General features: G+C 41.7%; 57 protein-coding genes (1 of these 57 running past the window's edge). 21 read left to right on the top strand and 36 right to left on the bottom strand.

The window, feature by feature from the left end:
• A protein-coding gene (locus IRB43_RS10605) for a uracil-DNA glycosylase (RefSeq protein ID WP_203363454.1) crosses the window boundary here: on the bottom strand, window positions 1-522 show its 5' portion. It extends 153 nt beyond the left edge of the window; 522 of the gene's 675 nt are visible here — the first part of the coding sequence; it begins with the start codon at window positions 520-522; its stop codon lies beyond the left edge, outside the window.
• Window positions 523-690: 168 nt separating this feature from the next.
• Here IRB43_RS10605 and pdxK point away from each other — a divergent pair, with 168 nt between their 5' ends.
• From pdxK to bshB2, 3 genes are all read left to right on the top strand, one after another.
• Window positions 691-1,500: a pyridoxine/pyridoxal/pyridoxamine kinase gene (gene pdxK / locus IRB43_RS10600; protein ID WP_203363453.1), complete on the top strand. Its 810-nt coding sequence runs from the start codon at window positions 691-693 to the stop codon at window positions 1,498-1,500.
• A 100-nt stretch (window positions 1,501-1,600) separates the two neighbouring features.
• Complete coding sequence (locus IRB43_RS10595) at window positions 1,601-1,951, top strand: YojF family protein (RefSeq protein ID WP_203363539.1); 351 nt, start codon at window positions 1,601-1,603, stop codon at window positions 1,949-1,951.
• A gap of 27 nt (window positions 1,952-1,978) precedes the next feature.
• On the top strand, window positions 1,979-2,674 hold the full coding sequence (bshB2, locus tag IRB43_RS10590) for a bacillithiol biosynthesis deacetylase BshB2 (protein WP_238941959.1): 696 nt from the start codon (window positions 1,979-1,981) through the stop codon (window positions 2,672-2,674).
• A 135-nt stretch (window positions 2,675-2,809) separates the two neighbouring features.
• On the opposite strand, the gene ilvA is transcribed toward bshB2, so the two are convergent.
• Both ilvA and IRB43_RS10580 read right to left on the bottom strand, forming a co-directional pair.
• Entirely contained in the window at window positions 2,810-4,069 is a 1,260-nt protein-coding gene (gene ilvA, locus IRB43_RS10585; protein ID WP_203363452.1) for a threonine ammonia-lyase IlvA, read from the bottom strand.
• 69 nt (window positions 4,070-4,138) lie between these two features.
• Window positions 4,139-5,020, bottom strand: coding sequence for a Cof-type HAD-IIB family hydrolase (locus IRB43_RS10580; protein WP_203363451.1), 882 nt, complete (start codon window positions 5,018-5,020; stop codon window positions 4,139-4,141).
• A gap of 285 nt (window positions 5,021-5,305) precedes the next feature.
• Here IRB43_RS10580 and IRB43_RS10575 point away from each other — a divergent pair, with 285 nt between their 5' ends.
• The 4 genes from IRB43_RS10575 (at window position 5,306) to IRB43_RS10560 (ending at window position 9,094) form a co-directional block, all read left to right on the top strand.
• Window positions 5,306-6,658 carry a YjiH family protein gene (locus IRB43_RS10575; RefSeq protein WP_203363450.1) on the top strand — a complete coding sequence of 451 codons (1,353 nt, stop codon included), beginning with the start codon at window positions 5,306-5,308 and terminating at the stop codon, window positions 6,656-6,658.
• A 192-nt stretch (window positions 6,659-6,850) separates the two neighbouring features.
• The gene (locus IRB43_RS10570; RefSeq protein WP_203363449.1) at window positions 6,851-7,039 is read left to right on the top strand and encodes a hypothetical protein; all 189 of its coding nucleotides are present in this window, start codon (window positions 6,851-6,853) and stop codon (window positions 7,037-7,039) included.
• A gap of 57 nt (window positions 7,040-7,096) precedes the next feature.
• The gene (locus IRB43_RS10565) at window positions 7,097-8,176 is read left to right on the top strand and encodes an AI-2E family transporter (protein WP_203363448.1); all 1,080 of its coding nucleotides are present in this window, start codon (window positions 7,097-7,099) and stop codon (window positions 8,174-8,176) included.
• A 102-nt stretch (window positions 8,177-8,278) separates the two neighbouring features.
• Window positions 8,279-9,094, top strand: coding sequence for an alpha/beta fold hydrolase (locus IRB43_RS10560; protein ID WP_203363447.1), 816 nt, complete (start codon window positions 8,279-8,281; stop codon window positions 9,092-9,094).
• 32 nt (window positions 9,095-9,126) lie between these two features.
• Here IRB43_RS10560 and IRB43_RS10555 read toward each other — a convergent pair whose 3' ends face one another.
• The 3 genes from IRB43_RS10555 to ybaK form a co-directional block, all read right to left on the bottom strand.
• Complete coding sequence (locus tag IRB43_RS10555; RefSeq protein ID WP_203363446.1) at window positions 9,127-10,191, bottom strand: hypothetical protein; 1,065 nt, start codon at window positions 10,189-10,191, stop codon at window positions 9,127-9,129.
• A gap of 160 nt (window positions 10,192-10,351) precedes the next feature.
• Complete coding sequence (locus IRB43_RS10550; protein WP_203363445.1) at window positions 10,352-10,636, bottom strand: hypothetical protein; 285 nt, start codon at window positions 10,634-10,636, stop codon at window positions 10,352-10,354.
• 143 nt (window positions 10,637-10,779) lie between these two features.
• Complete coding sequence (ybaK, locus tag IRB43_RS10545; RefSeq protein WP_203363444.1) at window positions 10,780-11,256, bottom strand: Cys-tRNA(Pro) deacylase; 477 nt, start codon at window positions 11,254-11,256, stop codon at window positions 10,780-10,782.
• A 78-nt stretch (window positions 11,257-11,334) separates the two neighbouring features.
• Here ybaK and IRB43_RS10540 point away from each other — a divergent pair, with 78 nt between their 5' ends.
• On the top strand, window positions 11,335-11,985 hold the full coding sequence (locus IRB43_RS10540; RefSeq protein ID WP_203363443.1) for a LytTR family DNA-binding domain-containing protein: 651 nt from the start codon (window positions 11,335-11,337) through the stop codon (window positions 11,983-11,985).
• Window positions 11,986-12,108: 123 nt separating this feature from the next.
• Window positions 12,109-13,629, top strand: a complete 1,521-nt coding sequence (locus IRB43_RS10535) for a succinate CoA transferase (protein ID WP_203363442.1) — start codon at window positions 12,109-12,111, stop codon at window positions 13,627-13,629.
• A 183-nt stretch (window positions 13,630-13,812) separates the two neighbouring features.
• On the opposite strand, the gene desB is transcribed toward IRB43_RS10535, so the two are convergent.
• The gene (desB, locus tag IRB43_RS10530) at window positions 13,813-14,901 is read right to left on the bottom strand and encodes a Delta(10) desaturase DesB (RefSeq protein WP_203363441.1); all 1,089 of its coding nucleotides are present in this window, start codon (window positions 14,899-14,901) and stop codon (window positions 13,813-13,815) included.
• A gap of 152 nt (window positions 14,902-15,053) precedes the next feature.
• On the opposite strand from desB, the gene IRB43_RS10525 reads away from it, so the two are divergent.
• Window positions 15,054-16,796 (top strand): AarF/UbiB family protein, encoded by a 1,743-nt coding sequence (locus IRB43_RS10525; RefSeq protein WP_203363440.1) that lies wholly within the window; start codon window positions 15,054-15,056, stop codon window positions 16,794-16,796.
• A 49-nt stretch (window positions 16,797-16,845) separates the two neighbouring features.
• On the opposite strand, the gene trpB is transcribed toward IRB43_RS10525, so the two are convergent.
• From trpB to IRB43_RS10485, 8 genes are all read right to left on the bottom strand, one after another.
• Window positions 16,846-18,009: a tryptophan synthase subunit beta gene (gene trpB, locus IRB43_RS10520; RefSeq protein WP_203363439.1), complete on the bottom strand. Its 1,164-nt coding sequence runs from the start codon at window positions 18,007-18,009 to the stop codon at window positions 16,846-16,848.
• 131 nt (window positions 18,010-18,140) lie between these two features.
• The gene (locus IRB43_RS10515; protein ID WP_203363438.1) at window positions 18,141-18,854 is read right to left on the bottom strand and encodes an ABC transporter permease; all 714 of its coding nucleotides are present in this window, start codon (window positions 18,852-18,854) and stop codon (window positions 18,141-18,143) included.
• A complete protein-coding gene (locus tag IRB43_RS10510) occupies window positions 18,851-19,696 on the bottom strand; it encodes an ABC transporter ATP-binding protein (protein WP_203363437.1) in 846 nt (281 codons plus the stop codon). Before IRB43_RS10510 ends, IRB43_RS10515 begins: the two co-directional genes overlap by 4 nt.
• Before the next feature lie 146 nt (window positions 19,697-19,842).
• Complete coding sequence (locus IRB43_RS10505) at window positions 19,843-20,865, bottom strand: LytTR family transcriptional regulator DNA-binding domain-containing protein (protein WP_238941954.1); 1,023 nt, start codon at window positions 20,863-20,865, stop codon at window positions 19,843-19,845.
• Between the two features lie 129 nt (window positions 20,866-20,994).
• A complete protein-coding gene (purU, locus tag IRB43_RS10500) occupies window positions 20,995-21,897 on the bottom strand; it encodes a formyltetrahydrofolate deformylase (RefSeq protein WP_203363436.1) in 903 nt (300 codons plus the stop codon).
• 87 nt (window positions 21,898-21,984) lie between these two features.
• Complete coding sequence (locus tag IRB43_RS10495; RefSeq protein WP_203363435.1) at window positions 21,985-23,370, bottom strand: sigma-54 interaction domain-containing protein; 1,386 nt, start codon at window positions 23,368-23,370, stop codon at window positions 21,985-21,987.
• 105 nt (window positions 23,371-23,475) lie between these two features.
• A complete protein-coding gene (locus tag IRB43_RS10490; RefSeq protein WP_203363434.1) occupies window positions 23,476-24,252 on the bottom strand; it encodes a 3-hydroxybutyrate dehydrogenase in 777 nt (258 codons plus the stop codon).
• Window positions 24,253-24,266: 14 nt separating this feature from the next.
• Complete coding sequence (locus IRB43_RS10485; protein WP_203363433.1) at window positions 24,267-25,682, bottom strand: GntP family permease; 1,416 nt, start codon at window positions 25,680-25,682, stop codon at window positions 24,267-24,269.
• A 285-nt stretch (window positions 25,683-25,967) separates the two neighbouring features.
• Here IRB43_RS10485 and kynU point away from each other — a divergent pair, with 285 nt between their 5' ends.
• The 5 genes from kynU to IRB43_RS10460 all read left to right on the top strand — a co-directional run bounded on the left by kynU (window position 25,968) and on the right by IRB43_RS10460 (window position 30,931).
• Window positions 25,968-27,242, top strand: coding sequence for a kynureninase (gene kynU, locus IRB43_RS10480; protein WP_203363432.1), 1,275 nt, complete (start codon window positions 25,968-25,970; stop codon window positions 27,240-27,242).
• A complete protein-coding gene (kynB, locus tag IRB43_RS10475; protein ID WP_203363431.1) occupies window positions 27,242-27,880 on the top strand; it encodes an arylformamidase in 639 nt (212 codons plus the stop codon). Before kynU ends, kynB begins: the two co-directional genes overlap by 1 nt.
• Window positions 27,881-27,884: 4 nt before the next feature.
• Window positions 27,885-28,709 carry a tryptophan 2,3-dioxygenase gene (gene kynA / locus IRB43_RS10470; protein ID WP_203363430.1) on the top strand — a complete coding sequence of 275 codons (825 nt, stop codon included), beginning with the start codon at window positions 27,885-27,887 and terminating at the stop codon, window positions 28,707-28,709.
• An 18-nt stretch (window positions 28,710-28,727) separates the two neighbouring features.
• Complete coding sequence (locus tag IRB43_RS10465) at window positions 28,728-30,068, top strand: sodium-dependent transporter (RefSeq protein WP_203363429.1); 1,341 nt, start codon at window positions 28,728-28,730, stop codon at window positions 30,066-30,068.
• A gap of 101 nt (window positions 30,069-30,169) precedes the next feature.
• Window positions 30,170-30,931: a class I SAM-dependent methyltransferase gene (locus tag IRB43_RS10460; RefSeq protein WP_203363428.1), complete on the top strand. Its 762-nt coding sequence runs from the start codon at window positions 30,170-30,172 to the stop codon at window positions 30,929-30,931.
• Between the two features lie 43 nt (window positions 30,932-30,974).
• On the opposite strand, the gene IRB43_RS10455 is transcribed toward IRB43_RS10460, so the two are convergent.
• The 9 genes from IRB43_RS10455 to IRB43_RS10420 form a co-directional block, all read right to left on the bottom strand.
• Window positions 30,975-31,751 carry a sulfite exporter TauE/SafE family protein gene (locus IRB43_RS10455; protein WP_203363427.1) on the bottom strand — a complete coding sequence of 259 codons (777 nt, stop codon included), beginning with the start codon at window positions 31,749-31,751 and terminating at the stop codon, window positions 30,975-30,977.
• A 17-nt stretch (window positions 31,752-31,768) separates the two neighbouring features.
• The gene (cydS, locus tag IRB43_RS18225) at window positions 31,769-31,867 is read right to left on the bottom strand and encodes a cytochrome bd oxidase small subunit CydS family protein (protein WP_481748137.1); all 99 of its coding nucleotides are present in this window, start codon (window positions 31,865-31,867) and stop codon (window positions 31,769-31,771) included.
• Between the two features lie 13 nt (window positions 31,868-31,880).
• Window positions 31,881-32,894, bottom strand: coding sequence for a cytochrome d ubiquinol oxidase subunit II (locus IRB43_RS10450; RefSeq protein ID WP_203363426.1), 1,014 nt, complete (start codon window positions 32,892-32,894; stop codon window positions 31,881-31,883).
• 2 nt (window positions 32,895-32,896) lie between these two features.
• Window positions 32,897-34,222: a cytochrome ubiquinol oxidase subunit I gene (locus tag IRB43_RS10445; protein WP_203363425.1), complete on the bottom strand. Its 1,326-nt coding sequence runs from the start codon at window positions 34,220-34,222 to the stop codon at window positions 32,897-32,899.
• 342 nt (window positions 34,223-34,564) lie between these two features.
• Entirely contained in the window at window positions 34,565-35,200 is a 636-nt protein-coding gene (locus IRB43_RS10440; RefSeq protein ID WP_203363424.1) for a response regulator, read from the bottom strand.
• On the bottom strand, window positions 35,178-36,230 hold the full coding sequence (locus tag IRB43_RS10435) for a sensor histidine kinase (protein WP_203363536.1): 1,053 nt from the start codon (window positions 36,228-36,230) through the stop codon (window positions 35,178-35,180). Before IRB43_RS10435 ends, IRB43_RS10440 begins: the two co-directional genes overlap by 23 nt.
• Window positions 36,231-36,320: 90 nt before the next feature.
• Entirely contained in the window at window positions 36,321-37,730 is a 1,410-nt protein-coding gene (locus IRB43_RS10430; RefSeq protein ID WP_203363423.1) for an MBL fold metallo-hydrolase, read from the bottom strand.
• Window positions 37,731-37,789: 59 nt separating this feature from the next.
• On the bottom strand, window positions 37,790-38,338 hold the full coding sequence (locus IRB43_RS10425) for a hypothetical protein (protein WP_203363422.1): 549 nt from the start codon (window positions 38,336-38,338) through the stop codon (window positions 37,790-37,792).
• Between the two features lie 23 nt (window positions 38,339-38,361).
• Window positions 38,362-39,561, bottom strand: coding sequence for an NAD(P)/FAD-dependent oxidoreductase (locus IRB43_RS10420; protein WP_481748136.1), 1,200 nt, complete (start codon window positions 39,559-39,561; stop codon window positions 38,362-38,364).
• 384 nt (window positions 39,562-39,945) lie between these two features.
• On the opposite strand from IRB43_RS10420, the gene gdhA reads away from it, so the two are divergent.
• The gene (gene gdhA, locus IRB43_RS10415; protein ID WP_203363420.1) at window positions 39,946-41,328 is read left to right on the top strand and encodes an NADP-specific glutamate dehydrogenase; all 1,383 of its coding nucleotides are present in this window, start codon (window positions 39,946-39,948) and stop codon (window positions 41,326-41,328) included.
• A 181-nt stretch (window positions 41,329-41,509) separates the two neighbouring features.
• A complete protein-coding gene (locus IRB43_RS10410; protein WP_481748140.1) occupies window positions 41,510-42,718 on the top strand; it encodes a dicarboxylate/amino acid:cation symporter in 1,209 nt (402 codons plus the stop codon).
• 37 nt (window positions 42,719-42,755) lie between these two features.
• Here the strand turns inward: IRB43_RS10410 and IRB43_RS10405 are convergent, their stop codons facing one another.
• On the bottom strand, window positions 42,756-43,145 hold the full coding sequence (locus tag IRB43_RS10405) for a thiol-disulfide oxidoreductase DCC family protein (protein WP_203363418.1): 390 nt from the start codon (window positions 43,143-43,145) through the stop codon (window positions 42,756-42,758).
• Between the two features lie 239 nt (window positions 43,146-43,384).
• On the opposite strand from IRB43_RS10405, the gene IRB43_RS10400 reads away from it, so the two are divergent.
• The gene (locus IRB43_RS10400; RefSeq protein WP_203363417.1) at window positions 43,385-43,939 is read left to right on the top strand and encodes a delta-aminolevulinic acid dehydratase; all 555 of its coding nucleotides are present in this window, start codon (window positions 43,385-43,387) and stop codon (window positions 43,937-43,939) included.
• 100 nt (window positions 43,940-44,039) lie between these two features.
• Entirely contained in the window at window positions 44,040-44,945 is a 906-nt protein-coding gene (locus tag IRB43_RS10395; RefSeq protein ID WP_203363416.1) for an AEC family transporter, read from the top strand.
• 29 nt (window positions 44,946-44,974) lie between these two features.
• On the opposite strand, the gene IRB43_RS10390 is transcribed toward IRB43_RS10395, so the two are convergent.
• Window positions 44,975-45,889: an SGNH/GDSL hydrolase family protein gene (locus IRB43_RS10390; protein WP_203363415.1), complete on the bottom strand. Its 915-nt coding sequence runs from the start codon at window positions 45,887-45,889 to the stop codon at window positions 44,975-44,977.
• A gap of 68 nt (window positions 45,890-45,957) precedes the next feature.
• Between IRB43_RS10390 and IRB43_RS10385 the strand changes: the two genes are divergently transcribed.
• Window positions 45,958-46,431, top strand: a complete 474-nt coding sequence (locus tag IRB43_RS10385) for a hypothetical protein (RefSeq protein ID WP_203363414.1) — start codon at window positions 45,958-45,960, stop codon at window positions 46,429-46,431.
• A gap of 42 nt (window positions 46,432-46,473) precedes the next feature.
• Here IRB43_RS10385 and dat read toward each other — a convergent pair whose 3' ends face one another.
• The 8 genes from dat to IRB43_RS10345 form a co-directional block, all read right to left on the bottom strand.
• Window positions 46,474-47,313 carry a D-amino-acid transaminase gene (gene dat / locus IRB43_RS10380; protein ID WP_203363413.1) on the bottom strand — a complete coding sequence of 280 codons (840 nt, stop codon included), beginning with the start codon at window positions 47,311-47,313 and terminating at the stop codon, window positions 46,474-46,476.
• A 103-nt stretch (window positions 47,314-47,416) separates the two neighbouring features.
• Window positions 47,417-48,229: a ZIP family metal transporter gene (locus IRB43_RS10375; RefSeq protein ID WP_203363535.1), complete on the bottom strand. Its 813-nt coding sequence runs from the start codon at window positions 48,227-48,229 to the stop codon at window positions 47,417-47,419.
• Between the two features lie 255 nt (window positions 48,230-48,484).
• Entirely contained in the window at window positions 48,485-49,369 is an 885-nt protein-coding gene (rbsB, locus tag IRB43_RS10370) for a ribose ABC transporter substrate-binding protein RbsB (protein WP_481748139.1), read from the bottom strand.
• A 44-nt stretch (window positions 49,370-49,413) separates the two neighbouring features.
• Complete coding sequence (gene rbsC / locus IRB43_RS10365; RefSeq protein WP_203363411.1) at window positions 49,414-50,364, bottom strand: ABC transporter permease subunit; 951 nt, start codon at window positions 50,362-50,364, stop codon at window positions 49,414-49,416.
• A 2-nt stretch (window positions 50,365-50,366) separates the two neighbouring features.
• The gene (locus tag IRB43_RS10360; RefSeq protein ID WP_203363410.1) at window positions 50,367-51,848 is read right to left on the bottom strand and encodes a sugar ABC transporter ATP-binding protein; all 1,482 of its coding nucleotides are present in this window, start codon (window positions 51,846-51,848) and stop codon (window positions 50,367-50,369) included.
• Between the two features lie 13 nt (window positions 51,849-51,861).
• Window positions 51,862-52,257, bottom strand: a complete 396-nt coding sequence (rbsD, locus tag IRB43_RS10355) for a D-ribose pyranase (RefSeq protein ID WP_203363409.1) — start codon at window positions 52,255-52,257, stop codon at window positions 51,862-51,864.
• The gene (gene rbsK, locus IRB43_RS10350; RefSeq protein WP_203363408.1) at window positions 52,254-53,135 is read right to left on the bottom strand and encodes a ribokinase; all 882 of its coding nucleotides are present in this window, start codon (window positions 53,133-53,135) and stop codon (window positions 52,254-52,256) included. The genes rbsD and rbsK overlap by 4 nt, the downstream gene beginning before the upstream one ends.
• Window positions 53,128-54,117 carry a substrate-binding domain-containing protein gene (locus IRB43_RS10345; RefSeq protein WP_203363407.1) on the bottom strand — a complete coding sequence of 330 codons (990 nt, stop codon included), beginning with the start codon at window positions 54,115-54,117 and terminating at the stop codon, window positions 53,128-53,130. Before IRB43_RS10345 ends, rbsK begins: the two co-directional genes overlap by 8 nt.
• A 318-nt stretch (window positions 54,118-54,435) precedes the next feature.
• On the opposite strand from IRB43_RS10345, the gene IRB43_RS10340 reads away from it, so the two are divergent.
• The gene (locus IRB43_RS10340; RefSeq protein WP_203363406.1) at window positions 54,436-55,320 is read left to right on the top strand and encodes a cation diffusion facilitator family transporter; all 885 of its coding nucleotides are present in this window, start codon (window positions 54,436-54,438) and stop codon (window positions 55,318-55,320) included.
• A gap of 142 nt (window positions 55,321-55,462) precedes the next feature.
• Here IRB43_RS10340 and IRB43_RS10335 read toward each other — a convergent pair whose 3' ends face one another.
• Both IRB43_RS10335 and IRB43_RS10330 read right to left on the bottom strand, forming a co-directional pair.
• A complete protein-coding gene (locus IRB43_RS10335) occupies window positions 55,463-56,683 on the bottom strand; it encodes an ATP-binding protein (RefSeq protein ID WP_203363405.1) in 1,221 nt (406 codons plus the stop codon).
• Between the two features lies 1 nt (window position 56,684).
• Window positions 56,685-57,560, bottom strand: a complete 876-nt coding sequence (locus IRB43_RS10330) for a tetratricopeptide repeat protein (protein WP_203363404.1) — start codon at window positions 57,558-57,560, stop codon at window positions 56,685-56,687.
• Between the last annotated feature and the right edge of the window lie 111 nt (window positions 57,561-57,671).

The raw sequence follows: 57,671 nt of genomic DNA, 5'->3' as shown, positions 1-57,671 counted from the left end.
AATTAACGCTAGTTTCGTTTGCGCAGGACGACCCCAAAGAATAAAAACAACTGGGCGCTCTCGTTCGTTTATGCAAGAAATCACTCGGTCAGTAAACTGCTCCCACCCTTTTCCACGATGAGAATTGGCTTCTCCTTGCCGCACAGTTAATACTGTATTCAAAAGTAAGACGCCTTGCTCAGCCCATGGAACTAAAGAGCCGCTATCTGGTATGTTACAGCCGAGATCATGAGATAACTCTTTAAAAATATTTCTTAATGATGGCGGAAATGGAACTCCAGGCTGGACAGAAAAACTCAAACCATGAGCTTGATTTGGCCCGTGATAAGGGTCTTGTCCAAGAATCACCACTTTTGTCTCTTTATAAGAAGTTAAATGCAAAGCGTTAAAAATATTGTACATGTTCGGATACACATGACCGTTGGCATACTCCTTTTTAAGAAACTCCCGAAGCTGTAAGTAATAAGGCTTTTGAAATTCTTCTTGAATCAGCTCAGCCCAATCATTTTTTAAAATAGACAAATTCACTCTCTCCTTTCATTGATATATAATAGATAGGCATTTACACCCATTTTACCAGTCTTCTAATCGTTCGGCACTCTAAAAAGACTTGTATAAAACATTTAAATTTTTTAAACTATTACATATACACATATGATGCACGACAAAATTTAGGAGGCTTATCACAACATGACAATGAAAAAAACATTAACAATTGCAGGTTCAGATACAAGCGGTGGCGCTGGTATTCAAGCAGATTTGAAAACGTTTCAAGAGCATGGCGTATACGGCATGACAGCTCTAACAACAATTGTCACAATGGATCCGGACAACCATTGGCACCACGGTGTTCATCCCCTTTCATTGGATACGTTAGAAGCTCAATTGAAAACAGCGATGTCTGTAGGCATTGATGCAGCTAAAACAGGAATGCTTGCGACAGCTGACATCATTGAAATGGCCGGCAAACATTTAAAAGAAAACAACATCGATAAAGTAGTTATTGATCCCGTGATGGTTTGTAAAGGCGATGATCAAGTATTAAATCCTGAAGCACCTGTAGCAATGCGTGAATTTTTGCTTCCAATTGCGACGGTTGTCACACCAAACTTGTTTGAAGCATGGCAATTATCCGGTGTCGGCCCGATCCGCACAGTAGAAGACATGAAAGCAGCTGCACAGAAAATCCATGAACTAGGTGCGAAGAATGTTGTCGTAAAAGGCGGCAAACAACTAAATCATACAAAAGCTATCGATGTATTCTACGACGGAGAAGAATTCGTCGTTCTTGAAGCCGAAAAAGTAGAAACAACATACAATCACGGAGCAGGCTGCACGTTTGCAGCGGCGATCACAGCGAATCTTGCTAATGGCCAAAATGTGAAGGATGCAGTCGCGAATGCAAAGCAATTTGTCAACGCAGCCATCCGTCATGGTTTTAAGCTTAACCAATATGTAGGCCCTGTTATGCATGGTGCGTTCAATAAAGTCACGAACTAAGTTCAACTAAGACTGCCTGAAAAAAGGCGGTCTTTTTTTTCGCTTTCATCGCTCGAGTTTAGTAAAATAATTGTCACAGGCTTGTAGAGGAGGGTTCATGTTGGAGCCAATTATCTTATCAAAAGTTCAAGCAGCTATTGACCAATTTGCTAAGGAAGAAGTATATATTCATCTCGAAACGACAAATGGTGCCTATGCCACACATTTTAACGAAAAAATGTTTTCTGCTGGCGCTTATATTCGCAACGCCCAAATTCAATACGAACATGGAAAAATCGTCGGTGACGGTCCATACCGGGTCGGTTTAAAACTAACGATTGGCTGGGTGTATGCAGAGGGCTTGACTCACTTTACATTCGATGAAAAAGGCCGATTGCTGTTAGCCGGCCACGATTTTGACGGAAAGCTCGCTGTTGCCTTACAGATTGGCAAAGAGCCTTTTAACCACTAAGAGAGGAAGGGGACATCATCGATGGTGATGAAAATCGAAAAAGAACGCCACGTCCTTGTCATCTTTCCGCATCCAGATGATGAAGCGTTCGGTGTTGCAGGAACAATTGCTGCTCATACGAAAAGAGGCACGCCTGTTACTTATGCTTGCCTCACTCTTGGAGAAATGGGAAGAAACCTTGGAAATCCCCCATTTGCCACGCGCGAGTCGCTGCCAGAAATTCGCAAAGCGGAATTAAAGGCAGCCGCCAATGCCTTAAAAATTGATGACTTGCGCATGATGGGACTGCGCGACAAAACATTAGAATTTGAAGATGATCAAAAAATGGCTGATCTTGTATCAGACTTAATCGAAGAGCTGAACCCATCGCTAGTCATCAGCTTTTATCCAGATTTTTCTGTTCACCCTGATCATGAAGCAACGGCTCGGGCCGTTGTCCGCGCTATCCGACGACTGCCCGAAGACCAGCGTCCAAAGCTGCACTGCGTGGCATTCGCCAACAACACAGACACGGATCTCGGCAGTCCTGACATTATTTACGATATTCATGACACCTTTGAACAAAAAATAGAAGCTTTGCGCGCCCACATTTCCCAAACGGCTTGGATGCTAAAAGAAATGGAAAAACTGCTAGTCCAAAATGATCAAGAAACGATTCAACGCGTCAAATTTGAACGCTTCTGGTCCTATCGCTGGCACGACGACCGCGTAAGCGAACTATAAAAAACATCACTGTCCCCCCAGTCCACTGTTACGGACTGAGGGGACAGTTGCTATTTATCTATGTCTTCGACTTTCCTACGCTTTCTTCGACCTTCGCCCTACACAAACAGAAGCCACGCTCAGGCGTGGCTTCTGTTAAATTAGTAAGTTAAATAAGAACGGATCGCTATTGATTTCGATGTACGGAAATCCTTTTTGTTTCATGCGGTTGATGAGCGGGAAGTAGTCTTCTTTATGCTTAAGCTCAATACCGACAAGAACAGGACCTTCATCGCGGTTGTTTCGTTTCGTGTACTCAAAACGGGTGACATCGTCTGTTTCTCCGAGTACTTCGTGCAAGAATTCTCGCAAGGCACCTGCACGCTGCGGGAAGTTAATAATGAAATAATGCTTCAGTCCTTCGTAAATCAGGGATCGTTCTTTAATTTCCTGCATGCGATCGATGTCATTATTGCCGCCGCTCACGACGCAAACAACATTTTTGCCTTTAATCTCGTCCTTGTAAAAATCAAGTGCGGCAATGGATAGAGCACCTGCCGGCTCCGCTACAATGGCGTTTTCATTATACAACTGCAAAATAGCTGTACATACTTTTCCTTCCGGGATAATAACGATATCATCAAGAACTTCTTTACAAATGTCCATTGTGATATTGCCCACTTGCTTCACCGCTGCTCCGTCGACAAATGGATCAATTTGGTCTAAAGCAACCACTTCATTATTAGCAAGCGACGTTTTCATCCCCGGTGCTCCCTCAGGCTCCACTCCGACCATTTTTGTGTTCGGGCTGATGCTTTTCACATACGAACCGACACCAGCAGCTAAGCCTCCTCCGCCAATTGAACAAAATAGGTAGTCAATGGACTCAGACATATCATTCATAATTTCTACACCGACTGTTCCTTGTCCGGCAATCGTTCGAAAATCGTCAAACGGATGAATAAATTCCATTTTCTTCTCTGAACAAAAGCTCATCGCTGCTAAATAAGAATCGTCAAATGTATCTCCCGTTAAAATAACCTCTACGTTATCCCCGCCGAATAATTTCACTTGTGATACCTTTTGCCTTGGTGTAGTGGATGGCATGAAAATAGTTCCTTTAATATTCAGCTGCTTGCAGGAATAGGCAACTCCTTGCGCGTGGTTACCTGCGCTTGCACAAACCACTCCTTTTGCGCGCTCCTCTTCTGACAGACTATATATGAAATTGTAAGCCCCGCGCAATTTAAAAGAGCGCACAATTTGCAAATCCTCACGCTTTAAATAAATATTGCATCCAAAACGGGCGGATAATAATTCATTTTTTTGCAGTGGTGTTTGAGTCACCACATCTTTTAACGTCTGATTTGCCATGACGATATCTTCTACTTTTACTTTCGTTAGCGCCTTGCTCACATTTTTCCCCTTCTTTGTTTGAATTTTAAGAATTATTTTAACACACTAATAACTCATTTGGGTAGAGAATCACGAGAAATTCTCGTGATTCTTTACACTGATCACTTTTTCAATCGCAGCTGCGACCCCATGTTCATCATTAGTGGCTGTCACGTAGTTACACAATGCTTTCACTTCTGGATCAGCATTCCCCATAGCTACCGGGAAACCAACACGCTCTAACATCGACACATCATTGAAATTATCACCAATCGCCATTGTTTCTTGAAGAGAGATTCCTTTTTCTTTTATAAATCGCTCTAAAGCTATACCTTTTTGAGCATCGAGGTGAGTAATTTCGATATTTTCGCTTCCCGAAGAGCTAATAGCTATGTCGTCAATAAGAGACAGCTGCTCCCTAGCTTTGCTTAATTTCTCTTGTTCGAATGAAAAAGCCAAAAATTTGTAAACAACGATATCCTCTTTATGAATGATCTCTTCATAGCTGTCTACTAATTGAAGCAACCCTTTTGTAAAGCGGATTTTGGCCGCCTCACGAATTTGATCTTGAGGAATTTCTGAATGGGCTGTCAGGAAAATATTCACCATAATATCGAGCGCTTTTTCATAGTCATCTGTCAATGTCCCCTTCGCTGTATATATTTCAAAATAAAGGCCGATCTCTTTCAGCATTCGAAAGATACGTGCTGCGGTTTCTTTTTCAATAAAGGAATGGCTAAGAATTTCACCAGAAACATTCCGAACCTCTGCTCCATTCGCACCAATGATTGGACAGTGAATATCAGCTTGATCCAAAGCATAACGAGCTTCAGCATAAGAACGACCTGTGGCCACTACGACTTCGATCCCTTGTGCTTGAGCCTCTTTTACAGCTTGACAATTTTCTTCACTTACTTCCATTCTTCCATTTAAAAGAGTGCCATCCATGTCTGTCGCAATACATTTAATCATTTTTTCACCTGCTATATTTTGTATTCTATTCACTTACTTATTTTAGCATGAATGACACCCACCATTTTTTTCAAGCAAAGGATAAAGCTTTCTAAACTAATCCTCTGAAAATGTGTCAATTTTGTGACATTCCACCTTTTCAATTATATATTATTGTGTTATATTTTTTAAAAATAATTAGAATTATTTTTACATTTAAACTATATATAAACTATAGATTTTTAGACAAAAATGAATTAAAATAAACACCTGTTAATAATTATACGAAGAAAGGGAAATTAATATATGGAAAATACTAACAAATTTTCACTTGCACATATTTTATATTTTATTATTCCATCATTAATCGGTGTTTTCTTATTCGTCATCCCGTTGAAAATAGATGGTAGCTATACGATTCCGATTGCTGTCCTATCAAACTTTGTACTTGATGGAATGGGTGATTATATTCCTGCTATCATGACGGGTTTGATCCTGGTTTCAGCCATCGGTACATTATTGGTTAAAATGATTCGCCCACAATTTGTTAGAAATTCTTATTTTCTAGCTTCATTATTTGATATTACTCCTTTTTGGACTGTTGTGCGCGTTGTAGGTGCAATTTTTGTTGTCATGACATTTTTTAAAATGGGTCCAGAAGCGGTTTATTCAGAAAATACTGGCGGGCTTTTATTAACTTCTTTATTGCCTGTTTTATTTGCTACTTTTTTGTTCGCTGGATTACTATTGCCTTTGCTTTTAAACTTCGGATTACTTGAATTTATTGGTTATTCATTAACAAAAGTGATGCGTCCGCTATTTAAATTGCCTGGTCGCTCATCTGTGGACTGCCTTGCTTCTTGGTTAGGTGATGGAACGATTGGCGTTCTTTTAACAAGCAAACAATATGAGGAAGGATTCTATACGAAAAAAGAAGCCGCTATTATCGGAACTACTTTCTCTGTCGTTTCTGTCACGTTCTGTTTAGTGGTTATTTCTCAGGTTGGATTAGAAGATTATTTCCTTCCTTTCTACGGAACCGTTATTCTTGCTGGCGTTGTAGCTGCCCTTATTTTACCGCGGATTCCGCCGTTATCTAGAAAAGAAGATACATTTATTAATGGAAATGAACGCACACATTCAGAAGAAAAAGTGCCTGCAGGCTATTCTCCCATTTCCTACGGGTTTGACCAAGCAGTCGCGCAAGCGCAAAAGAATAAACCTGGTCAAGTAGTGAAAGACGGGTTTCATAACGTCATTGATATGTGGCTTGGCGTAGCACCGGTTGTTATGGCACTAGGTACCGTCGCTTTAGTGATTGCGGAAAATACCCCGGTGTTCCAATGGTTGGGAGTTCCTTTCATTCCATTGCTTGAACTGTTACAAATTCCATTTGCTAACGAAGCATCAGAAACGATTATGGTTGGTTTTGCTGATATGTTCTTACCTTCTGTTATTGGCGCTGGCATCGAAAGCGAACTGACACGCTTCGTCATTGCTTGTCTGTCCGTTTCTCAGCTTGTGTACATGTCAGAAGTTGGCGGACTAATCTTAGGAACAAAAATTCCAATCTCATTCAAAGACCTTATCCTGATCTTCCTTTTAAGAACGTTAATCTCACTCCCAATCATCGCTGGAGTGGCGCATTTAATATTTTAAAAGAAAAGCGGAAGGCGCTCGTTCATCGGCGACAAGCAAAAGACGAGTCGGCTGAAAGGTTGCTTTTTAACCTTTTGGCCGGCTTGACTTTTGACCTCGAGCCGATAGCGCCTGCAGCTAGACAAGAAAAGCGGAAGGCGCTGTTCAGCGGCGTATGGGCTGAAGTGATCCGTACGAGATAAAGGAAACACGATGAACGACAGTGAATCGATGTTGACTTATCGTAAGGAGGAGAACGGAAGCCCACTAGCCGCTAGCGCCTGGAGCTGGACACTCGAAAAGCGGAAGGCGCCGTTAAATAAGGCATACTCGATCATCACGAGTGTGCCTTATTTTTTACAGCATTCACATTACCTGTACGTAAAAAGGTTTCTCTATTGACTCTATCTCGTTATAATAAGTATACAGTGCGAGACTGTTGAGAGAGGAAGTGAACAGGTGACTCATAAAAGTTGGTTTCAATTTGGAGTTGGAATGATTATTCTGCTTCTCATTATTAGATTATGTAGAGAAGTGCAAGATATTTTCTATCCATTATTAATTGTAGTACAAACGGTGTTTTTACCCATTTTACTAGCAAGTGTTTTATTTTACTTAACACGTCCGATCGTTAAATGGCTTGAAGGAAAAAAGATGCCTAAGTGGTCTGCCATTCTTGCCGTATACATTTTGTTATTCGGTTTGTTTTGGTTATTATCGACCATCATCGGCCCGCTTGTGAACGAGCAAATGACGAAACTAATTAAAAACACCCCTAAAATGTTTCATGCAACTGAAGAAGGTATTGGTTATATCATGAATCAGCGGGATCGCTTGCCGGAAAGTGCGATGCAAGGGATTGAAGACGCTCTCGATAAAGCGCAAACGATCGCTATGTCTTTTGGTACTTGGCTGATCGAATTTATTCAATCATTGCTACAAGCAACATTCTCCATTATTCTGGTGCCATTCTTCTTATTCTATATGTTGAAAGATCGTGAAAAATTCGCTCCTTTTATTACACAATTTTTCAGTGGCAACCGAAAAGAATGGGTACAGAAAACATTAAGTGACTTAGATAATACGTTAAAGTCCTATATACAAGGACAGCTATTTGTTAGCTTTCTTGTAGGGGTCATGCTATTTATTGGCTATTTAATCATTAAATTGGATTATGCCCTTATTTTGTCTCTGTTCGGTATGGCGACAAATGTTATTCCGTTTTTAGGTCCTTATATAGCAGTAGCTCCTGCTCTATTGGTTGCTTGGACACAAGACCCTCAAATGGTGATTTATGTAGCGATTATTATGCTTGTTGCCCAACAAATTGAGTCAAATTTAATTTCGCCTAATGTAATGGGGAAAGCACTCGCGATTCATCCATTAACGGTTATTACTGTGATCTTGACGGCTGGTAACTTAGCTGGTATATGGGGAGTTATTTTAGGTGTTCCTGCTTATGCCGTTATAAAAACCATTGTGGTCAATTTGTATGACATGCGCACGGAAATTAAGCAAGCAGCAACGAAAAAAGTATAGTGAGGCTGTCTTTGGACAGTCTTTTTTCCTTTTATGGTAAATATAGATGCCTATATTCTTTTTTCAAAAGAATATACTGACAATAAAGGAGAGAAAACAAAGATGCAACAACTTAGAAAAAACAACATAATTGTGCTCCTTATCGTTTTAAGTTTCGCTAGCTATTACCTCCATGAGTATACAAAAGCAGCCACCTCTCCTCATTCTAACGTAACAGTATTTATTCACGGGTATAAAGGAACCGTCAATTCTTTCCGTTCGATGCTTCATCGTTTCGAACATGAACACCACTGGGGGAGGCAAGTTCTTTTATGCAAAGTCACGAAAGATGGCCGTGTACTAACATCAAAAGTGCAACGTTACACAACCAATGATCGCTTGTTTGTGCAAGTCGTATTTGAAAATAACCGAGCCAGTTTTAAAGATACAGCTTATTGGCTATCGAAAGTGATGAACACATTGAAAGCACAGTATGGCATCAATGAAGTCAACCTTGTTGGTCACTCTATGGGCGGCATCGTCTCTACTAAATTTTTAGAGGATTATCAGCAAGGAAGCAAGTATCCACATGTCAACAAGCTAGTGGTGATTGGCAGCCCTTTTAAAGGAGTCAAGAACGAGAAATATTTCCAAACGAATAAAGGAGGCGCAGCCCTCGACTTAATGCCCAGCTCACCTGCTGTGACACAGCTGGAGAAAAATAAGGATGCTTTCCCAAGGCATGTAAAAACGCTCACCATTGCCGGAGTGGCTGATCAAGTTGTTGATATAGACAGCGCTCTAGCGATCAAGCACATCGTTCCAAAAGACAATTATCATGAAGTCATTATTTTTGATCCAAACATTAATCATAGCGGCTTACATGAAAGCAATGAAGTGGATGAGCGGATCGGGCAATTTTTATGGAATGAGAAATGAGAGCCAGAAGATGCTTCTGACTCTCTTTCCAGTTAAATTTTTTGTAAAATATGGTGACATACATGGCTAACGATGGTTGGATCTTTCCTTTTTTCATATAACGTTTCGATTTGGTCTTTGTATTGCTTGCTTTCTGCCAAGTAACGAGTCGCCGTTTTCATCAATGTGCTATATTGGTCAGCGACATCATTGATTTTTGCAACATTCTTTTCATCCGTTCCCTCTTCAATAATCTCTTCATAAAGGTCAATGATACTGTCAGAAGGTTTACTAGGAAAATATTCATGCGGGGCGGTACTGTCAAATATGGCAAAGTCGAGCTCCCTTACAATGACCATGTCGACACTGTTCGGATCAAATCCGCAATGATACACCTCGATATCATATCCTTGTTCTTCGGCTGCAGCGGCAATTTTTTTCATCATTGTTGATTTCCCTGAGCCTGGTCGCCCTTTAATAAAGTAACGATGGTTAAGATCGTGCGTTAAGTTATTGATAAAATCAACCGCTCCTCTTGGCGTTGCTGCACCGAGGAAACGATGTTTGCTGACAGCTGAAGTCTTCTTCTTATCATTTGGAGGAATCAACTGCTGAATGATGCTGGCCGTCAGCTGATTGGCTTTCCGTTGATCAAGCACTTGAATGTAAATATGCTCCCATTCATCATGTACATCGAGCGCTTTTCGAAAGCAAGTATACGCTTTGGCTGTTGCAGTATCAGCTTTTTCTTCCAGTTCAGCAATTTCCAGCGCGGCTTGATCAGAAAGAGGCTTTCTTTCTGGAATAGAAATCGATTGCGTGTTCACTCCTGTAGCTTCCTTATTAGAGAATCCAAATGCGTATACCGCGGCTTGTTTATCCGGCATAATAATTCCTTCAAGCGTATCTGGATCCGAGGCGCAATGAATCAGCTCTATGCTCATTCCCTGTTCTCGACACCGCTCAGCCAATTGCTGCATACAAACCTTTCGATCTACTTCTGTTCCGCCATCTAAAATAAACAATTGCTCAATCCCTTGAAGATTCGTTTCAAGTAAGCTGTAAAAGCCTTTCGCTGTGTTCCCCCTTGTGAAATAACGAATTGTTTGACCGCTCATATCTACACCTCTTTACTGATCGATTTCAACGGGCCTCCCTGTATATGTATATGACGGCGAGGGCGCATTTATGTTTCAGCACCCATACATACAAAAAGAGGCAGCTTTCGCTTTAGCCGCCTCTCATTCACTAATAACAATTGTCGTTGTTTTGGACCACTTACTTGAAAATTTCTCGATGAGTTTCTTTGATGTCTTGAAGTGCATCGTCTAAACATTTGTACTCTTGCCCAATTTTGTAGCTTTTCACGTTCAACAGTGAGCAATCTTCGCCGGGATTGTGTAACACTTTTAAATATTCTTCCGTATCGCCTTCTACCTCTCCAAATCTGCCTTCGTTAAAAACAGCTAAAGAGTGCTGAAGCTTTTCATAAATCACTAAAAAATCCTCTTTAATTTCACCATCGAAATAATTCCTTGAATCAAGTAAGTTGACAACAACCATTATTATTTTCACTTCCTATTCTTAAGTTATGTCCACATTATATCTGAAGAAGAGCAAAAAAATACCATGTTCATGATCTTTTCATCAAAAAATCACATAACATTAATAAAAGGTTCACATAATATTCAAGAATGTCATTTCTGTTACTTGGTCACTTCAAATTGTGCATTGCCTTGTGTTAAACCAATCAAATCGGCTACCTTCAACTCCAACTGAATGCCAATTTTCCCTCCACTTACAATGATCGTTTCTAACAAAGCCGCACTTTTGTCAATAAAAGTGGGATACAGCTTTTTCATCCCAATTGGGGAGCAGCCACCTCGAATGTAGCCTGTATGCTTTTGAATATCCTTTACCGGTATCATTTCCAGCTTTTTCTCGCCTGCTGCTTTCGCTGCTTTTTTCAAATCTAATTCTTCCACCACTGGAATTACAAATATATATAAGTCTTTTGCTCCACTCGTGACCAATGTTTTGTAAACTATTTCCGGGTTTCTATCTATCTTATTAGCAACAGAAATACCATCGATTTTTCCATCTTTGTTTTCATATACCAATGTTTCATACGTTAGCTTAGCGGCATCAAGCATTCGCATGGCATTTGTTTTTGCTTTACTCATCGATCTCTTCCTTTCTTCCTTCTTTCATATGATCTTGTTAAGATAAGTATATACGATAAGCAAGAAGAGGTGGAGATTATGGATAACCTTACAGTGACTTCTATTATGGATGTAATGCGGACATTTCTTCCATACAATACATCGGTAGCTGTATCAGACTCAGAAAAATTTATTTATTACCAAGCGAGCAAGCTTGTGGATTTACAGATTCGTCCTGGTGAACCTTTTAAAAAAGGTGGCGTGACAGGAAAGGCCATTTCAGAAAAACATACCGTTTCTGAATATATCGACAGTGAGGTTTATGGCACACCTTATTACGCGATGGCTGTGCCGCTATTTAACAATGATGAAGTGATCGGTGCGGTGACAACTATTTTTCCTGCCAAGCCGTCTCCGATTTCCACTAATTTTTTTACGATAAAAGCAGAGGATCGTTGGTATCCTATTCCCTATAAGGACGTTATTTATTTGGAAGCGGAAAGCCGCAAAACAAAGGTGCAAGCTGTGCATCGAGAAGGCTATCATAAAATGAATTTAACGGAGCTTGAGTTTTTATTGCCTGTTGATCATTTTATTCGCGTCCATCGTTCTTATATTGTCAATGTCAACTTTATTCAGGAAATTCAACCGGACTCTCATTCCACTTTCCTGCTCATAATGAAGAACAAAATGAAGATCCCAGTTAGCCAAACATATTCCAGTTTATTCCGCAAAGCGCTTAACTATTAACTTTCTGCTTCATGTATGATATATTCTGTTTCGGCGCAAATTAAAGGCTTTTCATGCGAAAGCTAATGAGCAAGCACGAAAAAGTTGATAGAATATTTAAAAAGTAACGAGGGGGGATTTTTTGTGAATTCTCGAATCACAGATCGTTTGCGCAATAAACAATTACAATCGTTAATTGTATCTGCCGATGAGGCTGCCTCTTGGATTAAGGACGGAATGACTCTTGGATTAAGCGGTTTCACTCGTGCCGGGGATGCCAAAGCTGTCCCAATGGCGTTAGTTGATCGTGCGAAAGATGAACCATTTAAAGTAGACGTATATACCGGAGCTTCACTCGGGTTTGATATTGATAAATTAATGGCAGAAGCAGGGATCGTCAATAAACGCTTACCGTTCCAAGCAGAACCCGCAATGCGTAAGAAAATCAATCAGGGAGAAATGTACTTCATTGATCAACATTTATCTCAAGTAGCTGAGATGGTACGAGCAGATGTACTGAATCCTATTGATTTTGCCATTGTCGAAGCAGTTGCAATTACAGAAGAGGGAGCCATTATCCCAACTACATCTGTCGGAAACTCTTCCATTTTCTTAGAGAAAGCGGAAAATATCATTATTGAGTTAAACGTGGCTCAACCATCAGCTCTTGAAGGCTTACATGACATCTATGAAGTAGGCGAACAAGGTAACCGTTTACCAATTCCCCTAACTTCTGTCGATGACCGAATTGGTACAACTGGTATTCAAGTGGACATTAATAAAATTAAAGGAATCGTACTGACCGATGATCTAGATTCACCGTCAACGATTACTCCACCAGATGAAGACACAGCCACAATGGCTAACCATTTAATCACCTTCCTTCGTGAAGAAATTAAAGCTGGCCGTTTAACCAATAAGTTGGCTCCGTTGCAATCAGGAATTGGTACAGTGGCCAATGCGGTTCTTCATGGATTATTGGATTCGGAATTTGAGGACCTTGAAGTATATTCAGAAGTGCTACAAGATGCTGTATTTGATTTATTAGACAGCGGAAAAGTTCGCTTTGCTTCCGGATGCTCGATTACCTTATCGAAAGACAAAATGCAGCAAGTCTTTTCTAACCTGGATAAATATAGTAAGCAGCTGATCTTGCGTCCACAAGAGATTTCCAACCATCCTGAAATCATTCGCCGTCTTGGCCTGATTTCCATCAATACCGCTCTAGAGGCAGATATTTATGGAAACATCAACTCCACTCACGTTAGCGGCACGAAAATGATGAATGGAATTGGCGGCTCTGGCGATTTCGCTCGCAACTGCCGTTTGGCAATCTTCGTGACGAAATCTGTAGCGAAAGATGGCAAGATTTCAAGCATCGTGCCTTTTGTCTCTCATGTCGACCATACGGAGCATGATGTGGATGTGATTGTCACAGAACAAGGTTATGCGGATTTACGCGGTCTTGCACCAGTGGAACGCGCTCGTGTCATCATTAATAACTGTGTGCATCCAATGTACAAAAAGCAACTAGCCGCTTACTTTGATGAAGCACTGAAACGCGGCGGACAAACACCGCATGTGTTGGAAAAAGCCTTTTCTTGGCATACAAATTTCGCTGAAAAAGGCACTATGCTGCAAGAGGAATTTGTTACAGCCAAATAATTACTTTTGTAACGTCTGCTAGGTGGCTTAGACATATTATGAAGACTGACCCCAGACTTCCCAATCTCAAAAACGCGCTTTTATGTCTAAGCTTCCAGGCGTTAATATAAATAAAATTTTTATACACACTCCCTACTGTCAAAGAAGAGGGCTGCTATTGATAAGCAGCCCTCTTCTTTTTGTTTAACGACTAGCTGAGTCGCTCGACTGTTGTTCTTTTGTCTGTTTGGTTTTTGCTTTTTGTTGAATATTGGCCGGGTCAAGTCCATGTCCGAGTGTACCAAACTTCGTACCTGGAAATGGATCGACTAGCTCGGTTTGATTACTATATATGCGCGGTGTCTTATAAAGAGCCGCTAGTGCCTTCGTCAACGGCATTTCATGATAGCGCTCTGGCCAGCGTTTTTTCAATTCCGCTTTCACGAGCGGATAATATTTAGAACTCATTCCAGGGAATAAATGATGCTCCGTATGGTACGAAAAATTGAAGTGGAGCATATCCACCCATTTTGGAACGGTGACTGTTAAGCTGTTAGCCAATGGATCGTTCACCGATGTCATCGGGTTTAAACGATGGTTCGTTGCAATGTAAGCCATGACAATAAAGTTACCGATTAATAATGGAATGACAAACGCAAACAGCCATTTTAACGGACCGATCAGAAATAGCAGTCCAATCCATGTCGCCCATGGAAGCAGTAGCTGTAGCCAAACGGATACGCGCTTCTGCGGCTTAAATTCCAAAATAAACCGCTTGAACATCCGAAGCGAATGAAACGTAAACGTAATCGCTAAAAACGCCATACCTAAAAATCCACGAAGTGAAGTCGGAAGCTTGTATATGCCCTTTAATAATGGACTTTTGGCAAACTGTTCAATTGTCGGCCATGCATCCGGGTCCTTCTCTTCATCTTGCGTGTGAATATGATGCGTCATGTTATGCCATTTTCTCCATAGACGCGGCCCTGTACTTAACGGAAAAAAAGCAATTCCTCCCGTTAAATCACGTAGCCATGCTTTTCTAACTACGGTTCCATGCAAAATTTCATGACCAAGCAGCCCCATCGAAGCAAAAGAGGAGCCTAAGATCACAGCAATCGGTACATAAAGCCACACAGAGTCAGTCAAGCTAATCGTCATTATTCCTGCAATGACGACTAATAAATGAATGAAACCAGCCCAAAGTCTTTCGGGCGCAGGTTTAAACGCTTGTTTAGGGAGATGCGGCGCCACTCGAGCAGCGTACCAACCAAATGATTGAAGCTCTTTCACTAAACGTCCCTCATTTCAGAATTTTTTTCACACTTCCTCCATATTATCCGAAAAATCAAAATAATAAACTTTATGCTACCACCAGATTTACCCACTTGTCAATGAGAATTATTACCTGATACTAAAATAAGATACCATAAACAGATAATAAAGTGAAAACATCGTTAAATTGTACAGAACGGAAGCGGATGTTCTACAATAAAAAGAAACGACAATTATTGCTAGAAAGGACGAATCATGTGAAAAACCTTTCTCTCTATCGAATCATCATTATCGTCCACATGTCTGTAAAATTTTTCATACAAGTGACGTTATTTCAAAAAAGGCATCGTCACCATTGGACCAGTGACATCAATGACAAGTGGGAAAATTTATTAAAGCGGCAAGCAGCTGAGTATAAGCGTACAGCGTTACGTTTAGAAGGACTTCTCATTAAGCTTGGGCAGTTTTTAAGCACGAGGGCCGACATTATGCCACCTGCCTTTCTAAATGAACTAGAGGATCTGATGGATCGCGTGCCAAGTGTCCCATGGTCTGAAGCAAAAGAAGTGATCGAAAAAGAGTGGAATGCCCCTTATGATGAAGTCGTGATTGAGCTAGATCACGAGCCGGTCGCCTCAGCTTCCATCGGACAAGTGTATCAGGCGCAGCTTCCAAATGGTGCGCAAGTTGCAATTAAAGTGCAGCGTCCAGGTATTGACCGTATTATCTTTACTGACTTTAAAGCGATTAAAATTGTGATGTGGCTGGCAGACCACTTCACCTCACTCGGCAAGCAGATGGATTTGCCTTCGCTTTATCGCGAAATGAAGATGATTATCGGACAAGAATTAGACTTTCGAAAAGAGCTACAAAATGGACTTTATTTTAAGAAGCGCTATGAATCATTTTCAAATGTGGATGTGCCTTTTTACTATGAAGAGTATTCAACTAAAAAAGTACTCGTGATGGAGTGGGTAGAAGGAGCTCGTATAACCGATCTCTCCTTTCTTGAACAGAGCGGTATCCATCGCCAACAGCTAGCGAAACGACTAGTGGATGTCTTTCTTGAACAACTCCTTCAGGAAGGAAAATTTCACGCAGATCCCCATCCAGGGAACTTGCTAATTAAACAAGACGGCACGATTATCCTGATCGATTTCGGAATGGTCGGTGAAATTAACAAAAGCGATGCCGATGATATTCGTCAACTCATTGAAGGCATTATTACGGAAGATTATGATCAAGTGTTGCTAGCACTTGAGCGGTTGCGTTTCCTGCTTCCTTCCGCTGATAAAAATCAATTGAAGAAAGTGCTTATCATGCTGATCGAAACGTATACACAGCAGGATTTAACGTTAATGGATGACTTTATCGTTCAACATTTACTAGAAGATCTTCAAAGCATCGTAAAAAAGCAGCCCATTCAGCTTCCGAGCGAGTTCGCTTTTTTCGGACGAGCACTTTCAACCTTCGTCGGTATTTTATACATTTTAGATCCGAAAATTGATTTGCTCCAAGTCAGTAAGCCATTGGTGTTAAACTGGCTACAAGCCAATACCGAGAAAAGTCCTTCATCGAACCGAATTGCCTTAAACGTATTGAATCAGTCACTGCGGCCACTGCTTTCCATTCCGCGAAAGCTCCAGCAAATGCTAGATGAGCCAAGACAATACCGGGAATGGCAACAAAAGAAGGATGAGCTTGGATTTGAACAAAATTACTTACTATCGAAAAAAAGAGATGCTTTACTGTTCCTGTCGTTAAGCATTGTTTTAACTGCTACGTCCCTCGACATCGGAAAATCTTTATGGATGTATGGCAGCTGTGCCCTCTCCGCATTGAGTTTGATTTATTATGCTGTAAGTCTACGGGCTTACCGTAAATTTATTTTGCGATTACAACAGAAAAATTAATGCAAAAAAAGCCGAGATTCAATCAATCATGTTGAATCTCGGCTTCCTATTATTTTTTCATCATTTCAAATACTTGTTGAACGTCTTTATCGCCGCGGCCAGAAATATTAACGATAATAATTTGATCTGGCTTCATGTCTGGGGCAATTTTGATCGCATGAGCAACGGCATGAGAACTTTCAAGAGCTGGAATAATGCCTTCTGTACGTGATAGTGTTTGGAAGGCATCCAGTACCTCCTGATTGGTTACCGCATAATATTCAGCGCGGCCTGATTCTTTTAACTCACTATGCTCTGGGCCAACTCCTGGATAATCAAGCCCAGCCGCAATTGAATAGGTCGGCTGCGGATTGCCTTCTTCATCCATTAATACAAGACATTTAAAACCTTGCAAGACAGCTGGCTTTCCTTTCGTTAAAGCCGCTGCTTGATCTGGTTCCACTCCAATCAGGCGAACAGATGGCTCTTGTAAATAATGAGCGAATGCTCCGATCGCATTGCTTCCACCACCAACACAAGCAATGACCGCATCTGGCAAACGGCCTTCTTTTTCAAGAATTTGTCGCTTCGATTCCTCGCTGATCACCGAATGGAAATGCTTCACCATCGTTGGATACGGATGGGGACCAACAGCGGAGCCCAACAGATAGAACGTGTCTTTATAATTAACGACAAGGTCATTTAGCGCTTCATCGACTGCATCCTTTAAACGCCCTTGCCCCTTTTCAACAGAAACGACTTTCGCCCCTAATAACTCCATCCGGAACACATTTAATGCTTGGCGGCGAATATCCTCTGCGCCCATATAAATGACGCAATCAATGTCAAACATCGCACAAACAGTGGCTGTTGCCACACCGTGCTGACCAGCACCTGTCTCAGCAATGACTCGCTTTGCTCCCATTTTTTTCGCCAGCAAAATTTGACCCATCACATTATTGATCTTATGTGATCCCGTGTGGTTTAAATCTTCCCGCTTTAAATAGATTTTTGCTCCGCCTAGCTGCTTTGTTAATTGACTGGCATACGTCAGCGGATTCTCACGGCCAACGTATTCTTTTAAATAATATTGAAATTCCTCGATAAACTCTGGATCATCCTTATACTTGTAAAATTGCTCAGCAATATGATTTAATGCCTCTTTCATCTCAGGCGGCACAAAGCTACCACCAAACTGTCCGAAATATCCCTCTTCTAACTGTACTTTACTCATCTCTGTCTCGTCTCCTCTCAATTCCCAAAAAATTATTCTGAAAATTTACTTATTACTATAACAAGATCTCTTTTCTTCGTCAATGACCAAAGAGGGCAGCCCAATCACCTCTGAGCTTCCCCCCTTTTCCCTTACTTATCAAATCGGCGTTTATTGTATACGAAGAAGCAAACAATGCCACTTACGATTGTCCAAATAAGAATATTGAATAGATTCATTTTTATATCTGCAAATGTTCCGTCTTCCATTGCCTTAACCATTCCAACTGCTAAATGATCAGATGGCAAATAAGAAACGATCTTCAATAAGGTTTCATTACTAATCACTTCTTTTAAATTAGGTCCCATCATCATAATAAACATAAATGGCAATCCATAAATGGAGGTTTGTGTCACATTTTCTGAAAATAAACCAATAATTGTTCCGAAGATGGTAAATAGAACGGATGATAACAAAATAACCCCAGCAGTTAACCAAACATTCCTAATCTCTGTTCCTAAAATAAAGAAACATAATCCACAAGTAACGAGCGTCATTATAAATGTTAAGAATGCTTTACCAGTTAAAATCTCTACTGAACTTGCCGGTGACAACATTAGTACACGCAATGTATGCTTTTCTTTCTCCTCAGCAATTAACAAGGATTGAGTGTAACAAGTGACCATCGTTAACAAAATGAGGATTGGCATAGTAGCCGAATCAGGCGTAGAGGCGTGAGCGGTTCGACTGATCAGAAAAGCAAATACTAACGGAAGTGCCACCATAATTAAAATTTGTGAATTGGTCTTTAAATCTTGGTATTCTTTCGTAATGAGTGCTGAAATTCGCTTCATTGATAGATTCATATTAAATTCCTCCCAGTTAATTGAATGAAAATATCCCCTAAGGTTGGCTCGCTCGAATGAATGGAAACAAGTTCTCCTGTTCGAATATACTCTTGGATTTTTGCTCCGCCTGCTTCATCCATTTTTAACTTTTCTTTTTTGTCATTTTTTAACATCACTTCAATTGTGTGGTCTGTGTATTGAAGACGAAGCTGTTTTGGCTCATCCAATGCAACAATTTCTCCATTATTTAAGAAAGCGACACGGTCACATAGCGATTCCGCTTCCTCCATATTATGAGTCGTTAAAAAGATCGTCGTTCCTTCTTCATTTAAACGGCGCAATCCATTGTGAATATGCTGTACGTTCGCTGGGTCTAATGCTGATGTTGGCTCATCTAAAAATAGTAGGTCTGGCTTATGTAGCAATGCTCGTGCTAACGTCACACGTTGCTTCATTCCTTTAGAAAGTTTTTTCACCAGCGTTTTCTTATCATTTAATAGGTTCACTTCCTTTAATACTTCATCGATTCGCAATTGGTTGACATCGTATAATTTTGCAAAGAGAGCTAAGTTATCGTAAATACTCAAGCGTTCATATAAACCACTATTATCCGTTAAAATACCGATGCGTTTTAAATGCTCATGATTCACTTTTTTAATGTCTGTTCCGAAAACCTTTACTTCTCCATTAGAATGAAGCAGCTGAGAAGTGAGGATTTTAACAGTTGTTGTTTTTCCAGATCCGCTCGGGCCGAGAAATCCAAAAATCTCTCCTTTTTTAATAGTAAAGTTGATATTTTTTAAAGCGGCTTTGTTTCCAAATGTTTTCATCAATTGGTTCACTTCAATAATGTGCTCCATCTTTATCGCTCCTTTATGATTTGTTGATGTCTTCATCATAAAAGGAAAATCAAAGTCACACCTTATTTTTCCTATGAACGGATCGAAAAAATGCTGAATGATGCTTATGTATGGTTGAACCCTTCATTTAAGCTGCTCAAATTTTACTACAACCCTAGGATTTCTTTCAATTCATCAAAGCGTGCTTTCGATAAAGGGATGGAACTTTTCTTGTCATCATCAAGAACTAAGCTATAGCTGTTTCTTGTCCATGTAATCACTTCACGCACTCGCTGCAAGTTGACGATATAGGAACGATGGCAGCGAAAGAAACCAAATGCCTTTAGTTTCTCTTCTAAATCATTGAGCGTGAACGAGCAAGGAAAGCTCCCTTCAGATAAATGCAAATGTGAGACCCCTTCTTGGCTTTCTATATAATGAATTTCCGGAGGATCAAATAAGATCACTTTCTCTTTCACCTTCGCTGGAATCTTTTCGAGTTTCATCGGCTTTAAAGTTTCCGCTGGTTCCTCGACCTCTTGATGATGTTCGGATTCTTCCTCATCTACTTCGACCTTTTTCATTCCTTCTTCATTTAACCAATAGACCTCATTCGTTAAAGACAGTGCATCTTCTAAAAAGGACGTTGTGATTAAGATGGCTTTTTGCTCCTTTTGCAATTGTCGAATGACATTTCGAATAATGATGGCACTTTCAATATCAACATTTTGTTCAGGCTCCTCTAACACGACGAAATCATAATTATTTATAATGACCCGCCCAATCTGCAAACGTCTTTTTTCCGAAAAAGTCAGCTTGGCGATTTTCACCTCTTTCTTGTCCAGCAAACCAACCAGTTGAACCACTTCATCAATCGACCGGTCAGATTCCGACACTTTTTGAAAGAAAGCTAAGTACTCTTTCACTTTTAATCTTTCATAAAGACCATCATCCAATAGACAAACACTTATTTCCCGGAAAATATTTAGATCGCCCTTCATATTATTTCCTTTAAAGTACACATGACCTTTTGAGGCCACTTCCTCCCCTAAAATAATTTTTATTAACGTGTTTCCTAAATGTTTGTTACAGTGAATAACGACACATTGACCTTGATCAATTTGAAAGCTAATCGTTGGCAATAAAGTTGTATTTCCTGTTTTTTTCGATAAGCTTTTTACAGATAACAATTGCGTCACAAAACAGCCTCCTTATATGAATTTTTTACCAAATAAAATTTTCAAAAAAAAAGCTGCCCTTAGGCTTATTGCATGGAAATGATCCATATAACAAGTTCCCTAAGGACAGCCCACTACTAATTAATGAAAGACAATGGTTTTATTTCCATGTACAATGACGCGGTCTTCTAAATGCCATTTAACCGCACGCGCAAGCACGCGGCGTTCAATAGACTGGCCAATTTTCTTCAAGCCAGCTACATCGTCACGATGGTTCACTCGCTCGATGTCTTGTTCAATAATTGGACCTTCATCCAGATCATTCGTCACATAGTGTGATGTCGCCCCGATCAGCTTCACTCCGCGTTCATGCGCCCTCTCATACGGTCTCGCACCGATGAAAGCAGGAAGGAAAGAGTGATGGATATTAATAATTTGATTCGGAAAATGACTGACGAAATCCTCTGTTAAAATTTGCATATAACGAGCGAGGACGATGACATCAATTTGATGTTCTTTCAATAGCTGAATTTGCTGCTCTTCCACTTGTTTTCGAATGTCTTTGTTAGCTGGGATATAATAGAATGGGATACCGAGCGCTTCTACCATTTCTCTCGTATTTTCGTGATTGCTAATCACCATAGCAATATCGGTTGGCAGATCGCCGCTTTGCCACTCCCAAAGCAATTCAAGCAAGCAATGAGGCTCTTTAGAAGCAAAGATCGCCATCTTCTTTCGTTCTTCAGCATACGTAAACTGATACTCCATCGCAAACTCAGCTGCTAGCAAGTCAAAATCTTTCTCCATTTGCGCCGCATTGTCCGCTAAATTCGGACGATCAAACTCAATTCGAATGAAGAAGGTGCCACCTTCTGGGTTATTAGAATATTGATTCGACTCAATAATATTCGCTTCGTGATCAAATAAAAATTTAGAAATTGCCGCAACAATTCCCGGACGATCCGGACATTTCACTAACAATCTTCCGCGACTACCTAGCTTCTCTTCTTGAAGTAAAGGTTGTGTCTGCACGTTCGTTTTCATAGTTTGAACCTACCTTTTTGCGATAATTAATTATCCATTATACCGCAATAAAAACAGAATGAAAATAATTTTCTGACACCAATACCGTTATAATTCATATAATTTACATTTATCGTACAAGCTCGTTTTGCTAATTCCTAATAACTTAGCTGCTTCTACTTTATTATTTCCTGTTTTCTGTAGCGCTTGTTCTAAGGCGGATCGCTCTGCTAAAGTTATGGTTTGTCTTAATGGTATGATAGGTCGTTCTTCTCGTTGCGCTGTTTGAGGGACAATAGGCTCTTCCTGTAAGTAAAGTGGTAAGTGATGCAGATGAATGGTCGCACCATCTAACACATTCACTGCTCGCTCTAACACATTGTCTAATTCTCTCACATTTCCAGGCCATGAATGGAGCAATAAACGATTGATTACTTCAGGTGAAATCGCTAATCGCTCGCGGCTAAACGTTTTTGCTAATTTCTTTAATAGCATATGAGCAATTGCCGGCAAATCTTCTGTGCGCTCTTTTAAAGAGGGAATATCAATTTTCATTACGTTAAGCCGATAATAAAGATCTTGGCGAAATTCTCCCTTTCGAACCATTTCTTCTAAGTTTCGATGGGTAGCGGCTATGACACGAACATCAACAGGAATCGATCTTTGACCTCCCACTCTTTCAATCTCTTTTTCCTGCAACACACGAAGTAGCTTGCTTTGCATCGGAAGCGGCATGTCTCCTACTTCATCAAGAAAAATCGTCCCGCGGTGAGCGAGTTCAAATTTACCTTTTTTCCCACCCTTTTTTGCTCCGGTAAACGCGCCTTCTTCATAGCCAAATAATTCTGATTCTAATAATTGTTCAGGAATAGAAGCCGAATTCACTCGCACAAATGGAAAAGCGGCTCGCTGGCTCGTTCCGTGAATGGCATGGGCAAATAATTCCTTTCCCGTACCAGAAGGCCCCATCAACAGCACAGATGATCGACTTGCTGCCACACGCTGGGCTAGTTTTTTCGCTTCTTGAAACTTGTGATTCTCGCCGATTAAGTCATCAAAGCTATACTTGCTTTTCCACTCTTTTTCAAATTTCTTCTTATAGTATTTTAGCTCCTCAAGAAACGGTTGGACTTTCTCAGAATAAGTCATCCAATCCTTAGCATTCCGAAACATAACGGTACCGACGGCTCCAACTAGTTCTCCATTGACATATAAAGGATAGCGATTAGCAATCATTTCATTGCCTTTGATGGGATGAATCGAGGCGATTTCAGGCTGTTCTGTCCCGATAATGAGGTGCATTCTCGTATTTTCGATGACATCACGCACATCTTTCCCTATCGCTTCAGAAACGGTTGTTCCAAGATATTCACAATAGGCTGCATTAATATAAACGATGATGCCTTTACAATCAATTACTACTACCCATTCCGCTGCGATATTAATAATTTCTTCCAACCAGTCATAAGGTAACTTACTGACTAGTTTGTTCATACCGATAGCCCCGTCCTTTCTTTTTTATTATTGCTATCCTTATAATAACAAAAATTGGATTAAAAAAACCTTTCAAATACTGAATCGCTTGAAAGGTTTGTCTTTTTATTGCACGGTATATCCTCCATCGAGAATAACTGCTTGGCCGGTCACTCCCTTTGCCTTATCACTAGCTAAGAAAATAGCATAATCAGCAATTTCCTCCACACTCAGTAATCTTTTCTGTGGAACGAGTGGGTAAATGACTTCTTCTAATACATTTTCTAATGGCACATGTCTCGTTTTGGCCAAATCCTCTAATTGCCCGCGCACAAGCGGCGTGTCCACATACCCTGGACAAAGAGCATTGACTGTTATGCCATGAGCAGCCGTTTCTAACGCAGCTACTTTCGTTAAGCCAATCACACCATGCTTGGCACTGTTATAAGCTGCTTTCCCAGCAAAGCCAACGAGTCCATTAATAGACGCCATATTAATAATTCGGCCAGAACCGTTTTTCTTCATAATCGGCAGCACATGTTTGATGAAAACAAAAGGTGCTGTCAGCATCACTTTGATTAACAGCTCAAATTTTTCTGTTGGAAATTGCTCAAGTGGGGCGACATGCTGTAAGCCAGCATTATTGACTAAAATATCGACTGTTCCAAATTGCTCCACCGCAAATTGAAGACAATCCTGCACTTGCTGCTCATTTGTTACGTCGCAAGCAACCGCTGCTACGTCGAAGTCTTGTGCTTTTAGTTGCTCTGCCGCTGCTGTGGCTGCCTCTTCCTTTAAATCAGCAATGATCACCTTTGCCCCTTCTTTTGCAAAAGCATATGCTACTTCTAAACCAATCCCGCTTGCCGCACCTGTCACTAAGGCTACTTTTCCTGTTAACATCTTTTCATCTCCCTTTACACTAGTCCAGTTAAGCTATACATTGCGATAATAAAGAAGACCGCTACTGTTTTAATGATCGTAATGGCGAAAATATCCCGATAAGATTGACGATGAGTTAAGCCGGTCACTGCTAATAGCGTAATAACTGCTCCGTTGTGAGGCAATGTATCCATGCCTCCAGAAGCCATCGAGATCACACGATGCATCACTTCTGGCGGAATATTAAATTCATTGATAGCAGCCAAGTATTTATCTGCCATTGCGCTCAAAGCAATTCCCATACCACCTGAAGCAGATCCTGTAACACCTGCGAGAGCAGTCGTTGTTACCGCGCCATTAACAAGCGGGTTGGTAAATGTTTCAGAAATTCCTTTACTGATCACCGCAAACCCTGGTAAAGACGAAATCACGCCACCAAACCCATACTCAGCTCCCGTGTTCATCGCGGCTAGCAAAGCTCCCCCAATCGATGCATTGATGCCCGCTTGGAAATTAATCTTTACCTTCTTCCAATTGTATAAAAGCGCTGCAATAATGCCGGTCACTAACGCCATTTGCACAGACCAAATCGCTACAACAGAAGACAATTCTACTTTTCCAAACACCTCTAACCCAATGTCTGCAAAATCAAAGCCATTTGGATACCATTTCGGCAAGGCTTCTGTAAATACTTTATTCATCACCGCCACGAGAATCAGCGGAACAAACGCCAATACTCTTCTAGTGGTAGATTCTTTCTCTTTTGAGATCACATCATTGGTTTCTTCTTCCACAATTTCATTATTAATTCCGTAATAGCCTTCACCGGCATTCACCGCTTTTCGCCGGCGGCTTTCTAGATAAAGCATGCCGACCATAAAAACAAAGATGGCGCCAATAATCCCAAGAGTAGGTGCAGCATAGATATCTGTTTTGAAAAAAGTTGTTGGAATGACATTTTGAATTTGCGGCGTTCCTGGCAACGCGTCCATCGTAAACGTGAACGCCCCAAGTGCAATCGTTCCAGGAATCAATCGCTTCGGAATATCCGCCTCCATAAACAAATTTTTAGCAAATGGATATACGGCAAACACAACTACAAATAAGCTGACACCACTATACGTTAAAATCGCGCACATGAGCACAATCGCTAACATCGCTTGTTTGGCACCAACCCACTGCACAATCGTCTTGGCAATCGACTCAGCAATTCCGGACATTTCAACAACTTTCCCGAAAATCGCTCCTAATAAAAACACTGGAAAATAGAGCTTAATAAACCCGACCATTTTCTCCATAAAGATATTAGAGAAAAACGGAAGAACGAAATTAGGGTCAGTCAACAGCACTGCTAACAGCGCACAAATTGGCGCAAATAAAATAACAGAAAAACCTCGGTACGCAACAAACATTAATAGTCCTAACGCCAATAAAATAATCAATAAATCCATACCTCAACCCCCTTATTTTATAGTCATATTATGTTATACACATGCAAAATCTGTACCAATTCGCGAAAATATGTAAACACTGATCATTGAGAAGCGACTTCTTCCGTTTTTCCGGAATGAGTAAAAAGAATCTTTCCATGATTGCGGAAATTTCCGAAATCACGGAAGACTATTCGGTTATGAACATTCATGCATCAAACGACTCCCGCCCGAATGGATTGCCACACCCCCGCTTATGTTTTATTATCAGAATAGATAGAAATTTTACACAAAAGGGGGAGCGACATGAATATCTTTTCCAAGGAATACGCAAAATCATTGGATCAGCAAGATGAGTTAGCTCATTTTCGTGAGGAATTTTATTTGAAAGAAGGTCGGATTTATCTCGATGGGAACTCGCTTGGGTTGCTGTCCAAACGAGCGGAAAAAGCAGTGCTTGATTTGCTGCACTCATGGAGGGAGTACGGAATTGATGGCTGGACACAAGGAGAGCACCCTTGGTTTTATTTATCGGAATCGCTCAGCGAAAAAATGATGACGCTTACAGGAGCAACTGCGGAAGAAGTGATTGTTACAGGGTCCACCACCGCAAACCTCCATCAATTAGTAGCCACCTTTTATCAGCCAGAAGGAAAGAAAACGAAAATTTTGGCTGATGAACTGACGTTTCCGACTGATATTTACGCATTAAAAAGTCAGCTTCGATTAAGAGGATACGACCCTGACGAACATTTAGTACTCGTAGAAAGTACAGACGGGCATATATTGAAAGAAGAAGATATTATCGCAGCGATGACAGAGGAAGTGGCTTTAATTATTTTGCCGGGTGTGCTCTACCGTAGCGGACAAGTATTAGACATGGAGCAGCTAACAGCAGCCGCTCAAGAACGCGGCATATTGATCGGCTTTGATCTTTGCCATTCGATCGGTTCGATTCCTCATGAATTGAGCAAGTGGGATGTCGACTTTGCTTTCTGGTGTAATTATAAGCACTTAAATGGTGGACCTGGCAGTACAGCCGCACTCTATGTCAATAAAAAGCATTTTGGCCGAGCACCTGGGCTTGCCGGCTGGTTCGGGTCGAAAAAGGAGACACAATTTGATATGACATTGGAGCTAGATCATGCCGAACATGCCGGAGCGTATCAAATAGGGACCCCGCATATTTTAAGTACAGCCCCATTGCTCGGGGCGCTAGATCTGTTTAACGAAGCGGGCATTGATCGCATTCGAAAAAAATCATTGCAGCTGACTAACTATATGATGGAACTAATCGAGCATGAGTTAACGGAATTCAAATTTACAATCGTGAACCCTCGCAATGATCGTCAGCGCGGCGGTCACTTATTTTTGGAGCATGCCGAGGCGGCTCGCATTTGTAAAGCTTTAAAAGATCATGGAGTCATCCCTGATTTTCGAGCCCCTAACGGTATTCGGCTAGCACCGGTTGCTTTATACAATACGTTTGAAGAGGTGTGGGAGACAGTGCAGATTTTAAAAGAAATCATGGAAACCAAGCAATATAAGCAATATAAAAATGAGCGAGATGTGGTGGCGTAATGAGCACTAAGTGGATTGATATTACCCAACCTCTTAACAACCAAATTGCTCATTGGCCAGGTGACACTCCTTTCTCATATGAAATTTCTTATACAAAAGCAGAAACAGGATCCGTCAACATTGGTAAAATGACAACTAGTCTGCATACAGGTACTCATGTCGATTCCCCTTTTCATTTTGATGATCACGGGGAAACAATCCATCAACTAGACGTTGAGATCTTTATTGGAAAAGCACTAGTGATCGATGTGTCTAGCCTAGATTATATTAGCCCACAGCAGTTAGAGGCTTATCGATTAGATGGGACAGAACGGGTGCTGCTACGGACAAACAAGAAAAGCGAACCAACATTATTTCCTGGGAAAATCACTCCCCTCGATCCAGCACTCGGCCCGTTTTTAAAAGAAAGAGGGATTTTTCTGCTCGGAATTGATGTTCCTTCTGTTGATGTATTGGATAGTAAAGAGATGGAAGTTCATCATTCATTCCATAAAAATAACATTCATATATTGGAAAATATTGTACTTGATCATGTTGAACCGGGCTTATATGAGATGATCGCGTTACCACTTTTAATTGAAGGGGCGGACGGTAGTCCTGTGCGCGCCGTTATTCGTCCAATAGAGGAAAGGGGATAAAAACATGACGATGAATGAAAAATCAATTCATACCGATTTTACAAACAACATGACTTACGGAGAATATCTTGGGCTCAATCAGCTACTTAGCGCACAGCATCGGCTTTCCGGGCACCATGACGAAATGCTTTTCATTATTATTCATCAAGTAAGTGAATTATGGATGAAGCTAATCATTCATGAAATGCAGGCCGCGATCGAGCTCATTGAACAAGATGAACTTCAGCCAGCCTTTAAAATGCTGGCTCGCGTATCTAAAATTCAAACGCAAATTATTCAAGCATGGGATGTACTATCTACTTTAACTCCAGCTGAATATATGGAATTTCGCGAAAAGCTCGGTCAAGCTTCCGGCTTTCAATCGTATCAATATCGGCAAATTGAATTTTTGCTTGGCTATAAAACAGCGCATATTTTAACAATTTATCAAAAAGATCAGCCACTTCATGATATATTAGAAAAAGCTTATCATGCGCCGAGCATTTATGATGCAGCGATCGGAGCACTGGCTCGTGCTGGTTTTCCGATTAACCCAGACTTAATCGGCCGTGATTATTCCGTTACTTATACAGGTGATCCAACCGTCGAAGCGGCTTGGCTTGATGTTTATGCAGATGTGGAAACGTATTGGGACCTCTATCAGCTAGCGGAAAAATTGATCGATATTGAAGACTGGCTACAGCAGTGGCGATTCCGCCATATGAAAACCGTTGAACGAATTATCGGCTTTAAAATGGGGACTGGCGGATCATCGGGTGTGCACTATTTGAAAAAAGTGCTCGATCATCGCTTCTTTCCTGAGTTATGGGATTTGCGCACGAAGCTTTAACAGAATAGGAGTGATTTCATGGACAATAAAGAACAATGGTCCTCACGCATCGGATTTATCTTATCGTCAGCAGGAGCAGCGATTGGTTTAGGTGCGATTTGGAAATTCCCATACGTAACCGGACAAAGTGGGGGCGGCGCCTTTCTGCTTCTTTTTATATTATTTACGCTTTTAATTGGCTTACCCATGTTGATTTCAGAATTCATCATTGGTCGCGGCTCTGGAAAAGAAGCGGTCAGCGCCTATAAAAAACTAGCGCCGAGTAGCTTCTGGACGTTGACCGGAAAATTAGGCGTCATCGGTTGCTTTCTATTGCTATCGTTTTATAGCGTCGTTGGTGGTTGGGTGCTTACTTATACGCTCATGTCACTTGGCGGAAAAGTGATTGAAAGTGGTTCCGACTATGGGGCTATGTTCGGGCAGACCATCAGCTCTCCCCTCATTACGATTGGCGGATTAGCTGCTTTTTTACTGATGAATATTATTGTTATTGCCGCTGGGATTCAAAATGGTATTGAAAAAGCGAGCAAGTATATGATGCCGCTATTATTTATATTCTTTATCGTGCTTGTCATCCGTTCGCTTACACTAGAGGGCGCAATGGAAGGCGTTCGCTTTTTCCTACAGCCTGATTTCTCAAAAATTACCGGGGAAGCGGTGTTGTATGCACTTGGACAATCCTTCTTTTCACTTGCCGTTGGATTTTCATGCATGGTCACTTACAGCTCTTATTTAAATAAAAATGTCAGCATCCCTGTATCAGCAGGATCCGTTGCGTTAATGAATATTTTCGTATCGGTCTTAGCAGGGCTTGCTATCTTTCCTGTCGTATTTGCTTTCGGCTTCGAGCCGGCAGAAGGACCAGGGCTGCTCTTTATCGTCTTGCCATCTGTGTTTTCGCAAATGCCATTTGGTGAACTGTTTTTATTCATGTTTTTATTGCTATTCTTGTTTGCTACGTTAACATCATCTTTCAGTTTATTAGAAATTATCGTGGCGGCTTTTATGAAAAATGGAGCCTCAAGAAAAAGGATCACTTGGATCGCCGGTATAACCGTGTTTATCGCGGGTATTCCTGCTGCGCTATCTTCTAGCCTACTTTCAGATGTGAAAGTTTTTGATAAAACGGTCTTTGACGCCACAGATTACCTTGTCAGCAACATCATGCTTCCGCTTGGGAACCTGCTCATCGCCCTATTTATCGCTTGGAAGATGAACCAACAGCTCGTCAAACAAGAATTTATGCTCGGTCAATCACTGACACCAAGCACCTATACCGTTTGGCAACTATTAATGAAGTGGATCGTGCCGTTGACGATCATCGTTGTCTTTTTAAATTCGCTTGGGTTGTTTGGCTGAGGCGTAACACATGATGAGTTTATTAGAGCATGAAACATAACAATGCTGTAGAGGACCTCCTTTTATAAATTAGTAAAATCATATATAAAAGGAGGATTATAATGATAAAAGATGAACAGTTTTTAAAGTACATTCAAGATGAAAAAAAATGTTTTTCCGGTTGGGATTTCTCATTTATTACGGCAACAGGACGTATGCAGAGTGAACTGCTATCTTGGTCTTACGGCAGCATGGCTATACCGCTTGTCCAAAATGCCCATTCCATGCTAGACATGGGCACGGGAGGAGGAGAATTCCTCTCTAAACTAGCTCCTTTTCCACCAAATATGTTTGCTACTGAAAGCTATAAACCTAACATTGCTATTGCCAAACAAAGACTTGAACCATTGGGCGTTAACGTGGTCTCGATCAATGAGGATGCCTACCTTCCTTTTGAAGATCACTTTTTCGATTGCATTCTTAATCAACATGAATCTTTCTCTTCAAAAGAAGTAAGGCGTATTTTAAAAGATAGAGGCATCTTTCTTACTCAGCAAGTAGGCGGTTTCGATTGTTATCAAATAAATGATCATTTCGGCGTCCCTTTGAACGAAGAATATTTAAACTGGAACTTGCAAACAGCTTTAGAGGACTTAAAAAAGAATCACTTTGAAGTTTTAGAATGCAAAGAAGAGTTCCCCGTTCAACGTTTTTATGATATCGGGGCACTTATCTACTATCTAAAAGCGATTCCATGGCAGATTCCCGCATTTACAACCGAACACTACCTTGAACAGTTGTATGAAATTTATCAAATCATCCAGTCTAAAGGATACTTTGACACCAAACAGCATCGTTTTATGATGAAAGCAAGAGCAATATAGGAAAAAGGAGACCTTCAGAAAAAAGAGAAGGTCTCCTTTCTTCTTATAAAATATCCAACCAAATCTTAATCGCTGTTGCCGCAATTAAAATGGCAAGCAACCACTGTAAAACTTTTGTGTTCATTTTTTGGCCTGCTTTTGCGCCAAGTGGTGAAGCGATCACACTGGCAATAATCATAATGATAGCTGGCCAGAAAAGCACTTGACCCGTCATGATTTTACCCGCTGTTGAGCCAATCGAAGAAATGAAAGTAATCGCTAAGGAACTAGCAATCGTCATCCTTGTTGGAATTTTCAATACAACTAGCATAATTGGCACTAAAAGAAAGGCTCCGGCTGCTCCAACAATTCCGGCTCCGATCCCAACAATAAACGCAAGCGTTGCGGCAAGCCAGCCGTTAAATGTGACTTCGCTCATTGGACGGTCATCGAGATTTTTCTTCGGAATAAACATCATAATCGCTGCTAATGCTGCTAGAATCCCGTATACCACATTGATGACTTCCTCTGATAATTGATCAGATCCAAAGCCGCCTAGGAAACTACCAAGGAGAACAGCTCCTCCCATATACATAATTAATCGTTTATTTAAATAATCGCTTTTGCGATACGCCCACACACCTGCAATCGTCGCAAAGAATACTTGAACAGCGCTAATTCCAGATACTTCATGAGCGCTGAATGCAGCAAAACCAAGAAGCGGCGGAATGTATAATAACATCGGATATTTAATGATCGAACCGCCGATGCCGACCATGCCAGAAATAAACGAACCGATAAAACCGATCATAAAGATCAAAAGCCAATACATGAGATCCATTCGGGCCCCTCCCGTACTTAATCAAATTTTTTCTCTTTCGCTCCCCAGAAAAACACACCGATCAGTGAAGCAAGAACAACTAGAATGGGGGCATACATAATTAAAAAATGATGCATGACGATTTCCCTCCTATTTCATTCCTTTTACATATTTGCTGTTAAATAAGAAGAGCTTCAGCAATAAATATAGTGCTGGGATCAGTAATAGTAATCCCGCAATAAAAGCGATGACTAAGTAAATCGCCATTGTCCGATTTGTAAAGCCATCATAAATCGTTAGAACTGGATACAATAAATAGGGATAATGGGAAATTCCATATGCCAAAAAAGCAAGAAAATATTGCATCATCACGGCGGAAAACGCAATTCCATAGGAACGGCGCTTATACAACAATGTAATGGCCAACAAGAAACAAACAAGCGATACGACAAACATCCATGATAGATCCGTCATTCTGGCGAAATGTTCCGGGTTATGCGACCGCAAGGCATAAAAAACGAGAATAGCTGCGGCAATGGATGGCACACTCCAGCCAAGCGCATAACGGCGAACAAGCTGTTCTGCTTTTCGATCCTCTGCCTGATGAGCATAATAAGTTAAAAACGCGGCAGAAATAAAGAGCACGCTAACGAGCGATAAGAGAACGACACTCCAAGAATAAGGGCTGCTCAACAATGCGCCTAAATTTAAATGTACTCCGGAGTCCGTTATATCAAGGAACCCACCTTCTGAAATAGTTAGCACCGTCGTTAAAGAGGCGGGAATCAACACCCCTGTAACGCCATAAAGAAAGCTATACAGTTTGTTATCCTTCGCTCCATATGTTCCAAAGGCATAGTAAGAACCGCGAATAGCCAGCAAAATAATTGAAATGCTGACAGGCACTAATAGAGCTGAACCGAAATAATAAGCGGTTTTCGGAAAGAACCCAACAATGCCGACAAAAAAGAACACAAGAAACACATTCGTTACCTCCCACACAGGGGAAAGATAACGCTGAATGATTTTATGAAGAATGTGTTTTTGCCCTGTCCACTCACTGTACGTACTGAAAAAGCCCGCCCCAAAGTCAATTGAACCAACTATTAAATAACCAAATAAGAAAATCCATAATACGCTGATACCTAGTAACTCAAGAGACATCATTAATTCCCCCTTGCCGCTAGTTCATCTTCTGGAAGGTTCTTTTTAAACATTTTACGAAGAACAGCGATCGAACCGATACCAAGCAAGATGTATAAGATACCAAAAGCGATGAGCATTGTACCTACGTGCGGAGAAGAAGTAGCCCCTTCTATCGTTTTCATATATCCGCGTAAAATCCAAGGCTGGCGTCCCACCTCCGCAAAAATCCAGCCGACTTCAATTGCGATTAACGATAGCGGTCCTGATATCAAAACAGCTCGCATCAGCCATTTATTGTACATATGCTGCGGTTTCCATTTAGATAGCACCGCATACACAAGAGCAATGAATATCAAGAGCATGCCCAATGTCACCATCACATCAAATAAATAATGAACATAGAGCGGCGGGCGTTCATCTTCTGGGAATTCATTGAGCCCTATGACTTCTGTGCTAGGCATATTCCCTGCTAAAATACTCAATGCATAAGGGATTTTAATCGCTCCGCTGACGTTCTGATTTTCATCCACCATTCCAAATAATAACAGCGGCGCTTCTCCTTCTGTTTCAAAATGCCATTCAGCTGCAGCTAGTTTTTCCGGCTGATACTCCGCCAGAAACTTTCCAGATAAATCCCCCACAAGAGCGGTAGCAATCGAGAAAACAAGCGCAGGAATAAGAGTGATACGCAATGCTTTCCGATAATACACATGCTTTCTGCCGCGAAGCAGATGATAGGCAGCCAACGAAGCCAACATAAAGGCCGATGTCATATAAGCAGAAACGAGCACATGGGCCGTTTTTGTTGGAACGGCTGGATTAAACATCGCTTTTAGTGGTTCAATATTGACAATCGCTCCATTTACAATGTCAAATCCTTGCGGTGTATTCATAAAGGCATTGACCGTTGTAATGAAAAAAGCCGACATCGATGAACCGATCACCACTGGAATAAGCAATAACAAATGAATTTTTGGATTTTTAAACCGATCCCACGTATATAAGTAAATGCCTAAAAAGATCGCTTCAAAGAAAAAAGCGAAAGTCTCCATAAACAGTGGCAACGAAATTAATTGCCCAGCTGTCTCCATAAAGGAAGGCCACAACAAGCTTAATTGCAACCCGATGGCGGTTCCAGTCACAACGCCAACCGCCACTGTAATCGTAAATCCACGTGCCCAGCGCCGAGCCAGCAATAAGTAGTGAGGGTCATTGTGCTTTAATCCCATCCACTGTGCCAACGCAATAAACACAGGAACGCCTACACCAATTGTGGCAAATAATATATGAAACCCTAATGTCATCTCTGTTAAAATGCGACTATATAAAACGGCATCATATTCCATTTTTTTACTCCCCCCCTATATAATCATCAAGCTAATAGCACTACCAAATGCAACTAACGCAGCCATCCAAAAATAAACAGTCTCTCTTTTTTGCATATGCACCTCTCCTTTAATCACCGAAAAATAGATTGATTATTTATCACTTCTATTTCAGTATAAAAAGAACAGAACAGCTCATACATAGGGGGGTTCCCCTAACAAAGCAGTAAATATGAAGATTTTTTGAAGGTATTAACTGTAGAAATAGAGGAAACGTTGAAATGGTTGTTGTGACTGACTTCATCCTCTATATGATTGTAAAATGATGTTGCGTATACGAAAAAACGCAAGGCTTCCCTCGCGTTACTGGATATCGGTAAAATAGTTTTTGATTCCGTATTGGATTAGTTCGTGTTTTTGTTTTAACCCTAGTTTGTTCATCATATTTGATTTATGGTTTTCTACTGTTTTAGCGCTAATATGGAGCTTTTCAGCGATCTCTTTATTGGTGTAGCCAAGAACATTTAAACGCAGTACTTCTTGTTCTCTCAAAGTTAGCGGAGAGGAAGGCGTTTCTTTTGCCTTCATCATTTTTTCAATCTGCGCCTCACTCAAGTCCGTACTATAATAATGGCGCCCGTGGTAGACGTGATAAATCGCCTCATACAATTCGCTTCCCTGACTCCTCTTTAAAATATACCCATGTGCCCCTGATTGAATTGCTTTACGAATATACGTTTCTTCATCATGCATCGTTAACAAAACGACTTTAACATTAGGTTGCTGCTGAAGAAGCTGCTTCGTCGTTGTAAACCCATCTAAACCATTGGGCATTGAAATATCCATTAAGACTACATCAGGCTCATTTTGCATCGCCAACACAAGGGCTTCATGACCACCTCCAGCATCGGCTACTACTTCAATATCTTGATAATTCTCTAAAAGTAAGATAATCCCTTTTCTTATTAAATCATGATCATCGACTACCATCACTTTCATTTGCGATTTCCTCGCTTTCATCTATCATTATTGTAGCCATAATTTGTGTGCCTTCTCCTAGTGCTGATTGAATAAAAAAGCGGCCATTTAACTGCTCAATTCGTTCACGCATATGCTCAAGACCAAGCCCGCCTTTTGCTTGTTCCAACTCAAAGCCAACGCCGTCATCATGTATTTCAACCATTAATTGCCTCTGCTCTTTCCGAAGAAATAAATAGACTTGATGGGCTTGCGCATATTTGACTGCATTATGCAAAGCTTCCTGTACGACTCGATACACATTGATTTCCACTGCGGAAGGCAGACGGCCGGTAATATTCGTTTGAAAAGCAACAGATAAAGAGGAGGTCGATTCAACCGACTGAATGAGTGTCTCTAAAGCTGATACTAACCCTAGCCGGTCTAAACTAGTGGGTCTGAGTTGATGCGAGTAGGCTTTAATATCAGACATCGTTCGGTCCAACTCTGCTCGGACCTCGTTTAAATAATCATGGAGACGTTCATCTTCAACTGTTGATTCGATCGCTTGCAGCGCAACAGAAATCGTATAAAGCGACTGACTAACACCATCATGTAGCTCGTGAGCAAGGCGTTTATGTTCTTTTTCTTGAGCTTCAATTAGCTGCTTAATCATCTTCTTTGATAGTCTCACTTCTTCTTCTTTTTGCCGCAATGTTTGATCGCGAAGCACAAGCAAATACTCTTGCTCCTGACTGTTTTGATCTTGATAAATTAAGGCTGTACTCATTTCCACATCCAGCTCATTTCCGTGATAAACAGGCATTTGCGATAAGAAGTAGGGCACTTCATTCCTGGCAATTAAATAGCAGCGATTCTCTCCTTTTGTCACTTTCCGTTCTTGACAATAAGAGCAAAAAGGAACTTTTCCACCAATGTTCCAGCCTGTGAGTCGATGGGCTGCCGGATTCATCAGCAGTATTTCTCGATTTTGATTCATCACAATAATTCCGTCTTGAATATGTTCAAAAATTTGATGCAAATATTTTTGTTCCACAGGATACTGTTCCATCGATTGATGCATTTCCTTTCCCAAGGTCTTTCTCTTATTGTAAACGAAAAACCACCAGTGATAAATTTTCACCGGCGGTTTCTTAAGTGATTATTTGACAGCTGCAAGCACGTCTGCCTTCCAGCGTGAGTAGCCGCCTAAAAGATTGGTTACATTTTTAATACCTTTCGCTTGAAGGACGCTTGCTGCAATAGCAGAACGGCCGCCAGCAGCGCACTGAACAAGAATTGGTCGCTCATTCGGCACTTCATCTAAACGATCTGGCAATGTACCGAGCATCACATGGATCGCTCCAGAAATATGTCCTTCATCCCATTCCGTTTGATTACGAACATCAAGAACTGTGATTTCACCTTTTTCGACCGCCTCTTTAATAGCAACAGGTTCAATATTTTCATAGCTTTCTAGCTCGGTTGCTTGTGATAAAGCAGCTTGGACATTCATGTACCCAGCCGTGTTGTCGATTCCAATTGAACGCAACGCCTTTAAAATATCTGGCAAATTTCCTTCTTCCATGAGTAAGTAAAGCGGTGCCTCATAGTTGACAAGCCAGCCAGCCCAATTAGTGAAGGACTTGTTAAATGGAATATTAATCGTTCCAGGAATATGGCGCTCTGCAAACTCCGAAGCAGGACGAGTATCAATCACCATATCATTTTCAAGCCATCCATGAAGAGCGGAAGCATCCGTTGCTTCAACTGGCACTTGTAAATCTTTAAATAAAGCAGGTCCTACTTTATTGACACGCTTCATGACTGCGAAATATTTTGGTGGTTCTGGTTGACCATCTAGTAATGCTTTCACAAATGCAGCTTCATCGTTAAATTGCAACGCCCAGTTGAACATTTTTTCATAACCGACAGTGGAAGAAGGAATCGCTCCTAGTGCTTTACCACAGGCGCTGCCTGCTCCATGGGCTGGCCACACTTGCAAGTAATCAGGAAGTAACTTAAATCGCTCAAGCGAAACAAACATCTGTTTTGCTCCCACATCAGCTGTGCCCTCGTAGCCTGCAGCCTTCTCTAATAAATCCGGGCGTCCGACATCACCAACAAATACAAAGTCTCCTGTAAAGATTCCCATCGGACGATCAGCACCGCCGCCATTATCGGTTAGGATGAAAGAAATACTTTCAGGTGTATGACCTGGTGTATGCATCACTTCTAGCGTTAAGTTACCAATCTTAAATTGATCCCCATCTTTTAACAGCTGATGATCGATGTTTTCAAGATTTTGATACTTCCAGTTTTCATCCCCTTCGTCTGACACATACAATTTCGCTCCGAAACGATCAGCGATCTCTCGGGACCCAGCAACAAAGTCCGCATGAATATGCGTCTCAGCCGCTGCCGTTAGCCTTAACCCTTCCTTCTTCGCCACCTCAACATACTGCTCAATATCACGAGACGCATCAATTACGACCGACTCCCCCGTCTTTTGACAACCAACCAAATAAGAAGCATGTGCTAACTTTTCATCATAAAAATAACGTAACAACATTCGAATCTCTCCTCTTTTCGGGGGGTGACAGGCACCACCCGGTTTTTGTCGAAAAATGGTTATTGTTTTTTAGGCATAGTGTCAATAAATGCTTGTACATATGAAAGAATTCGCTGAACGGAAGGGTCTTTCATCCATTTCAATATGGTGAAGACGGAAATATGCTGTTGGTTCGCTTCCGCTTTCGTTTGGATTTCTTGCCACAATGTCTTTCCTTGTTCTACTTTTGCTTGAATAGGTTCTAAATATCCCTCGGCACTCTTTTGCAAGTACTCGATCGATTTTTGATCCCCTGCAACTTGCTCAGCAAAACGGACCGCTACTTCAAGTTTTTCTACCAGTTGTAAAAGTAAAGGTAATTTCTCTAGCAGACGAAGGCCAGCTTCAAGCGTATCCACATCTATATTCGTATAATCAAGCTTTGTCTTCACTTTTTCCATTGTATGCTCGTCATTCATCACGGCTTGACCAAAAGATAATAGGTTATCCACTTGCTCTAGCTTTTCCGTTAAAGTAGGCAGCTTTTCGATCAGCGTTTGAAGAGAAGCTTGTACTTCCGGTTTATCTAGCTCATCAACCCAGTCTTGCTTTGATAATGAAGTTGCCATCATCCTTCACTCCTTTCCCGCTATTACATAATTCCTTTCAACATACCATCCCAATACATAATCGGCAGTAAATCTTTTTTCATAATATACATGCTGCGCCGTTCCTTCGCTTGGTTCATCGGGAAAGATTCACTCGGGATTTTACCGTACTTAAACTCGGCCAGCACTAAGCTGTTGTAGCCTGTGACTAGCGGGCAAGAGCTATAGCCATCATATGTCGCACTCATCGGCTCTTCTTTAATCAGTGACATCACATTTTCAGCTACGACCGGAGCCTGCTTACGAATTGCCGCTCCCGTTTTCGATGTTGGTAAGTCTGCACAATCACCAAGAGCAAATACATTTTCATACTTTTGGTGCTGCAGCGTATACGGATGAACATCCACCCAGCCAGCTTCACTTGCTAACGGACTGTTGCTAATAAAAGAAGGCGCCCGCATCGGCGGAGTAACGTGAATCATATCGTAATTGACGACCGTTTGTTCATGTGTATCTAAATTCTCAAACACAGCTTCTTTTTTATCTGCTCTAATTTCAATTAAGTTATGACGGAAGCGGGCATCAATTTTTTTACGCGCCACGACTTTTTCCAATGTATCACGATATTTCTGGACATCAAAAATCGCTGGGTTAGCCGAACCAAAGATCACATTCGTTTGATCTCTAATTCCCGTACGGCTGAAATGATCCTCTGCTAAATACATAATTTTTTGAGGAGCACCCCCACATTTTACTGGTGTAGCCGGGTGAGTGAAAACCGCATTCCCACCTTTAAACGTCCGAATGGCTTCCCATGTATAATCAGTATATTGATAAGAATAATTACTGCAGACGCCACCTTTACCAATGGCATCCTTTAAGCCTTTTACTCCATCCCAATGAATCTCGATTCCCGCAGCTACAATTAAATAATCGTAAGAAACTTTCTCTCCATTTCCTAACTGGACCATATTATGATCCGGATCAAAGGAAGCCGCAGCTTGTTGAATCCATATAGCCCCTTCAGGAATTAATTCCTCCATGCTGCGCTCGGTATCTTCTTTCTTTGCTGCCCCACCGCCGACTAATGTCCATAACGGCTGATAATAATGATTTTTAGCCGGATCTATAATCGCCACATCGTCTGCAAGCGATTTCATTCCATTCAATAATCTAGCGGCCGTGCTAATTCCTGCTGAACCGCCGCCCACAATCACTACTCGATAATGTTTATCCATCTCCATCTTCCTCCTAGCCATCATTTAATGACAAGTTCAGGGGAGAACCCTGTGAGTTGTTATAGCTGTTTATACATTTATAATAGTGAAAATATTTTATTCATACCATAGGGGGTTACCCCTATATTATGAGAACAAGGGAAAACCGACATACTTCATCAGAAAGTGTGGAGACTAAGCAAAGTCATTATATTTTGATAAAAATAGATTGAGACTAATTTAAATGGGGTACATTAAACTTAAAGAATTTTTTTACAAAACATTTATTTCCTATATCATTTCGGCATCATTTCTATGTCTTATTGATATTGACGATATCAATCGATAGCAACTATTATTTAATTAGAGAAAATAATTGAAAAATTCAAATGAACGGATGGAGATGAGAGTATGACAGTAACACAAGAATTGACTCAAAACGCTATGCTTACGGCGAAAAAATATGTGCAAGAAGTATTTGAAACGGTTCAAACACGAAATCCGGGAGAAAGCGAATTCCATCAGGCAGTAAAGGAGATTTTCGATTCACTTGTCCCTGTGTTCGCCAAATATCCTAAATATATGGAACATGGCATCTTGGAAAGAATCGTTGAGCCTGAGCGCGTCATCATGTTTCGTGTCCCTTGGGTCGATGACCAAGGAAAAGTGCAAGTCAACCGCGGCTTCCGCGTTCAATACAATAGTGCGCTCGGCCCTTACAAAGGCGGTCTCCGTTTCCATCCATCCGTTAATGCCAGCATCATTAAATTTCTCGGCTTCGAACAAATTTTCAAAAACTCTTTAACCAATCAGCCAATCGGCGGCGGCAAAGGTGGTTCCGACTTTGATCCGAAAGATAAGTCCGATGCTGAAGTAATGCGCTTTACACAAAGCTTCATGACAGAACTTGCCCGCCATATCGGTCCAGATACAGATGTGCCAGCTGGTGATATCGGAGTAGGCGCACGCGAAATTGGTTATATGTTCGGTCAATATAAACGCATTCAAAATGCTTATCATGCAGGTGTATTAACAGGAAAAGGGCTTCATTACGGCGGCAGTCTAGCACGAACAGAAGCAACGGGTTATGGTACGGTTTATTTTGTGGCTGAAATGTTAAAAGACAGCGGCTTAAGCTTTAAAGACAGCACAGTCGTTGTTTCCGGCTCGGGTAACGTTTCCATCTACGCCATCGAAAAGGCTTCACAGCTCGGCGCAAAAGTAGTCGCTTGCAGTGATTCTAACGGCTATATTTACGATAAAAATGGAATTAATCTCGCCACTGTCAAACGTCTAAAAGAAGTAGAGAGAAAACGAATTAGCGAATATGTGCTTGAGCATCCAGAAGCAGAGTATGTAGAAGGTTGCTCTAATATTTGGAACATCCCTTGCGATATCGCTCTTCCTTGTGCAACACAAAACGAAATTGATGAAGCAGCGGCTGCGACACTCATTAAAAATGGCGTAAAAGCAATCGGGGAAGGCGCCAATATGCCAAGTACTTTAGAAGCAATTGATATTTTCTTACAAGCGGGCGTATTATTTGCTCCAGCCAAAGCGGCCAATGCAGGCGGTGTAGCAGTTTCCGCACTAGAAATGGCTCAAAACAGCATGAGAATGCCATGGACATTTGAAGAAGTAGATGAGAAGCTGCACACGATTATGAAAAACATTTATAAAAATAGTGTGCAAGCCGCGAATGAATTCGGCTTTGAAGGAAACCTCGTCGTCGGTGCCAACATTGCCGGCTTCCTCAAAGTGGCCGATGCGATGATGGATCAAGGAATTGTATAAAAAAGGCGGACTCTTACAAAGAGTCTGCCTTTTTACATAGAGCTACAAAGTGTCTTTTCTTTTCAAAACAAAAACACTATGATTAAAAAGTTATCTATTTTTGATTTTATGAAAGGCTGGGAATAGTTTGAGGAAATTTCTGAAAAGTTATCAATTTACTTTTCTATTATTAGCTGCCATTATGATTGGAGGCGTAGCTGGGGTTGTGTTCGGTCCTAGAGCATCGATAGTGAAACCGTTTGGGGATTTATTTCTAAATTTAATGTTTATGGTCATCGTACCGCTCGTATTTTTCAGCATCGCCTCCGCGATTGCTTCAATGGATGGAATGAAACGACTAGGAAAAATCATGGGCAGTATTTTCATCGTCTTCCTCGTCACAGCGATCATCGCAGCTATTGTAGGCATGGTTGGTGTCACGTTATTTAATCCGCTCGCGAATACCGATGTATCAGCTATTAAACAGCTAATGGCGAACTTCGATCCAGCAGAGACGGAAACGGAAGACTTAACATTGCTTGGACATCTGGTGAATACATTTACGGTAGCTGATTTCTCTTTATTGTTATCAAAAAGTAACATGCTTCAGCTGATCGTCTTTTCGATTCTTTTCGTTTTAGCTACTACAATGGCAAAAGAACATGGCAAACCGATGGCCAACTTTTTAGCTTCTGGTACAGCTGTTATGATGAAAATGGTTTCGATCATCTTGTACTATGCTCCAATTGGGCTCGGCTGTTACTTTGCAGCGATTATCGGGGAGCTAGGGCCGCAAATTCTTGGCGGCTATGCTCGCACATTTGTCTTATATCTTGTATTAACTGTCATTTATTACTTCGGCTTCTTCACGCTATACGCTTTCATCGCAGGTGGAAAAGATGGAGTGAAAGTATTTTGGAAACATGCAGCCGCTCCATCGGTTACAGCCATTGCTACATGCTCAAGCGCCGCGAGCATTCCGGTCAACTTAACCGCTGTGAAAAAAATGGGCGTTCCGAAAGATATCGCCGAAACGATTATCCCGCTCGGTGCCAACACACATAAAGATGGCTCCGTATTTGGCGGTGTATTGAAAATTGTCTTCCTATTTGCGCTGTTCGGCAAGGATATGACAAGCTTAACAAGCATTTTGAGCATCATCGGCGTCTCTTTCCTTGTAGGTGCCGTGATGGGGGCAATCCCAGGCGGTGGAATGATCGGGGAAATGTTAATTTTAAGCGTATTTGGCTTTCCTCCTGAAGTGCTGCCGATTATCGCTGTGATCAGCACCATTATTGATGCACCAGCAACATTGTTGAACTCAACGGGGAATACCGTGTGCGCAATGCTTGTTGCACGGCTAGTCGAGGGAAAACACTGGCTGCAGCGACAATTAGCCACCGGAAATTAGAAAAAAAGAGTGAAAACCTCATCAGGTTTTCACTCTTTTATAAAAACCTATCCCGAATGTCAGGAGAAGGCATTATACAATGATCTTTTTTGCCGAACCATTTGTATCTGTTTTTAGCAATCCATCGATACACCCTGTCTCTGATCGGTCGTGGAATGATTAATAAGTAATAAAATAATTTCCATCCCCCTGATAAATGTTTGCATATACGAAGAGCAGCAGTTGATTGATGATAGCAATGTTTGTCATCAATGAGAAGCAAGCTGTCTATATTAGAGGGCACTTTGTAGGCTGCTACGAGTTGTTTTCCCGCCTCACTTTGTAACGAGGCAAATTTATAGTAAGCATTCGGATCTCTTTTAATAATAAATTGCACGCTATGGTCACAAAAGTTACACTCTCCATCAAATAAGACCACTTTATTCATTATCGCTCCCCCTTTTTATCATTATAGCAATCAGTACACATGACTGCGCTGATTTGGCTTCTTTATCACTTGTAAATATTACCCTTAATATGGTAACGTAGAGGAAATATCAAAAATAAGGAGCAAAGCGACTATGATAAGTAAACATTTGTAACCTGTTATTTGCGATCGCTGGGCTCGACCGCCTCCGTACGATTTGTTTGATCAATAACAAACACAAAGATACGGAGGAGAATAAAATGAGTAAACCAGAATTAACTGTTGCTTTAGTATGTGGACCCGATTGTGATATGGAAGCTAATGCAATTCGTTCAGCTATTGAGTATTTCGGAGGGCGTGTCATTACATATTGGATCGGAAGGCCCAATGATTTGATCGCCGTGCTTTCTGGGGAAGATTTGTATCCCGACACTGATTATATTATTCTTAGTTTCCACGGGGATGAAGGGCAGTTTATTATGCCAGAATTGGATGAATCCGTCTATGAAGCTGATGAACCACAAGGTGATTTTGGTTCAAATGACGTGAAACGCTATGCTAAATTAAACAATAAAATCGTTTTAGCAAATGGCTGCACATTAGGTGTACCACAACTCGCTCAAGTCTTTATAGAGAGCGGTTGTCAAACATACATCGGACCCGATGACTACCCATATGGAAATGCAGCGCTCATGTTCGCTTTACGCTTCTTTTATGAAATCATCCAGAACAAAAAAAGCGTGAAAGAAGCGTTTGAACTAACGAAAACGACCGATGAAGAAATGTCTATGTACCAACTATACGAGAGAAGATAAAGATGAAGGCGAGCACCTATTTTTCTGGTGTTCGCCTTTTTATCCTAATATTCTGTTATTATTAAGGAAAGTTTGTCGACTGGACGGAGTTGAATTCGGTTTGGATTTATTAATGATTGTGTTGCCGGCATTTCTTATTTTTTTCACTGGTTTTGTTGGGCAAAAATTAATCGGGTTTGAGATTCGCTCGATTTCAATGATGGCCCTTTATATTATGTCGCCGTTTCTTGCGTTTCGGACCTTTTATACGAATAAGCTAACGATGGAATATGTGTATATTATTAGCTTCTGCCTGATCCTCTGCTTCACGTTGATTGCGATCGTCGCCTTCACAGGTATAGTCATGAAGGCTTCACGGCAAAAAATGGCGGCCATGATTCTTGGTGGCGCCTTTATGAACAGCGGCAACTATGGAGCACCGGTTGTTCTTTTCGCTTTTGGAGCAGCTGGCTTTGATTATGCGGTGATTATGATGGTGTTTCAGTCGCTATTGATGAATACGATCGGATTGTTTTTCGCTTCTCTTGGCGGCAAGCAAAAGGTAACGTTGAAAGAGTCGTGGCAACGCGTGCTTCGGATGCCTGTTATTTACGGTACATCTTTAGGACTGACTTTTCAGCTGCTTTCGATTGATTTGCCGACACCGTTTATGGATGCGATCAGCTTAGTCGCTAATGCGTCCATTCCAACGATTATGCTCGTGCTCGGGATGCAGCTGGCAGTGATCGCCAAAAAGCAGGTTGCCTACCGCTTCGTTTCAGCTGTCACTGTCATTCGGCTAATTGTTTCACCAGCAATTGCTGTTGTGATCGCCTCGTTCTTGCCATTGAATGACTTGCTAAAAGATGTGCTGATCTTGCAAGCGGCAATGCCCGCAGCAGCCAATACAACGATGGCGGCGATTCAGTTCGGTACAGAGCCGGACCTTGTCTCTTTTAACACATTAGTCACGACATTATTAAGCATCGTAACCATACCTGCTACGCTGTTCTTTTTAGGCGCATAAAGGAAAAAGGCTGTCTTCGCAACAGCCTTTTAGCGTTTGACTAAAAATTCTTCTCCTCGTTTGCACCCTTTAATCGGCCGATCCGCTATAGCAGCCGTTTTCTTCTCTTCTTTTACTTCTTCCTCTTTTTCTTCCTCGTCACTTTGGTTAGTGCTCAGCTTAGAAAAAGGAATCGGCGTTGGCAAGGAGTTTAACACTTGCACTGGTATATCCGCGCTTCCTGGAGCATAGACATCGAGAAAACTATTCGCCATTTGCAAATAGCCGGCCGTATTCGGGTGAACATCTTTCGGGTTTGGAAGTAGAGATCTCGCCTTGTTACCGAAGCGCGGACTGACTGGAACAAAATGAGCGCCTGCCCGTTCCGCTTCTTGCTTAATAATTTGATTTAAAATTCCCAGTTGCTGTTCAACCGATGGCTTATGCTGTTCTTTCACATGCGGGTATGGAAAGTAATACCCCATCGCATACACTTGAGCGTGCGGGTTCAACTTTTTAATTTCATCCAGTAATTTACTATAGTTTTTTCGCACACGATTGAGAGCAAATGCCGCAGGAATCGGCTCGTAGCTAAGCATGCCGCGGACAGAATCATTGCGAATGAGCGGCAATAAATCATTCGCTCCAGCCGAAATGGTAATGATGTTCGCTTTTCGAACATCTTGCTGAGCTCCTTTTTTATCGAGTTGCTTGAGTACTTGTTCCGTTGTATAGCCTGGAAAAGCCCACTTCTTTGAAAAGCTCGCTAAGCTTCCAGACTGTTGCAAGGAGAGGGCAATTAAGTCGGCATAACCGGCACCAATTTCTTTATTTGGTGTTTGTCCGGCCGCCAAAGAATCACCGAGTGCTACATAATGAAGCCCCGCTGCCTCTGCTTTCACCGGCAAGACGGTAGCAGCCGCTAGCAAGAAAACAATCACGTATAAACTGATTCGCTTTTTCATGAAATTCTTCCTTTCTTCAGGATATGCTATAATTAAATATTATCATATCTCAAATACATGGAGGCTATATGCTAACTTTTGAAGAAAAACTGGAAATTATTGAATCTTTCCCACAGCTTGAGCGTAAAAATGTTTCTCTTGGCCGCGTCAATTTTCACTTTGAGGACAGTGTAACAGATAAGAAAAATATTGTGTATCATCTGCATCCAAACGGAAACGGTTTTGTTTATGCGGGCGAATTGTCTCATTATCCAACCGACTCGAAAGGCATGGTCAATATTCGTGAGTTTTCAGCGGAGGAATTACGAACAATCCTTGATGAAGCCATTCATTCACTATCACCAAAATCAAACGAAGAACAAGCGATTGTTGGCGACGCTTACGAAGAGAAATGGATCAATGAAGACGGACATACATTGATACTTATTGAAGAAGATGAAATGTGGAATGTGTATGCTGGCTTGAACTTAGACGGTACCTTCCATACATACGAAGCCGCTTTGCAATACTTAGATGAAGAAGGCTTTCGTCGACTTTCTTAATAAAACAGGACCAGGTTCTCCCGACAAGAACCTGGTCTTTTATCATCTCGTTTTTGCTTGCAAATGAGTCCATAACCGTTGCATCATCACCCCTGGCTTCCCGTTGCCAATCGGCCGTTCATTGGCAACCGTAACGGCTAACACCTCACAGATCGTACTTGATAAAAAAGCTTCATCTGCCTCGAACAGCTCTTCCTCTGTAAACGCCTTTTCAACAAAAGGAATCTCTAATTCTTCCGCGCATGCTTTGACCGCGATACGTGTGATGCCAGGTAAAATATAATTCGTCAATGGAGCTGTTTGAATGCTGCCGTCTTTCACGATGAAGAAGTTAGAGCTCGACCCTTCTGTAATGAATCCGTCCCGCACAAGCACCGCTTCAAAACAGTTTTGCTCAAATGCTTCTTGCTTTGCCAAGACATTCGGCAATAAATTGAGCGATTTAATATAGCAATTTTTCCAGCGTTCATCTTCTAACAGTAACACTTTCGCTCCTTTCTGACGCAGTTCCTCTGCAATAAGCGAAGAAGGTTTAACCGTCATCGAGATCGAGGCGGGACATGAAGGGAATAAATGATGCCTTGGTGCTATCCCTCTGGTCACCTGCATATACAAATCTGCATTCTTTAGCTTGCTTTTCTCGACCAATTTCAGCATCGTCTTTTCCAACTCCGCTGGCTCACTGCCGATCACAAGCTTAATCGCCTTTGCACTCGCATACAGCCGCTCTAAATGCTCTTTCATCATAAACGGCTTCTTGTTATAGAAGCGAAGCACTTCATACACACCATCACCAAACTGATGACCCCGTTCCTCCATCGGAATGACGGGCTCTTGCACGTCAACGAACCTCCCGTTAAAATAAGCGAACGTCGTCCTCATCCCCCTTTCCATACCTACTGCCTATTGTATGCATCACAGCTACCGTTTTTTCTGATCTATAAAAAAAGAACCCTAGATTCATATCTAGAGTTCTCCAATCCATTTAACCAAGTGCTACATCTAAAATCATCATAACCGTAAAACCGCACATCACACCCATAGTTGCAAAGTCCGTACTTCCAGAGGATTGAGATTGCGGAATCAATTGTTCCACAACGACAAAGATCATCGCTCCAGCCGCAAAGGCAAGCGCATAAGGTAAAATAGGCTGAACAGCAAGCACAGCGACCGCTCCAACAACAGCCGCAACGGGTTCAACAATAGCTGATAATTGCCCATAGTTAAAGGCTTTTCTGCGAGACATTCCTTCTCCACGCAAAGGCACAGAAAGAGCCGCTCCTTCTGGCATATTTTGAATGCCGATTCCAAGCGCAAGTCCGATTGCCCCAATGACAGAAGCATCAGAAAGACCTAAAGAAGCCGCTCCGAAAGCAACGCCAATCGCTAATCCTTCCGGAATGTTATGAAGCGTAATCGCCAAAAACAATAACGTCGACTTATTTAATTTCGTTTTTGGCCCTTCCGCTTCGTTTTCAGCTAAACCAAGATCAAGATGAGGGACAACCACATCAAGCAGACGGATAAATAAGCCTCCTGCTAAAAATCCAATCGCTGGCGGTAGCCAAGGAATTTGGCCATTTTGTTCACTGAAATCAATCGCTGGAGCTAAAAGCGACCAGAAAGAAGCAGCAATCATGACCCCAGAAGCAAAACCAAACATCGTATTCATCACATTTTGATTCATTTGACGAAAGAAAAAGACAAGAGAAGCACCTAATGCGGTCAATCCCCACGTCATCAACCCGCCAAACAGCGCCTGAACAGCTGGATTTAATTGAGAAAACCACTCCATCAACATATGTGTACCGGTCCTTTCTGGCAAGTGATTATTTCTTTATTTTGCATCAAGGAAACTTTCACTGTCAATGTGATGCTTACCTATTGATCTTCATTTCATATAGTTTATGATCGTTTGAAAAAAAATGAACCTAACTAGAAGAAATGGGACATTATCAAATTATGAGGCAGTTTTTTGATGATAGAGAGCAGCTGTTGCATCATCTATTGACCTAACAAAAAAACTGGCAGAAGGTATCCTGCCAGTTTTTTATCATTTTTTAGTTACTAATTTCAGCGGTGCTGGAATCACTTTTTCTACTTTTTTCCCCTGGAGAACGTCACTTGCGGCTTGGACAGCTAATTGACCAATCAATTCAGGCTGTTGGGCAACCGTTGCCGCCAATTGCCCCGCATCTACTGACTTAATCGCATCATCATTCCCATCGAAACCGACGACTAAAATATCTTTTCCAGAGCTTGCAATGGCCTCCATCGCTCCAAGCGCCATTTCATCATTATGAGCAAATACCGCTTGAATATCCGGGTTTCCTTGCAGCAAGTTTTCCATGACATTCAATCCTTTTGTGCGGTCGAAATCAGCGGATTGTTTAGCCGCTACTTTTAACTTTTGATCCGCTACAAGATGGAAGCCTTGGCCACGTTCACGAGTGGCAGATGCCCCAGGAACCCCTTCAAGCTCCACTACTTTTGCTCCTTCACCCATTTGGTCCACGATAAACTGTCCGGCCATTTTTCCGCCTTTCACGTTATCAGAAGCAACTAATGTTTCCACTTTCCCTTTATCAGCGGAACGGTCAAGCGTAATAACCGGAATCCCGATGTTGTTCGCGGATTGTACAGCAGTTGAAATGGCTGATGAATCTGTCGGGTTAACTAAAAGCACATCGACACCTTGCTGAATTAAATCTTCCACATCATTCACTTGCTTCGCCGAGTCATTTTGCGCATCGACAACAATCGTTTTCATTCCCTGTTTTTTCGCTTCGTTCACCACACCATTTTTCAGGGAAACGAAAAATGGATTGTTTAATGTGGAAACAGATAAACCAATTTTAATATCTTTTAAGTCGTCTTTTTTTGCTGGCTTGGCCCATTCAGGCGGTTCAAGAGAACAGCCCCCGAGAATAAGCAGCATTAATGACAGTACAATCACACCTATTTTTTTCAACTTGAGCCCTCCTATGCCGCTTTTTTGCGATCAATTAGCACCGCAATTAAAATAACAATACCTTTCACTACCATTTGGAAAAAGGATGATACACCTAATAAGTTTAAACCGTTATTCAATGTACCAATAATTAATGCACCGATAAGTGTGCCCACGATGAATCCTCGTCCGCCAGAAAGGCTGGTTCCACCTAAGACTACAGCCGCAATGGCATCTAATTCATAGGATGTACCAGCTGTTGGCTGCGCCGAATCTAGGCGAGAAGTTAAGATCGCCCCCGCTAGCGCAGCAAGCAAACCGGCAAGCGAGTAAATCAGCACTTTCACGCGCGCCACTTGAATCCCTGAGATCCAAGCCGCTTTTTCATTGCCGCCGATCGCATATGTTTTTCGCCCAAACGGTGTTTTATGAAGAATCACCCATAAAATGATAAAAGCAAGCATCATCGTCACGGCGGGCACAGGAATCCCTAAGAAGTAGCCGCGCCCAAACAGTTGAAATAAATAATGATCTCCTAATCCTGTAATGGGATTCCCATCTGTATATACTAACGTCAGTCCACGATAAATCGTCATCGTCGCTAATGTAGCAATAAACGGAGCCATTTTTCCTTTTGTAATCAATAAGCCATTCACTGCTCCCATGATTGCTCCGAGCAAACAGCCGATTAAGATGGCTAACATCGGATCGATACCTGATACGATCATTCCAGCCATCAATGCACTCGATAACGCTAAAATCGAGCCGACGGATAAGTCAATGCCTCCTGTTAAAATAACAAATGTCATCCCATAAGCAATTAAGGCGTTAATAGCTACTTGCCGTAATAAATTTAAAATATTTAATGGAGCCAAAAAGCTCGGGTTTAAGATCGATACAATCACCATTAACATCAATAGTCCGAGCAGCGGCCCAAGCTTTTGAGTCAATTGATTAAAAGGTTTGATTGCAGTTGTTTTCATTGTCACTGCCCTCCCGTTGCAAGCGTCATAATTTTTTCTTGTGTGGCTTCTATTTTTGATAATTCACCGCTAATTTTTCCTTCGTGAACAACGAGGATGCGATCGCTCATACCGAGTATTTCCGGTAGTTCAGAAGAAACCATAATCACTGCCACCCCGCGATCGGTTAGTTCGTTCATCAACTTATAAATTTCTCGTTTCGCCCCAACATCGACTCCTCTTGTCGGTTCATCTAATATCAGCACTTTCGGACCAATCCCAATCCATTTCGCAAGAACAACCTTTTGCTGGTTCCCGCCTGATAAATGTTTGGCACTTGTTTCTGCTGATTCCGTCTTAATCGTCAACCGCCGGATGAGCAAATCGACAAATTCCTGCTCGCTCTTTTGATCAATCAGCCCTTTAGGTGAAAAGCTAGCTAAATTCGGCAAAGCGATATTTTCCCGAATCGAAAAATCAAGGACTAGCCCTTCATCTTTTCGGTCTTCGGTAATAAAGCCAATACCTAATTTCACTGCTTGATCCGGTGTTTGAATTGTTACTTTCTTTCCGTTCAGAAAGATCTCGCCCTGGTCGATCGAATCGAGTCCAAAAATCGCGCGCATGATCTCTGTTCGTCCAGCCCCCATTAACCCGGAGACACCGACAATTTCTCCTGAACGAACGGAGAAACTAACATGTTCAAACACTTCTTTTCTCGTTAGCCCTTTCACCTCTAGCACTGTTTCTCCGAAAACTGGCGAACGCGCAGGAAAACGATCCTCTAACTCCCGGCCTACCATCTTTTTCACGACTTCCTCAAAGCTTGTTTCCGGAATCGGCTTTGTATCTACCGTTTTTCCATCACGCATCACGGTAATGCGGTCACATATCGTAAAAATTTCTTCCATTCGGTGAGAAATATAAACAATAGAAACATTTTGTTTACGCAACGCCTCAATCACTTCAAATAGCTTAGCAATCTCTCTTTCTGTTAAAGCAGCTGTCGGTTCATCCATAATGATCACTTCGGCGTTTGTCATTAATGCTTTTGCAATCTCAATCATTTGCTGCTCGCCAACGGAACAGTTACCCGCTTCTTGATCGAGCGGAATAGAGACCGATAATTTTTCAAACTGTGCTTGAGCGAGCGCCTTCATTTCTTTTGTTTTCAAAAAGCCAAATGAATTCTTTCGTTCCTTGCCAATAAACAAATTCTCAAGCACCGTCATCGCTGGCCATATATTTAATTCTTGATGGATGAAGGTCACACCATGTCCTTCCGCTTCTTTCGGGCTAGTAAAATATCGTTCTTTCCCGTTGATTGAGATTGTTCCTTGATCGAGTGAATGGAGGCCGGTTAATATGTTCATTAACGTCGATTTACCAGCTCCGTTTTCACCCATCAGCGCATGAACTTCTCCGGGGCGCAAGTCAAAATCAACACCGGTGAGCACATTGTTGTTTCCAAACGACTTATGAATATTCTTCATCTCAATTTGCATCACGTTCGCCTCCTTAGAAGATAACCCCTGCTTGCAAAATGCAATTGGCGTACGGAGTCGCTTCCCCTGTTCGAATGACAGCTTTCGCCTGCTTGGCCCGTTCTTTAAACTCTTCATGACTCACATAGTCAATATCAACATCTGCAAACCTTCTATTCATGTAACGATCCGTTTGTTCGTTAGCTGTTTTTACTTCAGTTGCTAACACCACTTTTTCTACAACCATGTCATACGCGATCGCTTCGACTGTGTCTTGGAAACTAGGGACACCCAATGTTAAAGCGATATCAATTTTCGGTACACCAGTTGGAACCGGCAACCCCGCATCGGCAATTACAATGGAATCCGTGTGACCAAGATCCGCCAGCACTTTTGTGATATGACTATTCAGCATTCCATATTTTTTCATGACAATGCTTCCTCTACTTCCTGTCTTGATGGCATTCCGCCTTGGGCTCCAAATTTCGTGACGGATAAAGACGCCGCGCGGTTGGCAAAACGAAGGCTTTCCTCAAAACTTTTTCCTTCTGCCAAAGCCACTGCGAACGCCGCATTAAACGTATCTCCTGCCCCTGTTGTATCGACTACATCTACTTCATAAGATGGAATCAGCACTTCCTGTTTCCCGTTAAAGTAACGGACGCCATGCTTTCCTTCCGTAATAAACACTTTATTGGGATATTTTCTTAATGCTTCACTTGCAGGAAGACCAGAAAATAAAATTGTCGCCTCATGCTCATTTGGCGTTAAATAGGAGGCTTTTTCAATCACTTCTGCACTCAATGGACGCGCTGGAGCAGGATTTAATAGAAGTGGCACCTTTACTTCCTCGCACATAGAAGCCACATAATCCACCGTTTCTACAGGAATCTCTTGCTGAATCATCACTATATCTGCATTAGCAATAATCTCGCGCGCTTTTTGAACGTAGTCAGGCGTTACATAATTATTGGCACCTTTGACCACGACAATACTGTTGTCACCTTCTGCCAAAATAATATGCGCCGTACCACTTTCCATATCTGTAACCGGTTCCACATAGTCAATAACAACGCGATTTTCTTTAAAATTGTTTAAAATCGCAGAGCCGTAATGATCGTCGCCAATGCACCCCACCATGTACACTTCTGCTCCTAAGCGAGCGGCGGCAACTGCCTGATTCGCTCCTTTGCCGCCGGGGACTGTTTTAAAGGAATCCCCAAGCACCGTTTCTCCTGCTACCGGCCGCTTAGCAGCTGTCACCACTAAATCCATTGAAGAACTGCCGATTACCACTATTTTAACCATTATCCTCAACCTTTCTTGTCGTTTGTCGTTCCATAAACTGAACAGGCAATTGAATATGCTGCTCGCTGATTTTTTCTTTTTTAATTAGTTTTAATAATAGTTGGGCTGCTTGCTGTCCCATCTCGTAAGCGGGCTGCTTAATCGTAGATAGAGACGGAAACAATAAGCTGCTTAAAGGAATATCATCAAAGCCTATGACCTGTATATCATCAGGGATCGATTTACCAAGGCGTAGAGCTTCGTGAAGGATCGCCGCTGCAGCTACATCATTGCTGGCAATCACTCCATCCGTATCTGGATACAGATCAAATAACTCTTTTGCTCGCTTTTGTGCCTCTTGATAAGAGAAAGCATCAGTTTTCATGACCGAAAAATCGACATCTGCCTCCGCTAGTATCTCTAACGCTCCTTGAAAGCGATCTTGAGCGGGGCGAATATAAGCCGGACCTTTGAGAATCGTCATTTTTTTGCTTCCTCTTTTAATCATTTCACGGGCTGCAATTCGGCCGCCTTCTTTTCCATCTGCATATACCGCATATTCTTCATCAGAAGCACGATCTAAAAATACGGTGGGAATGGCTACATTCTCATAATTGCTCTTGCCCGCCGGATTCGTCGCTGATACAATGCCGACAACTTGATTTTGTATAAATGTATGGATATACGCTTGCTCTTTTTCCGGATCTTCGTCACTGTTCCCGAGTAATACCCGAAACCCTTGCTTTTGTAGCACATCCTCCACTCCGCGTGCTAATTCAGGAAAAAAAGGATTCGTAATATCAGGAAGCAACAGGCCTACAAGCCTTGATTCCCGTTTGTATAATGATCTTGCGACTTCATTCGGGCTGTAATTTAATTTTTGAATAGCCGCTTCGACTATCTTTTTCGTGTCCTCATGCACATACCCTGTCTCATTCAACACACGAGAAACGGTCGCTACCGATACGCCCGCTTCTTTAGCGACATCTTTAATTGTTGCCACTTCCTGACCTCCTCCAATGTGTAACCGTTTACAGATAATTTATCATACTTTTCTCCCGAGGACAATGTGCATTCTTTTTCCACCAATGAAAAAAATAAAGGGAAACTTCAATCAGTGAGGGGCTTACAACCCATTCATACGGGAGAAAATGACAGATCGATTGAAATTTTTTTATTTTTTATCCTTTTGACTCCCGCAATTGACTTTCGCAAGGCAATAAAGTTTCCCTAACGCCAACCTTGTTGCTCTAGACCCACACGATTTCCACCTGTTATGCTAATGTCTAACAGTTGAATGAAAAACTGGAGGAATGAAGAAATGGAAACATATGAAGATATAAAAAAGGGAGAAAAGGGCGCCTGGATCAGCATTATCGCCTACGTTTTCCTCTCGCTACTAAAACTGATTGCTGGTTACATAGGAAATTCTCAAGCACTTCAAGCGGATGGATTAAACAATTCAACCGATGTAGTTGCTTCTATCGCTATTTTGATTGGACTGAAAATCGCTCGGAAGCCACCCGACGAGGATCATCGCTACGGGCATTTTCGTGCTGAAACGATTGCTTCATTAATTGCCGCCTTTATTATGATGGCAGTTGGACTTCAAGTGCTTATTGAAGCCGGCCGCTCATTTTTTGATAACAATCAGCCTGTTCCTGATATGCTGACGGGCTGGATCGCGCTTTTCAGTGCTGTTTTCATGTTCATCGTCTATTTTTATAATGCCAAACTAGCTAAAAGCATTAACAGTAAATCACTCATGGCGGCAGCGCAAGACAACCGTTCCGATGCGCTCGTTAGTATTGGAGCATTTGTTGGTATTCTGGGAGCTCAATTAGGAATCGAATGGCTTGATGTGGTAACAGCCTTCATTGTTGGATTGATCATTATTAAAACCGCTTGGGAAATTTTCACCGAAGCTTCTCACGCTCTGACTGATGGCTATGACCAAGAAGAACTTGAAAATATTCGCCAAACGATTCAACGAGTCGTGGGTGTTCAACACGTCCGCAGCGTCAAAGCTCGCTTGCACGGTAACTTAACGCTTGTCGATGTCGTTGTCTGTGTCAACCCTGAACTGAACGTGACCGAAAGCCACAAAATAACCGAAAACATCGAAGCGATTCTCTTAAAGAAATACCAAATCCGCTATGCGATCATTCACATCGAACCGGCAGACGACCACTTTCATCCGATTTAATAGAAAAGTGTAAGTCCACTAGTCGCTAGCGCCTGTAACTAGACAAGCACACACTAAAAAAGAACAGACGCCACCGCTCTGTTCTTTTTTTAGTGATACATCTTAATTTTTCGACAAAAACCGGGGAGTGACAGGCACCTACCTAAATCTTTCTTCCGTATTTGCGCAAGTATTGCTCTACGTCGTTGTAAAGACCGCTTTGGTTGGCGTATTTGACGTAGTTTTTTGCTGTACGGAGCCATTCTAGTGTAGAGGGTTGCTGTGTTTTCAGGACATGTAGTAAATCTTCTGTGCGAAGCGGTCTTTCCTGGCCTGTTGTCAAAATTTCTTCTAGTACATGTTCAGCAGCTAATTCGCACACATTTTCAATATCTGCGCCAGAGAAGAATTCTGTTTGAGCAGCCAGCTTGGCGACATCAATAGTTTCTGCATATCTTCCTTCAAGCTTTAATTGAAAAATTTGCTCTCTTGCTTTTTCATCAGGAGGAGCAACAAAAATTAAGCGATCAAATCGACCCGGTCGTTTCAAGGCGTTATCTACATCCCAAGGCATATTTGTCGCGCCAATGACTAGCATTTGATCGGTATTCGTATCAAGCCCTTCCATTTCTGCTAGGAACGTATCAATGACACCTCTCGTATTAGCAGAAGATTTCGCGCGACTGAACCCGATCGTATCCACCTCATCAAAAAACATAATGCTTGGTTTTTGAAAGCGGGCCTTATCAAATATTGCTTTTAAATTTTGTTCACTTACCCCGATATACGGATCGAGAATATCGGTGATATGTACCGGATAAAAATGAGCCTGGCACTCGCCAGCAGTTGCTCTTGCAATAAACGTTTTCCCGCAGCCTGGAGGTCCGTAAAGCAGCACGCCGCCACCTGCTTTTTTGCGAAATTTAGCAAATAACCCTTTGTTAAAGAACGGACTAATAATTCGCAAATGGATCGTCTTTTTTAATTCATCCAATCCTGCTACATCGGCAAACGTCACCTGACTAAGTGTAGGCTCTTCTGATTTCTGTTCTCTTCCGCCATCAATGACCTTCAATTTAGCCGAACGATCCATCCACTTTATTTTTGGTTCTGCTTCCTCAAAAGAAGGGCGCGACTCCTGCATAGGGGGTAACACTGAATGACTTGGCTTGTCCTGTTGGAGCTGCACTGTAGCCTTCGTTAACTCACGAATGATTTCCGCTCGCAGCACTTCATCAGTGCAATGGGCCACTCCTGCCGAAAAAGACTGAACCGCTTCTAGCCAACGGCCGGCTTCTGCTAACTCTTTTCCGAGCCAATAATGCGTTTGCGCATCTTGTGGATTTTGTTCCGCTAGTTGCTGCAGCCACTTCACCTTATCCATATTATCTGCCCCTTACTTTTCTAATGATTTTAATTAGCGGTTCTGTCAGCCACGAAGAGATAGCGATCGTTACATAAATGAATAAACAAATGACACTAGCTGTCGTAAAACCCAAGGCACTTAACAGAAAGGTAAGCCCGATACCGATCAACCAAAACATACCTGGTCCGCCCACTCGCTCAATTAAGCGATTCGGTGCATATAACGGATGGCTAGCCAACTCTAAATCCTCCAATAGTTCTAATAGCTCCTGGTCATGAGGATTCATTAAATAAGCTTGACGAAAGTAATCTTTCGCTTCTTTCACTCGATTCCGAAAAATCGCGTCAAGCCCAAGATGAATCACTTTTGCCAAATCGCTGTCCGCTGACTGCATATATCGCTCCAATAGCAGAACTTGTTGTTCTCGGTTGCCGTTTCTTCCTTCTAACAAATAATGACTGCGTAGCGCTTGAGGATCTTCCGGATCAAGCTCTAATGCTTTTTCGATTAAAGCCTTCGCTTTTTTATGATGACCCGTTTTTTTCATTAAAGTGGCATAGCCGGCATGGATAGACGCATTATTCGGGTGAAGGCGCAATGACTCGAGAAAAGCTTTCTCCGACTCAACCCAACGCTCTGTTTCCATATAGACATGAGCCAAAATGTATAACGCCATTTCTGGTTCATATCCTAGTCTAATCGCCTCTATTAAATGGCCTTCCGCTTCTTCATAATGATTTAAAACATAATGGCTATACCCGAGAATGTACCAAATCCGCCCATTTTCTAAATGTTGATCCATCTCTTCTTTTACTAAATCAATGACTTGCTGGTAACGCCCTATATCAAAATAATGCTCTATAACCTCTAAGCTAACCGCTGCTGTTTCAGCCATTCTCCCTCACTCCTTTTCTGTTGGCTTTATTAAACTGATGAACCTCCCCCACCTATTGCTTCGCTCTTGAGGTAGGGGTTTCTTGTCGATCCCCAAGACATCAGAAGCTGG

The sequence above is a fragment of the Bacillus sp. REN10 genome (assembly GCF_016820555.1).
GTDB lineage: Bacteria > Bacillota > Bacilli > Bacillales > Domibacillaceae > Bacillus_CE.
This window is presented reverse-complemented; position numbering and strand designations above follow the sequence as displayed.

What these genes read in the sequence shown, in the direction of transcription:
- IRB43_RS10340 (WP_203363406.1), top strand. Translation starts at nt 54,436, where the DNA reads ATGGAAACATATGAAGATATAAAAAAGGGAGAAAAGGGCGCCTGGATC.
- IRB43_RS10430 (WP_203363423.1), bottom strand. Translation starts at nt 37,730, where the DNA reads ATGTTGTTACGTTATTTTTATGATGAAAAGTTAGCACATGCTTCTTAT.
- IRB43_RS10560 (WP_203363447.1), top strand. Translation starts at nt 8,279, where the DNA reads ATGCAACAACTTAGAAAAAACAACATAATTGTGCTCCTTATCGTTTTA.
- gdhA (WP_203363420.1), top strand. Translation starts at nt 39,946, where the DNA reads ATGACAGTAACACAAGAATTGACTCAAAACGCTATGCTTACGGCGAAA.
- kynU (WP_203363432.1), top strand. Translation starts at nt 25,968, where the DNA reads ATGAATATCTTTTCCAAGGAATACGCAAAATCATTGGATCAGCAAGAT.
- IRB43_RS10460 (WP_203363428.1), top strand. Translation starts at nt 30,170, where the DNA reads ATGATAAAAGATGAACAGTTTTTAAAGTACATTCAAGATGAAAAAAAA.
- IRB43_RS10360 (WP_203363410.1), bottom strand. Translation starts at nt 51,848, where the DNA reads ATGCAAATTGAGATGAAGAATATTCATAAGTCGTTTGGAAACAACAAT.
- IRB43_RS10580 (WP_203363451.1), bottom strand. Translation starts at nt 5,020, where the DNA reads ATGATTAAATGTATTGCGACAGACATGGATGGCACTCTTTTAAATGGA.
- IRB43_RS10510 (WP_203363437.1), bottom strand. Translation starts at nt 19,696, where the DNA reads ATGGAGCACATTATTGAAGTGAACCAATTGATGAAAACATTTGGAAAC.
- purU (WP_203363436.1), bottom strand. Translation starts at nt 21,897, where the DNA reads ATGAAAACGAACGTGCAGACACAACCTTTACTTCAAGAAGAGAAGCTA.
- IRB43_RS10575 (WP_203363450.1), top strand. Translation starts at nt 5,306, where the DNA reads ATGGAAAATACTAACAAATTTTCACTTGCACATATTTTATATTTTATT.
- dat (WP_203363413.1), bottom strand. Translation starts at nt 47,313, where the DNA reads ATGAGGACGACGTTCGCTTATTTTAACGGGAGGTTCGTTGACGTGCAA.
- IRB43_RS10450 (WP_203363426.1), bottom strand. Translation starts at nt 32,894, where the DNA reads ATGTCTCTTGAGTTACTAGGTATCAGCGTATTATGGATTTTCTTATTT.
- IRB43_RS10400 (WP_203363417.1), top strand. Translation starts at nt 43,385, where the DNA reads ATGAGTAAACCAGAATTAACTGTTGCTTTAGTATGTGGACCCGATTGT.
- IRB43_RS10420 (WP_481748136.1), bottom strand. Translation starts at nt 39,561, where the DNA reads ATGGAGATGGATAAACATTATCGAGTAGTGATTGTGGGCGGCGGTTCA.
- IRB43_RS10445 (WP_203363425.1), bottom strand. Translation starts at nt 34,222, where the DNA reads ATGGAATATGATGCCGTTTTATATAGTCGCATTTTAACAGAGATGACA.
- IRB43_RS10440 (WP_203363424.1), bottom strand. Translation starts at nt 35,200, where the DNA reads ATGAAAGTGATGGTAGTCGATGATCATGATTTAATAAGAAAAGGGATT.
- IRB43_RS10550 (WP_203363445.1), bottom strand. Translation starts at nt 10,636, where the DNA reads ATGGTTGTTGTCAACTTACTTGATTCAAGGAATTATTTCGATGGTGAA.
- kynA (WP_203363430.1), top strand. Translation starts at nt 27,885, where the DNA reads ATGACGATGAATGAAAAATCAATTCATACCGATTTTACAAACAACATG.
- IRB43_RS10390 (WP_203363415.1), bottom strand. Translation starts at nt 45,889, where the DNA reads ATGAAAAAGCGAATCAGTTTATACGTGATTGTTTTCTTGCTAGCGGCT.
- rbsC (WP_203363411.1), bottom strand. Translation starts at nt 50,364, where the DNA reads ATGAAAACAACTGCAATCAAACCTTTTAATCAATTGACTCAAAAGCTT.
- IRB43_RS10490 (WP_203363434.1), bottom strand. Translation starts at nt 24,252, where the DNA reads ATGTTAACAGGAAAAGTAGCCTTAGTGACAGGTGCGGCAAGCGGGATT.
- ybaK (WP_203363444.1), bottom strand. Translation starts at nt 11,256, where the DNA reads ATGAGTAAAGCAAAAACAAATGCCATGCGAATGCTTGATGCCGCTAAG.
- IRB43_RS10410 (WP_481748140.1), top strand. Translation starts at nt 41,510, where the DNA reads ATGATTGGAGGCGTAGCTGGGGTTGTGTTCGGTCCTAGAGCATCGATA.
- IRB43_RS10425 (WP_203363422.1), bottom strand. Translation starts at nt 38,338, where the DNA reads ATGGCAACTTCATTATCAAAGCAAGACTGGGTTGATGAGCTAGATAAA.
- IRB43_RS10570 (WP_203363449.1), top strand. Translation starts at nt 6,851, where the DNA reads ATGAACGACAGTGAATCGATGTTGACTTATCGTAAGGAGGAGAACGGA.
- rbsB (WP_481748139.1), bottom strand. Translation starts at nt 49,369, where the DNA reads ATGCTGCTTATTCTCGGGGGCTGTTCTCTTGAACCGCCTGAATGGGCC.
- IRB43_RS10555 (WP_203363446.1), bottom strand. Translation starts at nt 10,191, where the DNA reads ATGAGCGGTCAAACAATTCGTTATTTCACAAGGGGGAACACAGCGAAA.
- IRB43_RS10495 (WP_203363435.1), bottom strand. Translation starts at nt 23,370, where the DNA reads ATGAACAAACTAGTCAGTAAGTTACCTTATGACTGGTTGGAAGAAATT.
- rbsK (WP_203363408.1), bottom strand. Translation starts at nt 53,135, where the DNA reads ATGGTTAAAATAGTGGTAATCGGCAGTTCTTCAATGGATTTAGTGGTG.
- kynB (WP_203363431.1), top strand. Translation starts at nt 27,242, where the DNA reads ATGAGCACTAAGTGGATTGATATTACCCAACCTCTTAACAACCAAATT.
- IRB43_RS10385 (WP_203363414.1), top strand. Translation starts at nt 45,958, where the DNA reads ATGCTAACTTTTGAAGAAAAACTGGAAATTATTGAATCTTTCCCACAG.
- bshB2 (WP_238941959.1), top strand. Translation starts at nt 1,979, where the DNA reads ATGAAAATCGAAAAAGAACGCCACGTCCTTGTCATCTTTCCGCATCCA.
- IRB43_RS10405 (WP_203363418.1), bottom strand. Translation starts at nt 43,145, where the DNA reads ATGAATAAAGTGGTCTTATTTGATGGAGAGTGTAACTTTTGTGACCAT.
- IRB43_RS10465 (WP_203363429.1), top strand. Translation starts at nt 28,728, where the DNA reads ATGGACAATAAAGAACAATGGTCCTCACGCATCGGATTTATCTTATCG.
- cydS (WP_481748137.1), bottom strand. Translation starts at nt 31,867, where the DNA reads ATGCATCATTTTTTAATTATGTATGCCCCCATTCTAGTTGTTCTTGCT.
- IRB43_RS10335 (WP_203363405.1), bottom strand. Translation starts at nt 56,683, where the DNA reads ATGGATAAGGTGAAGTGGCTGCAGCAACTAGCGGAACAAAATCCACAA.
- IRB43_RS10540 (WP_203363443.1), top strand. Translation starts at nt 11,335, where the DNA reads ATGGATAACCTTACAGTGACTTCTATTATGGATGTAATGCGGACATTT.
- IRB43_RS10435 (WP_203363536.1), bottom strand. Translation starts at nt 36,230, where the DNA reads ATGGAACAGTATCCTGTGGAACAAAAATATTTGCATCAAATTTTTGAA.
- rbsD (WP_203363409.1), bottom strand. Translation starts at nt 52,257, where the DNA reads ATGAAAAAATATGGAATGCTGAATAGTCATATCACAAAAGTGCTGGCG.
- IRB43_RS10330 (WP_203363404.1), bottom strand. Translation starts at nt 57,560, where the DNA reads ATGGCTGAAACAGCAGCGGTTAGCTTAGAGGTTATAGAGCATTATTTT.
- IRB43_RS10455 (WP_203363427.1), bottom strand. Translation starts at nt 31,751, where the DNA reads ATGGATCTCATGTATTGGCTTTTGATCTTTATGATCGGTTTTATCGGT.
- pdxK (WP_203363453.1), top strand. Translation starts at nt 691, where the DNA reads ATGACAATGAAAAAAACATTAACAATTGCAGGTTCAGATACAAGCGGT.
- IRB43_RS10515 (WP_203363438.1), bottom strand. Translation starts at nt 18,854, where the DNA reads ATGAATCTATCAATGAAGCGAATTTCAGCACTCATTACGAAAGAATAC.
- IRB43_RS10485 (WP_203363433.1), bottom strand. Translation starts at nt 25,682, where the DNA reads ATGGATTTATTGATTATTTTATTGGCGTTAGGACTATTAATGTTTGTT.
- trpB (WP_203363439.1), bottom strand. Translation starts at nt 18,009, where the DNA reads ATGAGTAAAGTACAGTTAGAAGAGGGATATTTCGGACAGTTTGGTGGT.